The organism is Bacillus sp. V59.32b, assembly GCF_003429085.1.
GTDB lineage: Bacteria > Bacillota > Bacilli > Bacillales > DSM-1321 > Peribacillus.
The window spans coordinates 1-41,161 of sequence record NZ_QVTC01000058.1 but is presented as its reverse complement, the minus strand read 5'-3'; the positions used below and the strand labels follow the sequence as shown (position 1 = coordinate 41,161).

Genomic DNA, 41,161 nt, shown 5'->3' with positions numbered 1-41,161 from the left:
TCGCATATCCTCGCCAATCAACTTTGTTGCAAAATTAACTGAGATATTACGTTAATCAATATTAAACCACCAGTTATGGGGATGAGCCTATTTTTAAATTACAAACATAGATTGTTTTCAATGTTTAAAATAGCAAAATTTGCGAACAATATTTTCAGTCATTTCTTAAAAGGAGGGACCAGAATTTTATGTTCAAGGAGACCTTACCTTCACCTTTATTATCGGATGAATTTTTAGATCAGGTTACAAAAGAAATTAACAAACTTTATGGCTGGCCTGTTCAGGAACTCACCTGAGGTTCCGGAAAATAATGAAAACGAAAAGTAACTATCGCTACGCTTTAATCAATCGCCTTTAAGTTAATATTTTAAAGGGAGGGAGAACTTTATAGTCCTCCCTCCCTTTGGTTGATAAAAATTTCCATATGTCCTTAAGTCGGATCAAATGAACTGATTAGGTATTGTAATAGGATTTGTCATCTAGAGTTTAGATTGAAATGGGTGGCAAGGTGTTTCCAGTCTCGAGCAGACTTTTTAAGTTGCTTAGAATGGCCGGCCATCCATTATTTAAGCCCCTAAAGGTATCGTTGTCTTCAGCGTAATCAGCATCCACCAGATGTTCATGTTTAAGCGTTAGCTTTACCGTAGCTTCCATTTGTTTTAACTCAAAAGTAACCTTTGTGGGACGTTCGCGGGGTGTATCGTCTCCTTCTATTTTCCATGTAAAAGAAAGTAAACGATACGGCTCACACTTTAATATTTCCCCGTGATCGACGACCTGCCCATTCCGCGAATAGATAACGCTTGAACCTTCCTGCCAATCGGATTGAATTTTGCCTCCGAAAAAGTACTTTTTGGTAAAATCGCTGCTTGTCAATGCTTCCCATAGTTTCTCCGGTGTGGTTGCAATATAAGTCACATAGACGAATGTTGATTTTGTCATTTATTCTTTTCCTCCTCAAGTATATTTTTCAATTCACCCAACGTTTCTATTCGATTGTGTTCGTATTTGTGGATCCATCGTTGATAAATCTCGTCGATGGGTGCAGATTCAGATAATGAAGCTTTTCACGCGATTTCGCATCGTTACAACAAGATTTGCCTCTTCTAATTAAAAAACGTATTAATCAAAAGAACTAGGTGAACCTACATATAAATCAATCGTTTGACAAAAGAGATTTATCGGAGTAGCATTGTCTCGTATTCAAAATATTTTAGTTGAAGGTAATCTGAAATATTTTCCAAATAGAGAATACAGAATACAGACATTAAAGGGGGTGCAGCATGGGATTTTTAAAGAAATTATTTGGTGGATCAACTAATGAGGAGGAAAAACAAGTGGAAAAATTAAATATTGGAATTATCTTAGGAAGCACACGTCAAGGACGTTTAAGCCCGCAAGTAGGAGATTGGGTAAAGGATTTTGCTAATAAACGTGGAGATGCAAATTATGAAATCGTGGATATTGCAGAATTCAAATTACCATTTCTAGGAGAAGGAACTGGTGAAGAACCAGGATTGAAAGCTTGGTCAGAAAAACTTGCCAGCCTGGATGGATTCGTATTTATCGTCCAAGAATACAATCACAGCATTACAGGAGCATTAAAAAATGCACTGGATTCAGCACGTGATGAATGGAACAATAAGGCAGCAGGTATCGTAAGCTATGGTTCAACAGGCGGAGCCCGTGCAGCTGAACATTTACGTGGAATCTTGGCAGAATTGCAAGTTGCGGATGTTCGTGTACACCCAACATTGTCATTGTTCACAGATTTTGAAAACTTCAGTGTGTTCAAACCGGCTGATTTACACGCAGACAATATGAATGCAATGCTGGACCAAGTACTCGCTTGGAGCGGCGCATTGAAGACTTTACGATAAAACTTTTCAGATATAAGTAAATGAGGGGATGATTTATTCATCCCCTTTTTTGCGCGCTAGATAATAATATGAAGGTAACAAGTATGATAAACCTGAAAGAAAAAAGGGGCTGTCCCGAAAGTAGAAATCAGCTGACATCTGGATAAAAGCAAAACCCAAGAATACTGTTAAATCAGCATTCTTGGGTTTTTAATTTGGTACATTTTAATCTTAAATGGACTTTTTAGACAGCCCCCTTTGTTTTATCCTTTTTAACCTTTTCTATATTTTTAAGCATATCTTAATTCCATTGAACGGCATCCAATTTTCATTTTGGAGGAAATTATCAAGCTTGCGGTTTATCAAAGGTGACATACGTTCCTGCCATCAGGTCATGTAACGCTCTTTTGTCTTTTCGCAGCCCTACCATAAATGCACTGACTATGAGAGCAATACCAAAGGAAAAAACATAAACAAGAGCTGCAACGAAGGTTCGCATTAACATCGTTCCAAAACCTAATTTTTCTCCGTTCTCTTTCGCAATCCGCACTCCCATGATTTTCTTACCCACTGTATATCCATGCCAAATAATCGGTATAATCAAGGCATACACAAAATTTACCACGCTTTCAAAAGTATCATCATTCCGATTCCAATTCCCTGTGATTAAATAACTGATCACTCCAAAGGGTATTGCAATAATAATTCCATCTAATATAAGAGCCAATAATCTTCTCCAAAATCCAGCCGGATTCGTCATATACTTCTTCCCCCTACTTTTTATCTATCATTCCATTTACTTTCCTACCAAACTTTTTTTATACTTGTAATATAGAATTTGAAAGATTTGAAAGGATCTGGACACACTGATAAATTTATATGTTATCAATCTGCTTTTTATTACCAGCTTCTCACTGAGTGACCAACCCTCTTTGGTAATTTAAGTTTATTTTCGAATTCAAGTGGTAACTTAATTATAAAAGGCAAGGAGGATGAAAATATGAATTTGTCTGCCAGATATATATCTATCCCCCTTAGTATGGGCTTACTCCTATTTTCAGGATGCAGCAGTGAAGATATTTCTCAAGAAACGGAACAGGCTACTAAACAGGTTGAGCAAAAAGCGGAAGAAGCTGCGGGCCAAGTAAAGGAAGGTGCAGAGCAGCTTTCTGATACGGTAAAAGAAGAGACTCCTGGTATCGTTCAGAACATGAAGGATACTTACAAGGAAGGAGATCAGAAGATAAAAGAGAACACCCTTCAAAATGGAGATACAGCTAAAGTCGAAAAGGATGCCTATTTGGCTTTAACTCCTGAAGCTTATGATGAATTGTACCAACTAATAGAAGTGAATGATTTAAAAGGTGTTGAAAATATAGAAAAAGATAATCAGGTTGAGAGCATTAAAAAAGACAGCGAAGTAGAGGTACTCGAAAGAGACTTAATCCGCACCAAGGTTAAAACTTTGGACTCCGGAAAAGAAGGTTATCTTCCAACCTCGTTACTTGAACCGGTGAAATAATTTTGAATACGGAAAAACAAAAAGAGCCGAGTGCCGGCTCTTTTTGCTAGACTGTTGCCATCATTATACAACATCTGGATTATCCGCTGGTTCCAGCAAGGGTAGATCCAAACTCTTCTTCTTTGTCTCCATTAACCAAAACAACGATTTTCCCCGAGTCAATTTTGGCTGCGTACCTTTTTGCTTCCCTTTCCGATAAACCGTTACCCGTTAAATTATCCTCAAGATTGTCTTCAACATCCTTAAAGTACCGCAGGACTTTGTCTACGAAGGAATCATCTTCTTCGGTGTGAGTTGTAATCGCTTGGACATCTATATACTGGTCATCATTAGTGAACGAAATGTCTTTTTCATCCCTGGCAATAACCGTGAACTCGCTTCCCTTAAATCCTCTTTCCATTAGCTCTCGAATGGCATTCATCGCCTCTTCAGAGCTATCAAATACTCCATACACATTCCTATCCATATTCTCCCTCCACCTTTCGTACTTTACTGTCTTTTAACCCGTTGTGATTCTTTATAAACCCACTTTATTCAGGGAACGAGAAAGTTGAAGAAGGGAATCAGGTAATTACTGGAGAATATAGGTGAGATGAATCTTTTCATCAATCAATTTTTTTCCAAAAATAGCCATCGATGAGAAACCATCATTTAGTGTGCGTGCTACGATATCGACTGCCAAACTTTCTCGGAAGGAGGGTCATTCTGATTACGTTTAGTTAAAAAACTAATTTCTGAGGTGACTATTATGGCCATTCAAGCGGATAAAATTTTTGTGAATTTGCCGGTTAAAGAATTGAATAAATCCATCGAGTTTTTTACTGAAATAGGCTTTGAATTTAACCCCAAATTCACCGATAAAAATGCAACTTGTATGATCATCAGCGAGAATATATTTGCCATGTTGTTGGTTGAAGACTTTTTTAAAACTTTTACCAAAAAAGAAATTTCGGATGCCACAAAAAGTACAGAAGTAATTCTGGCATTATCTGCTGAAAGCAGGGAAGAAGTTGATGAGATTGTCAATAAGGCCCTGGCAGCTGGCGGAAAGGTATCCAATGACCCGATGGACCATGGCTTTATGTACGTAAGGAGTTTTCAGGATATAGACGGACATCTTTGGGAAGTCATGTATATGGATGAAAGTGCAGCCGCTCAAATTCAGGATTAAGAATAGCTCTTGAATTTGGATAATTAATCCCGCATAGCTGAACATTTTTTAAGATTAAAAAAAGTTATACTTTCTTTAATTTTGGCTCTGTTAAATTCCATTGTTGATTTTCAAATGGTCATGGAATCTACTCGCTTTCCGCGGACGAACTGGCAAGCCTCCTCACTCGTACCTCGCTGCGGGGTCTTGCCAGCCCGTTTTTCCGCAGGACGTTGATTCATCATCCTTGAATAGACACCGCACGAGAAAATGCGTATGCATTTTCGAGGAGTCTCGCAGATTCCCTTCCCAAAAACAACATTATCGTTTAACAGAGCTTTAATTTTAAAAAAAGCAGACCTTTTGTTAAAAAAGGTCTGCTTTCATGCATTATTCACCTAAATCCACGTTGTGGTACACTTGCTGAACATCTTCTAAATCCTCTAATACATCAATCAGTTTCTCAAATTGCGCTTGTGCATCTTCTGGAAGTGTTACGTCATTTTGTGCAAGCATTGTAATCTCTGCAACTGTAAACTCTGTGACCCCAGCGTTCTTAAGTGCTTTTTGAACCGCATGGAACTGGTCAGGTTCTGCATAAACGATGACCGCTTCCTCTTCTTCTAGTATGTCACGTACGTCTACATCGGCTTCCATTAATAGTTCAAGTACATCATCTGCAGATTTGCCTTCGATTCCGATGACAGCTGTGGCATCAAACATATAGGCAACAGATCCGCTGACGCCCATGTTGCCGCCGTTTTTGCCAAATGCAGCCCGTACATCCGAGGCAGTCCGGTTCACGTTATTTGTCAGTGCATCGACGATTACCATGGATCCACTTGGCCCAAAGCCCTCATAACGAAGTTCGTCATACGTTTCTTCTGAACCGCCCTTCGCTTTTTCAACCGCACGGTCAATAATCGTTTTCGGAACATTGTAAGTTTTTGCCCGCTCGAGCACGACTCTTAAAGCCTGGTTTGATTCCGGATCCGGTTCACCCTGCTTGGCTGCTACATAAATTTCGCGTCCAAACTTTGCATATATACGACTCGTATTAGCATCTTTTGACGCTTTCTTTTCTTTTATATTGTTCCACTTACGGCCCATCCTGCTTCACTCTCTTTCCACTTTGGATCTACAAGGAAATATTAATATGAACTAAGCGCTTCTTCAACATTTTTTAAAAGAATGATATGAAGTTCGTACAATCCATTAACTAGCTTATATTATACATCAAATGGATCATTCCCAAAATCAAAAAGAAGCATCACAATACCTAATTAATAGGAAGACTTCTTTTTTCCATGTACGCTTAGACTTTTGCTTTATTTCGTTCTCTATATCGTTTGACTTTATCAATGGTGCCACATGCCCGTCCCTCTGAACTTTCCGCATACATCCCGCACCATTTTTTACTTCCATTTTTAGAATGATCATAAAATACGTAGCGACAATCGGGACAAGCTTTTAATCTATTCCATTGGCTCAAGGAAATTGCATCGACAACTACACATAGCAATTTACTGATTAAATGGTTTTCAGCAACTGGTACATTTACCGTCTTTGGAACTCTATTTTCAACCTCTAAACCTACTTTTACTGAATATAGGTTAAGCCACGGAAGGATAAACTCACCGTTTTGTTCCTCTATAGCTTTTCGGATATCCCCTCTAAACGTTTTAAGTTCTGTTATATCAACTTTTATATCTGGTGAGATCTTGTTCATTTTCAAAAATTGTACAAGGTCTTGCTTTGTATTTAGAAAATCTGTAGCTTTTCTTGTTTCATTAGGAATGGACCACGTATTAAGTAAGTTACTAATAATCTCTAAATCACCGGGTGCAGGTTTATGGCTCATTTGATAACCACCTAACTTTTTTAATGGTTGCGTTTATGTTGATTTTACCATATCATTGTAACAGAAAAAGGTTAACCACTAAACTTTTTAAACGGTTACAAGAAAGGCGTGGATAAAATGTCTTTGAATCGGCCTCTTCAATTATTACTCGTTGCCACATTTCTAATGAATCTTGGAACGTTTGCTGTCTTTACCTTTTTAGCTATTTATTTATCCGAACACCTGGAATTTACCGCTATCCAGGTGGGGACTGTATTAACCGTTTTAATGATAACCTCCAGGGTGCTTCCTTTTTTCTGTGGAATTATCGCTGACAAAATTGGTTACTCGTATTCAATGATGGCTGGAATGACCTTAAGAGCTCTGGGATTTATATGTTTTTCTTTTTCTGACTCATTTATAGGATCTACTTTAGCCGCAGCTCTAACCGGGTTGGGCACGGCTCTATATGAACCGGCAGTAGGTGCACTTTTTAGCAAACAAGATGAGAAAATTCGAAAAACAGGATTTACATATTACAATCAAGCATTGAATGCCGGAGCGATAATTGGCCCCTTAATCGGAGGACTGTTAATACAAGTAGAACCCGCTTTGCCCTTTTTATTCGGGAGTTTACTATATTTCATTATCAGTGTTTTCATTTTTATATATCGCAATCAATTTGAGATGCCAACTGATACAAAATCAATACAAACAAATTTTACTGAAGTTTTAAAGGACAAAAATTTTATATATTTTAATAGCATTATGGTTTTTTTCTGGTTTATGTATAGCCAACTAACCGTTATGTTTCCTTTAGCCATGTTTAAGATTACCGATTCGCAGGCCGATGTTTCCTATGTCGTCACTTCAAACGCCCTTTGCGGATTACTGGTGATGTTCCTTCTAAGACGTTTATTCGATGCGTATGAACCCCTGCTCTTGATAAGTAGAGGGATGGTCGTAATGGCAACCGGTCTGTTTTTCTGTTGGTTCTTTCCTGATAAGTGGTGGGTGATATTTTGTGTACTTATCTTTACTATTGGAGAAACGTTGGTCCTGCCTTCTTCCGACATTAAAGTGGCTCAATATAGTAACGGGAGCTCCGCAGGAACTTATTTTGGATTATCCAAGATTTCATTCGGGATTGGGGCATCGATTGGAAGCTTTGTCGGTCCGTTGCTTTTAGATATAAACGGTTGGATAGGTCTCCCGTGGATGTTGGTTGCTGTAATTGGGATGTCAGGCGCCTTAATGATGATTCTCCTTAGCAAAGCAGAAAAAAAAGAATGCTCTAGTCACTACATCTGAATAAAAAAGGAAACTATTCATTTTTTTCTAGATGATTCGTTTCTACTTGATTCGAAAGGAATGAAAGGAGAGATACATATGAATTCCATTGATTTAATCGTGTTGAATCTTGAAGAAGTAAGAAGAAGTCTAAAGGTCTGGAGGCCTGTTCCCACAGAATATTTAAATTGGTAGCCTGATCCCGATGCATTGTCGTGTTTAGAGATGATGCATCACATCCTGGCTGCCGAATATTCTTATCACCAGATTATTATCCATCGTGGCAGTATAGCAAACTTTGAATCTCCATTTAAGGGCGTATTTTTAAATAACACTGAGGACTTACTTGAATTTGCCAATCCATATCATAAAGAATTCCTCGATTCTATTGCGGCTTTAAAGGAAACAGATTTAAGCAACATTAAGTTTGATAGATCTGAACTGTTTGCAAAAGGGATACACTGGTTATATTAGGTCTTTAGGTGATTTTTTACTTCGTATTCTTTATCATGAAGCCGTACATACTGGACAGTTATTAGCTTACTTAAGAACAGCGGGTGTTGAACGACCGGATATTTGGGATTAGGTTACTCTTTTAGGTACTCTTTTTTCTATTATTATCTATTACAATAGGAAAGACAAATAAGAATATTATAATAATTATTATTGTTGGAAATTAACGGCAAGATAAATAACCGAATGTTAGAAAAAAGGATTGTTCCAGAAGAATACCTCTTCTGTATTATTTCTTGCTTACAATGTGACTATAGTGAAAGTATAGGTTGTTAACACTTAATGAATTTTGCATCTTTCAAAAAAATTGTAAAAAGTTGTTAGATTTTGTTTTTTAAAATGTGGAATATATGTCATACTAGTAGTAAAATAGGTTAAACCCAGATTGGAAGAGGTAGTGAACTTACATGGCTAATCCGTCCCCACTGAGATATCCTGGCGGAAAATATAAACTCTATAATTTCATTAAAGAATTAGTTGAATATAATAATTGTTCAACTTATATTGAACCTTTTGCAGGTGGTTCAGCGATTTCATTAGCATTATTGTTTGATAATGTTGTGAAAAAGGTGATTATTAATGATTATGATTACTCGATTTATTCATTTTGGACTAGTATTTTAAATAATACGGATGAATTTATAAAATTAGTAATAGAGACCCCGGTAACAATAGATGAATGGCATAATCAAAAAAGTATTAGAGAAAATATTTATAACCATGACCCTTTAATGGTTGGATTTTCGACCTTTTTTTTAAATAGAACAAACCGGTCGGGAATAGTTGATAAAGCAGGTCCGATAGGTGGTCTTGATCAAAATGGACAATATAAAATTGATTGTAGGTTTAATAAAGATACACTTATTGAAAAGATACAAAAAATTGCGAATTACAGAGAAGTAATCACTATTAAGAATATTGATGCTATGGAATTTATTCAAAATGATATTTTACAAACGAGAAATTCTTTTACTTTTTTTGATCCTCCTTATTACAAAAAAGGCCAGGGGTTATATACGAATTTTTATAATCATGGCGATCATGAGAATTTAGCAAAAACAATAAACACTTTATTAAGCAATAGAAAATGGATAGTAACATATGATACCAGCAGTGAAATTAAGCAAATCTATTCAAAAAACTCTAGTATTGCGTTTAGTCTCTCCTATACATTGCAAACTAAAAAGAGTGGGCAAGAATTCATGTTTTTTTCAAAAAAGTTAAGTCGCTTAGAGAATGAAAGTGAATTGATAAATATTATACATAATTAACTATCATCTAAAGGAGCCTTTTCTATATGACAAGATTTTATGAAGAAGTAGATATAGATAATATCATTAATTATGCAGAGAACCCTAGACATGAAGTTGGAGTAAATGAAATTGATGTTCTAAAAAAGTTAGTTGAAAGAGTTGGGTCTACTTACATGTATAACCTTGCAAAGGACATATATGAAAATGGGATTCTAGGTTCAAATCTTCCTGTCCTTGTATATGATACAGAAATAGAAAAATATATTGTTTATGAAGGAAATAGAAGAATAGCTAGTTTAAAGATGCTGAAAAATCCATCAATACTGGACAATATAGATAAAGTATTTAAACAAAGGATTGAAAAATTAAAGAAATCATCCCCAGGTGTTGATATTAATAAAATCTATTGTCTTGTAACCGATGAAAAGGAAGCATTTTTCATTATGGAAAGAGTGCATTCTGGAGAAGACCAGGGTAGAGGATTAAAAAAGTGGTCAGCTAAAGAAAAACAGGCTTTTATTAATCGCCAAAAAAATAAGCCCACCGTCGAATTAATAATTTCAGAGTTAACTGAGAAATATTTACATGAAAATGTACAAAGTAAAATGCCTTTTACTACTATTCAAAGATTTTTTAATAATAGAGATGTTAAAAAAGCATTAGCAATTGATGTTAATGATAAATCTACTTTTACTAAAGAAAAAATTCAAATAATTAATAACTTAATTGAAAGAAGTGCTATTGAAGGAGAAAAACGACAGGTACCTTTAACGAGATTGTTTAACAAGGCAAGGGATGTTGAAAACTTTTTGTTGCCATTAATTATTAATGAAAATATTGGTGATAAAAGAAATCCGGGTAATAGGAAAAGCACTACTGAAGAAGATAATCCTAAAATTAAGACCGATACAGAGAGTGACGAACCTAGTAGCTCACTAAAATTTAAATTAACAAATGAAAATCTTAACTATTTTACAAATCAAACGCTTCATTTGAAAGAAAAGCTAGAAATTATAGATGAAGAAAAAGAATTTAAGAGTGAACTATTGGAAATCGAATGTCGAGATCTAAATATTGTAAATGGAATTATTCAGCCTAATAATCATCCGGGTGAATACTTCATTACATTTAAATATTATATGGATAAATCGAAAGAACAGATTTATTGGCAGGATGACCTTAAATTAATACTTAAATTAAGAAAACCATCTGTATCCATAGAGCCTTCTAAAACGGTTCTGTCAAAAAAGTTCCTTGAAAAATATTACAACCAGCTTCCTATTGAAAATTCAGAAAAGATAGAATCGTTAATACTTTTTCTGACATCTGAGGCCAAAAATAGTAGGTACTCTTTTTTCATAAATATTGTAAGTCGTATGTTCCTTGAGTATTCATTTAGACTATATGCTCGAAAAGTAATGAAAGATGACAATAAAACAATAGAGGATAAAAGTCAATCTTTAAAAGGATTGATCGATTCTTATTGTAATAAAATTGAACATGCCAATCCTAGGACTTTTGTTAAACATATTGTAAAAGGCAGAAAAGAAGCTACAAATAAAGTAGATATACTACAAAAAAGTGTTCACTATTTTGATGTATCTATATCGAATGATGATATACAAGTCATGTTTAATAATCTAAGTCCTTATTTAGAACATATATATGATTCTATTATAAAGGAAACTTTAACCTGATGTCTTAATAAAGTGGAAAGATATGGAGTTATTTAAACAAATTTCAATTTCCCAGACACCTCTGACCATTCTGGTTAAATCAATAGGAATTTATTCAGCAAAAATCAACGAAACCAGACATACTACTGGTTTCGTTGATAAAATTACTTTTAAAGACACACATCCACTTATTTTTTATACAACTAAGAATTACAGTGAGGTAAGATTTCTTAAATGTGTTTGAACAAGATTATACTACATAACTCTACACCCTCAAAGCCATGTTAGTCCCGGAGTTGCTCAAACATTCTCTTGCTTGTTCTTCTGTCTTTGTGCTTGAGCTTCATGTCCTCCTCCATCCAAATATCTACGATCTCCCCATAACCTTCTTCGTACATCATCCCCCGATTCTTTGAAGGAAGACGTTCAAGCGGGACATCCCCATCCGCATATCTCTTTACTGTCCTCCAATTCCTCCCTGTCTTTTTGGCAATCTCGTTAATGGTTAGATCTTAGTTATCTCTAAGATGTTTGATATATTAACTTCAGGCATTGCTAGCATCCTTTCAAATTCCCCCAACTGTTAAGATCTCGTCAATCCAAACAGTAGAGGTTATTTATAGTGCTGGCAAGCCTATTTTTTATACATTGGGATTGTGCATAAATCCCCCGCATATCTCTGTACTTTTATTTTGCATTAAACACTCCATGGTATCATGAAAGTTTTTTTGAATGTCTACTTAAAGGAGACAATATCACTTTTGTGTGGCAGGACCAAGCCCTGGTTCCATATTCGCATATTTAGCGTTAATACCTAAAGGGAATTTTTCAGGAATCATCTTAGGGGTACTAGTTGCTACTATCGTATCCTTCATCGTAACAGCCATCATATTAAAATTGGATAAAAAAACGATTGAGGAAGAAGATTTCACGATCTCAATAGAAAGATCAAAATCTATGAAATCCGAGGGCAAACAAATTATAAATGCATCTACCAATCATGTAAATACTAATAAAATCAGTAAAATCTCATTTGCTTGCGATGCAGGTGCAGGAAGTAGTGCCTTAGGTGCCACAACATTTAGAAAAAGACTGCAAAAGAAAAATATTACTGATATTGAAGTAAAACATTACAGAATAGAAGATGTACCTCAGGATTCTGATATAATCGTTGTTCATAAAGACTTATTAGATAGAGAGATTATCCCATAAGGATAAAAAAATCATTACTATAGGAAATTATATAGATGATCCTAGTCTTGCTCAATTACTTAATGATTAGAGGAAAGATAAGAATACTTTTTTAAGAAAATACTCATTTAATGTGGATTTTTTACCACTCTAAATAAGAACTAAAGCCGGATTTCCTTAACATAAGGAACTCCGGCTTGTTTGTTAAGCAGCCATTGTTTAGGACATTTCTATCCGGCTAAAAGGTCTAAAGGTCTAAAGGTCTATTCCCCCAAAAATATATAAAAAGGAATTAGATCCTAGAGCCCAAAATGTCTTTACTTAATCGCTTTGCTCACTTTCAGCTTCTTTCCTTTGATTGTTGCTTTCTCCATGGCTTGTAAGACGAGCGAGCCTTTTCCATTAAGAATATCTACATATGACAAAGTATCCTGGATAGTTATAATTCCAATGTCATCTGCTGTTACTCCAGGAATTTTCGCAATCGTACCAACAAAATCTACAGCTCGAAGCTTCTTCTTTTTACCGCCGCTGAAATGGAGTTTCATGATATCTTGGTTGATTCGGGCCGTTTTATTATTTTTCACGACTCGACGGCCGCTGATTTTTTCTTCGAAAGCGGCTCTTTCTCTTGCAACTTCCTCATCTCTTGGAGCTTCCTTTGTAGGTATCTCAAAGCCAATGTATCTTTCAATGGCTTTCACGAATTTTCCTTCATGAGGTGTCGCAAACGTAATCGCTTTTCCTTTATTGCCGGCACGCCCGGTTCTTCCTGTTCGATGGACATAGCTCTCTTTTTCCATGGGAACGTCATAATTGATGATAAGTGTTACATTATCAATATCAATTCCTCTCGCAGCTACATCGGTGGCGACAAGATATCGGAAATTCCCCATTTTGAAGCCATCCATAACCGCAAACCGATCTTCCTGTTCTAATCCTCCATGGAGTCTTTCACAAGAATAATTGGATTCTTCCAATTCGGTATATACGGTATCGACATGTTCCTTGGTTCTGCAAAAAATGATGCAGCTGTCCGGGTTTTCAATGACCGTGACGTCTTTAAGCAGAGAAATCTTCTCTTGTTCTTTCACTTCGATTAAAGCATGTTCAATTGTATCCGTCGTGATCCCGGTAGAAGCAATCTCGATATTTAGAGGATTGTTCATATATTTATGGCAGAGATTCTCCACATCTTTAGGCAGGGTTGCAGAAAATACCATCGTTACTCTGTTTGAAGGGAGCTCTTGTATAATCGCTTCTACTTCATCGATAAAACCCATATTAAGCATTTCATCCGCTTCATCTATGATCAAATACTTTATTTTGTCTAAAACCAGGGTTCCTCTTTCGATATGGTCCCTCACACGTCCAGGTGTACCGACGACAACATGCGTTTTTTGTTGCAATTCTTCCTTTTGTTTCGCAAAAGGTTCTTTTCCATAAACGGCCATCGCTTTAATCCGTTTAAACCTGCCAATATTCGTGATATCTTCGCGAACTTGCACTGCAAGCTCCCTGGTTGGGGTTAGAATTAATGCCTGCGGCGACTTCTCCTCCCATTCAATCATTTCGCAAATAGGTATACCAAAGGATGCCGTCTTGCCACTGCCTGTTTGAGATTTCACTACAAGATCCTGATTCTCCATTGCTGCTGGTATTACTTTACTCTGTACCTCTGTTGGAGTTTCGTATTTTAACAAAGCCAGTGCTCTTTTTATTTCATCGCTTAATTTATAATCCTCAAAACTTCTTTCACTCATGTATGTACCTCGTTTTTTTGTATTATCCGATTTATATATAGGATTCTCCCAGGAGAAATATCATATGCAAAATCTGACTATAGTTCATTATACTTGAAATGCCTGACATTCGGCTTTTTATTTACATCAAAACAAAAAGGACCATTCGCCTTGGTCCTTAGGTTTTGATTATTTTTGTAGCGCGCATTTGCCATAACAATGAGCGTTTGATTACAAATCGATCTTTAGATTTTGTCCTTTTTCTATAATATTGCCCTCTTTACCGACAGCGTCGCTCGTTAACAATTCAATGCCGCTAACCTGTTGAGCTTTATTTAAAATGAAGCCCATATTTCCTTTTTTCACACCGTTCGCTTCAAGGTCTCCTGTCAATTCTTCCAGGTAAATATCGTCTTCAAATGTTTTGTATTCGCCACTGTTCATCTTAAGAGCAGCAATTGGTGTAAACTTCACCAAATCTTTTGACGTATTTTTAACCTCGACTTCAACTTTAACAAAATCAAATTCTTCTTCATGGGTATATGCATGAAAAAAGTCGATCATGCTGTAATCGGGAACGAAGTGCATGACTTTTACATTTTTTATATTCATTTCAATAGGGCCAACTTGGAGCGTTTCATCAACCTTTTTATAAGCCTTTAAAGTTAGCTCTCCTTTTGAATCCGAGATTGTTTGATCTATTTTCACAAGATCACGGTCATCAGTTACTTGGGGATTTGGTACATAAGCGTCGTTTTTGACTTTTGGGTCGACTTTTTCTGTTTGTTCTTTTTGTACCTCCTTATTCTCTTCAGCTCTATTATCGGCATTGTTTCCTGTTGAACAGCCAGACAGGGCGATGAGTAAAATAAAGAGATAGATAAGCTTTTTCACGGTAACCCCTCCCTTTCTATGCCCTTAAGAAAAAGTGCCCGTTGCTGTTTATAGCAACGGGACTCTTTTACTTAGCATCGGTTTTTCATATTAATTATTTGTTACCGTTAGCTAAAATATCAAAGATAATTTTTGCATGGTCTGTGTTATCCACTTGTCCTGCAAAACGCTCTTTATATGGACCGAATGCATACACCGGCACGTCTTCACCAGTATGTCCGCCTGTTGTCCAGCCTGTATGGGAGCGCTTGTTAAAGATATTTTCAATTGCATTGTCGATATCCGTAACCTTTTTAGTAGCAGCAGCATCTTTGACTGACTGTATTTCTTGGGCAGTTAATGCCAATAGTTTTTGATCAATATTAGTTTTTAGCGTCTTTTCAACATCTGCGCCATTCGCAATTTCGTTTGCCATAAAATCAGGTGTGCGTTTAGCGGCTTTGATTGGCTGGCCGAACCAGTTATAGATGCCGTCTGCGCCGATTGAATATCCGCCTGTTGAGTGGTCAGCAGTTGCGACAACTAGAGTATGCTTGTCCTTTTTAGCAAACTCGATGGCTGCTTTATACGCTTTTTCAAAGTCTTCCATTTCACTCATTGCACCCACTATGTCATTATCATGGCCTGCCCAATCAATCTGGCTTCCTTCGATCATTAAGAAGAAACCATCTTTGTCCTTACTTAACCGATTGATTGCTGACGTTGTCATGTCTTGGAGTGAAGGGACTTCTTCTGTACGGTCAATCATTTTCGGAAGACCGCCAGTAGCAAACAAACCTAGCACCTGGTCATTTTTGTCCTTGAAAAGCTGTTCTTTATTTGTAACATAGCTAAAACCGTCTTTTTTGAATTCTTCAGGAAGATTTCGGTCAGGCCGGACAAAATTTGAACTGCCGCCACCGAGCATAACATCAATCTTATGCTTTCCTTTAACCATTTCATTATAGTAGTCATCAGCTATTGCATTCATATTTTTTCGGTTTTCATCATGCGAACCAAATGATGCAGGGGTAGCATGCGTTATTTCAGATGTAGCTACAAGACCTGTAGCTTTACCCTTTTCTTTCGCAGCCTCTAAAACTGTTTTCACTTCAGATTTATCATTATCTACAGCAATTGCTGCGTTGTATGTTTTTACACCAGCAGACATCGCGGTAGCAGCAGAAGCAGAATCTGTTACATTTTGTGCTGGATCTTCAGGATAAGTCATTTGCTGTCCTACCAGGTATTTATCAAATTCTGTTCGGTCAGCAACTGGTGTTGAAGGATTATCCTTCAAATACCGATGAGCGGAAGTATAAGAAACGCCCATCCCGTCACCGATTAAGAAAATAACGTTCTTAATCTTAGGATTTTTATTATTATTGTCAGCTTTTGCTTGTACATCATCATTAGAATAAGTTCCAAACAAGCTCCCAATAGCAACTGCTGAAAGAACTGCTACGGGCAGAATCTTCTTAGTGAATCTATTTTTAAACACTTATAATTCCCCCCTAAAGTAGGTTTTATTGAACAACAGATTTAACTATACTCAAAAACTATTGATCTACCGTTAAGGGAGTGTAAATTTCTATTAACTTAAGGTAAATAAGATCGGGCTTTTATAAATAAGTATGTAAGTGGATTTTCCTATTTAACTCAAGTTACCTGTGTATTATTGCAACAAGGACATTTTTCATGTTTAAATCCCCTTTGTTTTGTTTTTATGGATAATGATAAAAAAAACTACAACTGTACATGACATCCTTATTAAACTATCGTTACTGAAAAAAGCAAAGAGCTGCCACGATGACAGCTCTTTGCTTTAGGCAATGCATCCGATTCCCAGACAGAAAGAATTTCATTATTTTTGTAATAGTCGGGGAAAAGGACTCAATTACTTGCAAGAAATCTATTTTTTACTTGCGTTTTAAATAGAATGTTGGACCATTGTGACTGTCAAGTTCGGATATTGCGAGATGGCCACACTAGGAGTTTTGAATGTTAGAGGCGGACCTACTTGGCTCCTGTCTCCACGCAAAACCTTTAAATTATAAGAAGATGACCAAATCGCAACGGCAGTTTTTGAAGCAACGGGAACTTCACTGGAGATGGTCTCCTCTGTAAACTCTCGGATACTGGAACTTCCCTCAAATCCAAGCTCTACGCTGACCGTACAACTAATTTTGCCCTCAGCCCCGAACAATGAAATTCCTGATTCCGCGGATACTTCAATCCCTGTTTTTTGGCTCCAAGATTTAGAATTTTCTTTATCAATTCCTGACTTATACTCATATTTCAAAGTTGCTTTATCAGAGGTTTCATTATCTTGAAAAGCTATCAGGTTATAAAGATTTTCCCGCTGCATGTAATAAAAAGGACTATTTTGCAGCCGCCAGCTTACTGGAAACTCATTATCATTTACACTGGTCATAGGAATGATTACTTCTCTATCCAGGAATGGAAGTGTGGACTTTGAAGGTGAAGCTTTACCATTTAGAATAGGTGCAACAGGATCATTTGATTTTGTAGTGGGCAAGGTTAATCTTAGGATGCTGGGAATCGTCTGAGGTCTATCATGACTGTTATTGCCAATGAAAGTGATCGGTGCAAACAAACCAGTATCATCGTCATACAACTGGCCTGCAACAGTGATTTTGTATGCACTAAAATCATCGTGTGCTCCTGTGCCAGAGTCATCGTAAATCCAGTCACCCACAGCTCCTGAATATGTTAAGTCTCTTCTCACACACACAACATCACTTAAAGAAGGTTTATCGTGATTCCCTACGAAAACATCTCCCAGTGAGACATATCCATCAGGCGGGACAGGCCTCCAGCATGATCCATCCATTGAAGCTCCTGAGCCACTGTCGTTCCATATATAATTGTAATCTACAGGATGAGCCAGTGCATTCGTGTTTGGGGCAGCTTTCACACACATTACTGCTGCAATATTATTAATATCATCATAGTTGCCAACCGCAACCGATCCTAGAGGAAAAAACCCCTCTTTGCAAACAGGATGATAGAAAGAAACGTCATGATCCCCACCACTCTTTTTATCGTTCCACCTTAGTGTAAATTGTCCTGTGAATGAAATGATAAGATCTCCAAATTTCGCTTCGCTTATTGGAGCAGTTGATACTTCTTGAATTAATACCATACATTTCCCCCTTGAATAATTTCGACTGCAACTGCTTCATCTGATGATATTTAGTTGCGCAATACTCATTCTATTTCGGGAAAAATCTACTAGAACTAATAAATAAAATAAATTGTTATTTCATAAAACTTAACATGTAATCAAATATTCTTTCATATGTTTTGCGCTAGCATAGGGAAATGGTTCAGTAACTGGATGCACTGTGATGGATTGAATATTGAAACATCAAATACATTCTTGCTAAGTTATATAACTCTCATTAAAAACACTGAGATGAACAATATACTATAGCCCGTTTGTACGCAAAGATTAAGTAATAACATCCCTTGAAGTATCTTTCTGGGAGAATATTTAAAGGTTTCGAGAGAAGTTTGAAGAGAAGTTGTAAGAACTAGACAATTCATTTCTTTAAACAGCATCTATTCAACATAATGAGCAAAATAGTAGCTAATGAGAAAATGAAAGCCATTACACTTAAAATCGATAAATTCTTATTCCAGGAAAATTTATTCTTTAGTGTGAAAATGCTTTCCTTATTAAAGAGGTGCGCCTCTTTTCATCTAGATAAAATAACAATTATCTAGGTCCAGACCAAATTTGTAGTGAAAATCCTTTTGTCAAGGGTGATTACACCATTTGCCACAAACAAATATATGTGTTTAACTGTGGCGTAAAAATCTAAAAGAGGCAGCTTTTTGTTTCTGGCATTTAAATGATGTATGTTTTGGCGATATGTTTATTAATCACTTTGAATCATTACTTAAAACGGAAGTGTATAGATGCTTATATTTATACATAATTGCTAAGCTGTGCTTAATGTATTAACGGAGCAGGTTAGTTCAATAAGAGAATGGATATATATGTTAAACTGTTAATGGAGGTGTTAGGCAAAATGGAGATGCGACATTTCATATTACACGGAGATAATATACTTTCAGTTGAAGTAACGATAGATGCAAGGGATTATAGGTTCGGTGTCCAATGGAAAGCACCAGAAAAGCCTTATGACGAAACTTGGGTATTAAAATCCTATGCGAATAAGTTAAACGGAGAAAAAGACTTATCAAAAGAAAAAATTCAAGAATTTATGGACACCATCAATGCGAAATGGAATTGGAATGTAGCTGATTTTAAGAATTGATATTAAGCTGATGGGTGTTTACTTTGAGTTCCGGCTGCCAGTTAATAGGTGGCTATTTTCTTTTTCAACTAACTGGCAGGATAGTTGAAGAAGGAAAAGAGAGTTTAGCATAGAATATTTGTCCTTAAAGAACAAAGAGGAGAAAATCCTAATGGAAACTATGGAATTTAAAAAGATAGTGGATGAAATTGTTGTCTCTAACGAATTGATAAAAAAGAACGTGAACAATCTTTGAAGGTCGTAGAAGAATACAAAAAAATGGGGATCATTCCAACTGATGAAAATTAGTCAAATTAACTAAAGTAGTGAGATATCGGATATGTGAATATCAGTTACACATAATATGTTGCTTTTGAATAATGTTTGATCAAATTCATACTAATAACCTTGATAAATGTACAAAAAGAAAGAGCGTGTTTGAACAAAAGATTGATCAAAACACGCTCTTAATATATTTAATTGGATCATTCTTTATAAAAAAGTTTGATCATTTCTGTGATCCTTCCTCAATTAAAGCGCCCATATCTTGAAGATTGACAATCCGAAAGAAAACTGCAGAAATAGATTATAATCTCCTTTACTGATGATTCCCAATATACCTATAAGTGCAAACAAAGAAACCAAACATAGATACAAGAAAAACACCCTATTAAAGATCATCCACCTTTTTTCTCACTTTCTTTAGAAGCTTAAAACCTATCCGATTAATATGCTCCTCATTTTTCGCCAGTAGTTTATATGCCTCCAGTATTGATAAGGTGCGAATGAAAATGTAGAAACCAAAAGCAATCAAAACCACACAAACTGGGAAATAAGGTACTAAATCCCCGGAAGTTATATCTTTTCTTTCGAACAAAAAAGGTATTGCACCTCCTACGAGTAAAAAAACACCAATGATCATTCCAACAGCATACTTCGTCTTAATATCTTCGTATCTCCTTGTTAGCTCTTTAAGATAGTCTTGGTCAAACAACAAAGCCTCTTTCTTAAGAATTTTATATCGATCTTCTTCTATAAACCCTGCTGACACAAAAGACACAACCCCAAATGCAGCAATTATAATGATTAGGAGTGTATAAATTGTTGGATCCTTAAATACCAAATATGGTATAAAGGCTAAAGTAATAAAGCTAAACCCTAAAGCAATATAGTTAAAGGTTTTGCGTTCAGATAACAAATACCCTTCTGCCATTTCTTTGCTTACATAATATCCTTCTTCATTATCATTACTTGGCTTAATCGTATCCTTTAGCAAATAATCAACAGAAACTTCAAAAATGTTTCCGATCGTTAGAAGTTTTTCAGTTTCAGGAAACCCCTGACCATTTTCCCATTTACTTATTGCCTGCCTTGTCGTGTTTAATTTTTCAGCTAAAGCCTCTTGAGAAAGTCCTTTTTCTTTTCTTAATTTAAAAAGTTTTTCACCAAATGTCATTAAAATGAACTCCTTTCTTTTGATAATTAAATTGTATTAAAACATTACATTGAGTTCTATCTTATGGCTAATGCACTTTGTCAACTTACGGTTGCAACTGTGTTATATCGTGTATTTTAGCAAAATAATTACCCATCCAACCTATATCTGAATCACAGGGAGAGTATCAAGTTTTCCTTTTGAACTTACCTGCCTTCGTTAGTTCACTTATTCCACAAAATGGCCCGTTTGTACAATAACTTCAACAAAAAAGGGCCTAATCCTTTTTGGATCAAAGCACCCGTTAGTCGAAGAAGAATGTTAAATATTATAGGCTTTAGACCAATGAAATGGTTGTATTTCCTTCAGTGTTTTATATACAAGGCTCTCATCTGGGTTACTAATAGCTGCTTTTAGATCGGGACCCCAATAAAGGAGTCTTTCTTGACATACCCCACAAGGAGTTAAAACTTTAAATTCAGCATTTTCGTCATCTCTTACAACACAAACAGAATGTGTAATTTTTGTGTTAAGCTTATGTGCTTCAAGGATTGCACCAGTTTCAATACACAATTCTGTTGATGCATTGATGACCTCTGGAGCAACACTTGTCAAGATTTTACCATCTTCGGTATACATAGCTGCTGCACCGCCCCATCCAGAAGCGTATCTTTTTTCAATCAGTTCGATAGCAGCTTGATACAGTCTTTGTTCAATGTTCATTCTTCTTCCCCCATAATCATTTATCGCTAAAATTACTTTAACACAATTTAAATAGGGTTCTACAACTAACCCCCTTTAGTTGAACTGGAAAAAAGCCTTATTCCTTATTGAGGTAAAGCACCCGTTAGCTTAAGTGAAATGGTTCACATATCTATTCAATTATCTCGCCTGAATAAACCTTCAGTTTTTCATTAGCAATTGCCATTGCACTGTTTAAGTTGTCAGTAAGTGAAAAGGCAGTAGACTTTTGTAGCCAAGTTTCCCAGTCACTATCCCAAAAATAAACGTCAATTTTAAAAGCCCATCTCTCAAACGTTTATTAATTTCCACTTTATATGCCTTACTAGGTGAGTATATTTCTTTAACAAGTTCAAGCATTATTCTAAACTCCCCTATGAATATGTTTTAACCGCAACTTCTTGTTCAACTCTTGCACCCGTTAGTTGAAGAAGAAAAAAGCACTACTGATGTTGCAATAATACTGCTAATAGTTTTCCAAAACATAGTAATATGCAAAAATATAAGCAATATTTAATGCGATCGAAATGATTGATTTGATGAAATTTTCTTTTAACACAATTGCACCTATTCCTAAAAGAACTCCACAAAATGTCACCATTTGTGGTAAGAAAAAAATACCAATACTTAAAATTCGTAGAAAAATAACATCAAAATTGTTAGTCAAAAAACTCATTATACTAAACGTTATATTGAAGGCTACACAAAATAATGACATTTTATATACAGGCAATATAATCCCCCGTTCACTTATTAAACTCTTCTGCCCGTTACTTGAATAAGAAAAAAGCGACTGCTCTTATTGAACAATCGCACCCGTTAGTTCAACAAGGAAAGTTCCTTATTTAAATACCTTATCTATTTCATCTCTGTCGTAATCTAATATCCAATCGTTGTATTTATTATAAATATTCCTTATGACTTCAGGCGAAGTAGCCAGTAAATCACAACCCCTGTCATCGTAAACATGAAAAATGGTTTTTCTTTTGATATTTAAAAAATATATTCTATGAAAAACACTTGGCTGGATTCCTAAATCCTTATTGCATATTGCTTTTAACAACGCAATGTATTTCAAATCAGATACTTTGCATTTGAGAGTAAACCTATGCGTTTTATAAATTCCGTCCTCATCCTCTTCTGGGAAAATATAAGGCATTTTTGTATGCTTCAATTTGTATAAGACTGATTTTTCATAGACATAGGGAGCAAAAAGCCTTGCTTTGTGCTTATAGGCTTTTCTACCTCCAAAATCATTCACATCTACTACAACAAAAATTTCCTCATCTTGTGAATGTAAGGATTCAAATAACGTGACAGCCCTTTTATAAACTCCCTGTACATAAGGAATGTTTTCGTAATTGTATTCTCTACTCCACTCAATTCCTAATTCGAACCGTATGCTAATTTCCCAGTTATAGAACAAGGGTGGTCTGAGGTTTAAGTTTGGGAAATTCTCATTCATATAGTCATTTAAAAGCATATCTGCACCTCATTAAGTTTCTTTATGTTTGCCCTTTTTTATTGCACTAACCTGCCCCGTTACTTTAAGTACAATTCTTCACAATATCCCCTATATAATTTAACATAATTATCCATATATATAGAAAGTGAATTACTCAACTATATGGCGGCGACTCACATGATCAACAACGGAGCACCTCTTGAAGTAGCCAAAAAGAGCAGCGAGTATTGAAGTACACTTCTCTTTCCTTATCGCCTTTTCCATGTACAATATCAGAATTTGTGGAGAAGCAAATATCATCTCGATTGAGTTTTACAACTTCTCCAATACGACAACCGGTAGAATAAATAAATTAAAATAATGCATTTTCCATGGGGATATGGCACGCTTCCCTAAGATGTTCTATTTCAAGTTCTGAAAGGAATTTTGGGATTCTTTTGCCCATCTTTGATTCCTTTAATTTAGTAGCTGGATTCTTGGAAATGAAACCTTCATCATATGTCCATTTGAAAGTGATCGAATACAACGAACCCGATGCCCTAGACTAGACGGTTTTAAATGTTCTCCCACTTCAATTAAATAGCTTTTGAGTTTCTCTGTTGTAAAGATCATTCATATTAATATCGCCAAAAAATCTTAATAACAGATTATATTGAAAGCCATAGGTTTTTAATGTCTAAATTCTCATGTTATCTTCTACATCCATTTGAATTTCATAGAAAAAGACCGCCAAATTGACGATCTTCTTGTTCAAATTTTGCACCCTCTACACAATAAATTCATCTTTAAAATCTAACGGACGTTATTTCGGGTACTTCCATTTGGTCTATATCAAATTTATTGACTTGGATGGTTACTTGACCTTTACTTGACCACCTGGACTTAGGCAACAGTTCGATAGACTTATGCCATCAAGATATATTTTTTCTATTTTTTCATTGCCTTATTGACTTGTTCATTGACCGATTCTTGATAGAGATCCGAGTAAGTTTTTGAATCTCCGATCAGCGCATCACAGAAAGCAGCAACGTCTGTTCCTGTTACTTCAAGCACATCTTTCCCAGCAGCTGCGGATTCTTCAAAGAAGCTAAGAATTTCCGTAAGTAGTCCGATACCTTCGTTTAGTTCTACAGGCCCGACCTTGAAGAGATATTTTTGGATCTCTTTATAAACAATTTGATAATCTTGTGGAAGTTCATTGACACGTGAAACATGCGCTCTCCACTCTTTTTTTCCTTCGATAATTTTTTTAATACTCACTTCAGCCCTCCTAATTTTCTTTCTACGTTCTTGTTGAGTTGGACACGCCATTTGTCTCGATAAGTTTTTGCGCCTTCGTCACCAACAAGCGCTGCGCAGAAGTCTTTAATATCATCTCCTAGTACTTCTTCGACGCTCTGACCGTCAGCTGATGTAACTTCAAGCAGTTCAAGAGCACTTTCCAGAATCGGCATTAGATTTCGACCGGTGAAATCTCCGTGAATCCAGAGATTGTTTATAATTTCTTTCCAAGCAGTTTGATATTCAGCTGGCAAGACTTTTGCTCGTGCTTCAAAACCTTTCATTTCTTTAGTCATGTCGCTGCCAGTTATTTTTTCTAAAAAGTTCATTGTAGTATCCTCCTAATTAACATATACATGTCTTTTTGTTTAGCATTCAACAATTTCCACTTTCTCTGGTATTCTTACCCTAACTGACGTTTAAATGCTTTACTGGCAATCAAGTAAGCAATGACCATGATTCCCAAACACCAGGCAAGCGCAGTCCAGATTCCATTAACCACAGTTCCTTCATACAAGAGGGCACGAATCGAATTCACAATTGAAGTCACGGGCTGGTTCTCAGCGAACACACGAACAACTTTAGGCATGGTTTCAGTGGGAACAAATGCCGAGCTAATGAACGGAAGAAAAATCAGCGGATATGAGTATGCTGTCGCCCCTTCCATAGACCTTGCTGACAATCCAGGAATGACCGCCAGCCATGTCAGCGCCAGTGTAAACAGCCCTAGTATCCCAACTACCGCAAGCCAATCAATGATACCTGCATTAGGTCGGAATCCCATCAAAAATGCGGCGAGGATAACCACCACGACAGTAATTGCATTGGAAACCAGTGAGGTTAACACGTGCGCCCACAATACAGACGAGCGCTTGATGGGCATGGTGATAAAACGTGCCATCAGTCCACTTTTTACATCCGTAAATAACCGCAAGGAAGTGTATGCAACGCCAGATGCGATGGTGATTAGCAGAATACCTGGTAATAAATAATTGACATAATTGTCCGTACCAGTTTCTATCGCACCACCAAATACATAAACAAACAACAACATCATCATAATTGGCGTAATCGCCACTGTTATTATCGTATCCGGACTGCGCATGATATTGCGCATTAATCGCCCTAATAAGACCCCTGTTTTACTTTTCATTTATTTCTCCTCCTTTTTCCCGATGATTTCGAGGAAAATTTCCTCCAATGTCGGCTGCTTCTCAACGTATTCCACTTTCGTTGGCGGGAACATCTCCTTGAGTTCGGTAAGGGTACCGCTCTTGATGATTTTTCCGCCATGTAGGATAGCAATACGGTCCGCAAGATGTTCGGCTTCCTCTAGATACTGGGTCGTCAGCAATATGGTTGTGCCGCCGCCTGCAAGCTCCTTGACGGTTTCCCAGACTTCAATTCGTGCTTCAGGGTCAAGCCCAGTAGTTGGTTCGTCGAGAAAAATGACTGCCGGAGTTCCAATCAAGCTCATAGCGATGTCTAGCCTACGCTTCATCCCCCCAGAATATTTGTCAGCACGGCGGTTGGCCGCATCGGTCAGGTTAAATCTTGAGAGCAAACTGTCGGTAACTTGAGGGGGGTTGGAAACTGCTAGCAACTTAACAATCATCATCAGATTTTCCCTACCCGTTTGCATACCATCTAAAGCTGCAAACTGTCCTGTCAAGCTGATGCTTTGGCGCACTATTTCCGGTTGACGTTGAACATCATAGCCACAAATGCTTACTTCTCCACCATCTGGCTTCAACAGAGTTGAGAGAATGTTGACCGCAGTAGTCTTGCCTGCTCCGTTTGACCCCAGTAGTGCGAAAATTTCGCCACGCTGCACCTCAAAATCCACCCCCTTTAACACTTCTTTGTCTTTAAAGGATTTTATTAACCCTTTTACAGAAATCGCTGTATCTCTCATATTTTTTCCTCCTTATTATTAGCGCAGCAAGAGCGCATTCTAGAACCGAAAATTTGATGCTTTGTCTGATAAGTGAGCAAGTAGTTTGCATTCAAACAAAGCTTATAGTCATGATTTGGTCAATTAATTTGCGCATCTTTTGTCTATACCCCACTACTTAGCATTACCGATATTCTGTATTACTGATTACCAGATTAAAATATAACTGAATAGTGAAGGTGGCAACTCTCATTAGTAGCCAGCTATTCAGTCGGAATGTTCTATTGAATTTACTTCTATCAATGGCATTAAGGCATTTTAACTAATCTTCATTATCTGAGCAATAGGTTTTAAGGTTTAAGTTCTTCAAAGACACTAAATCATCCCTGCTATTTTCCAAAAATTATCTAATTTATGCCTTTTCAGCTTCAACCACGGCTATTAATCACGACCAATTGTATCATTCAAATTGTCGCGATATTTATCTTTCCAAGTCTTCGCATCCTTCACTAGTTCTTCACAGAAAGAGGCCACGTCTTCACCCGTAAGGTCAGTGACTTTCTTGCCTGATGCTGCACCTTCTTCAAAAAGATCAAGAATACCACCAAAAATACGGCTTATATCCTTCCAGTCGGTGAGGCCACCAGCAGTCCACATATATTTTTGAATAGCTTTGTATGCGTTATGATACTCACGTGGAAGCGCCTTCGCACGAGCCTCCATTGCCTTCCATTCTCGCTTGTCGTCCAGACTTCCAATGATTTTTTCAATAAAATTCATTTTATCTTCTCCTTTTGATTTCTTTTGTTTTGAGTTCGTTCATTTTGCTTGAGATGAAATCCCATTTTACCCAAAATAGTTCAAGTTGCTTTTGACCTGCTTCGTTAAGAGTATAAAATTTTCTCGGAGGTCCCACAGTGGATCGCTTTTTCTCGATGTCCACCAGATTGTTTTTCTCAAGCCGCATGGTTATCGTATAAACTGTGCCTTCAACTACATCAATGAAACCAAGTTCTCGCAGATGCTGTGTGATTTCATAGCCGTAAGTTTCGCCACGACTGATGATCTCCAGCACACAACCCTCGAGTACCCCTTTGAGCATTTCTGTGATATTTTCCAAATTTATCACCCATCTGTATTTGATTATTTTTTTAGTACTCTGTATTACTGGTATTAAGTAATACTGATTACCGGTATATAGTAACGCAGATTAGCGTCACTTGTCAATCATAAATTTTAATTTTAATTGTTTGGGTTAGGATAGATGCAATAGTCGGTATTATAACTTCCATCTTCACCGCATTTTTTAATTGCGAAATACAGCTTTATAAACTCGCATACTATCATGTAAAATTCATATTGATTTTCAAACATTCAACAAGGACAAAATCGATATAATTTAACTTGTTGTTATTAATAGAATAACCAGGTTATTCTTAAAAAAAGGGAAAGAAAGGGAAGAGGATTTTGAATACATTAGATAACATTCAGGATTTTAAACAACACATGAAAACTGCAAAGCCTTTATTTCAGATTAATAAATCTCTGATGGAAATTCCATGTAGCATTCAAAAAGATATTAATACTAACCACCAGCTCGAGTTTCCACTAATCCATAAGGATATATTAGGTCAAATCTTATATGAGGCTTTGCAACTTCAAGGAATTCCCACCATAGAACCGATCTTAATTATTCTGCACCCTCTTGTAGTAGAAGGAATAAAGTTGCCAGGATTTTATAGATTTGAACAAAACAATAGCAGGTATATCTGCCAAAAAAGGATACGGAGAGAAGATAATGTTTATTATCATGTAAGAAAGCTACAACAAGAAAATAAAATTTTTTCCAATATAGGAATTGGATACTTAATGAATATTGAAGAGGTTACTAAATACAACTCGTTACAAAACACATTGTTAGATGCTTTACAACTAATGAATAACGTTGACCTCTATTTAAACATCCACGGTGAGGTAACGAGTCGGGTAATTAACCATTTAGATAAAGATGCTACGATTTTTCTCGCAGATGATTTTAACAAAAAACATTCTATTGTTTTTACACAGTGGTTAAAACAAATTAAGTAGGAGAAATGATATGTGCGTAGTTGAGTAAACTTGGTGTCCCATGGCAGTTGATATTTTATTATCGAATCCTTATCATTTTGCCTGATAACCAAGGGGCATTCCCAGTATATTTACCAGGAAACCTTACGCAAAAAATCAATTATGGAGGTTGGTATCGCTTGGGCCAACACAAGTGGAGTGCTCCATCATTCGGATAGAGTTTGGTGGGATGCTTCATTTGCAAGTTCAAAATACGATATGCAACAACAAACGATTAAAGCTATTAATGTGAATTCAGATACTTTAAAATATTCACCTGTTTCAAAAATTAATCAAATCTTTCCGCTTAAGCTAAACAACTGGCATCGGCTCTTTTATAGGAAAAAGCTCCTAAGAAGTTAGAATTAGAAAATGTTTTCGGTGTCTAATACAGTGTATCACCTTCAAACTATTCTCTAAGAAGTGGGTGCTGGGTATTACCAAAGCTGTGCAAATTCCTTTTAATCATTCGATTCTCTCTGAAACAGAAGGTGCCTTAAGTCAATAATATAGTGAGATTTTAGTCGCCTTGGGAATAGACTTCGTAATAATTGCATCTATATTCAAGAGTCTTCCTGAATTACCGAAAAAAGCTATCCAATCATAAATAGCTAAAAGGTAGATCTGTGAGACATTTCTTCCGAAGAAATGTCTTTTTTGCTATGATAATAGTACTAAATAAATTTTCCAAAAGGGACGGGACTAAGCATGACTATAGGAGACAAGATTAGACAGCTTAGGATACATAAGAGAATGACACAAGATAAGTTAGTAGAAGGGATTTGTTCCGTTGCTTATTTAAGTCGGGTTGAAAACGGTAAATTAAAACCTTCAAGAATAATGCTGGAAAGAATTGTTAATCGCTTGGATATCTCATTAAGTGATTTATTAAATGAAAATATTTCCGAAAAGGAGAAAAAAATAAAGGATATTATCCAAATATATCAAACCACAAAAAATGTAGCTGAAGAGGAATTAAATTTTCTAAATATCAGCACCAAAGAACCCTACCCTTCATATATCTTAGTCCAAATTTTCGGCTTATTAATCAGGTATTATATAGACAATAAAGATATTGCTCGAGCAGAACAAGTATATCAAGTTTCACAAAAAACAGTTTCAATGGAATATGATAATATATATAGCGAATTCTATATGAACTATTATATTTCTTGCGGCATTCTATTCTACACTACTCAAATTTATTCAGAGGCAGATCGGTATTTTACGATGGCTGAAAACTTAATAATTGAAGGAGACACAATCGCAAATGCAAAATTATTTTATAATATAAGTTTAGTGAAACAAAGGATTCTAAAAGATAAAACATTGTGTCTATATTATTCAAAGAAAGCATATGATATTTTTCTTTTTTTAGGTGATACGGAGCATTTATCAAAAGTACTAATAACAAGAGGTGTCCAATGTCACTTAATAAAAGATTACAAAAATTCTTTAGTTCACTTACTTGAAGCTAGAGAAAATATTGACTTAAGTAGCGATACGAATTTAAACGCTATGATTGAGTATAATTTGGGACGAGTTTACCAGGGGCTACAAGAATTCGATAAATCCATTGCTCATTTTCATGAAAGTATTAAAATCAATGAATCTTTGGATTTAGAAGACGAAAAGGTATACTCTCTTAAAAGTTTGATTGAGATTTATCAACAAAAAAAACAATGGGATTTGGCTCATAATTTTCTTCAAGACGCTATAAAGATTGCTGAAGATAAGAATTTGAATTTTGTTTTAATTGAGTTAAAAGCCCTGCAGATAAAAAGTTACTATAATAGAGAGGACTATTTCAGATACGAGAAAGAAATGCAAAAAATAATCGAACAAGGTATAGAATTAAAGCAAAATATAATAGTTAGTAAATTAGCCATGGAATTTGCACAATACTATTATGAACTACGAGCCTATAAAAAAGCGGCGGATTATTTCAAAATTGCTTTAAACCACGATGATTATTTGTCTAATATTCCATAATAAAGCTGCATTATATTACTTTCTAGTAAAATTTTATCGAAAAAAGACGTATCCAATAGTCTTAAAAAATGTAAATTTTACCCCTTTTTATTAACATACTCTCTAAATATACTTAACTTAAAGCTGTTAAGGAGGTAAAATCCATGTTTAAAAAGACTATTTTACTATCATTAATTCTTGTTGGTGTTTTTGGTTTTAGTAAGGTGGCGAATGACGAGCGAATAATCGCTGAGTCTCAACCAGGTCCTATGACAATTAAGCCTACATCTTTAACTTAAAGAACTGCCTTATTGCATAATATTAATTTGTTCCCGTTGCTATCAAAGTCAACGGGCATTTTTTTATCTCCATCCATTTAGTAGCAGCATTCCTACTTATGTATGGTACCCAGCAGAAATAATCTCTCCCTATATCATTACTTGCCTTTTCAAAGCCCATATTAACTGTCCGTTCATTTGAACGAATTCGAGCACTCTATTTGCATGTATAGTAAATAGTTCACCTGGTATTATCAAACTGCTTCATCGTTTTCGAAGTCTATGAAAAGTTCACCTTCTAATACATAAAATAATTCATCACAATCCTCATGTTATGCCAATGGAATTCTTCTCCATTGATTACAGCTATTCGTATTTCATGATCTTTGACTTCACTTACAATAAAATTTATGTAGTCATTTTGGTCTATAATTGTCTCATTTAGGTTAAAACACCTCTAATTGCCCTTTTTTCTGCGTTCTCAGTCTCCTTAATAATTACATTAGATTTTCCTTTATCCGTAAAATACCATCTGATAAAATTCGTTTTATCGCACTAATCACTACAACGGGTTCATCGTTCTGTATATAATGAGCACTATTTTCCGCAATGATAAGCTCACTTTTTGCAGATATATCAAGGATTTCCTTTTGAATGTCATTCCACAATTCCTGAGATTCTTTAGAATAATGAGCTTTTTTCCCAGCTGATAAAACAATCAACGGAACATTTAATGGCCTTCTCGTTTGTTTTAGTTGTTGCAAGCTTTCCATAAATTCATCATAGCTACCTTCATAAATAAATTGTTTATTATATGCTTCTTGAAAATCTGTCGGCATAGTTGGGAGAAATGCTTCCTTATAATTTTCCGGGGTAGAATCAACCAATATTAGTCCAGCAACATCGTCAGGATACTCTGTAGCATAGATTCTTGTGTTTACTCCCCCATAAGAATGACCAACTAATATATATGGAGGTTTTATCTTCATTACCGTCAGAAGTTCTTTCAACTCTTTTACCATCTCGTGGCTCGTTCTGGGATTAGAGCTTTTTTCGCTCTTTCCTAATCCAGCTCTATCATACACAACCACTTCCGTTAGCATAGAAATTTCAGGAATTACCGAAACCCATGCCTTGGAATAGTCTCCATACCCGGCATCCATTACAACAGTTGGTTTATCTTTCTTAACGCCATACAATTTTGCATATAGTTTAAAATCACTAACTGGCACAAAAAACTCTTTCCCCATTGAAGACGGTATCCCGTTCTTTTCCATTGTAATCTCCTATATTTACTTTTTCTTGTTCAACCAAAGCGCCCCGTTAGCATAATAAGATAATCATATGAAAAGCACTTAAGTGAAGAATATTAATACTGTGGTATTGGTTTATCTATGGGGCAAAAGGAAAAATAAAATCTAACAAAAACATTAATGACCAAATTAAAAGTAAAATTGTAATTGTCAAACCAACAAACTTGGTTATCCCTTTAAAATTCACCTTTTGTAACAAATAAGATAGAACATATAATAATATGACTACATATGGAAGGTTGTTACTACCAGATACAATTGCCTGTATCATCATACCAATAATAATTATTCCTGCAATTAGGTTAAACAAATGTAATTTTTTACTCATTATCCCCCTCCTATTTGCATCGTGACGTTAGCATTCAAAAATCTTTTTTAACAAGTACTCCCATTAATTAATATTTTTTTATCCAAATACCTTTACCTGTTCATTTTCCATATTTATTTTCCTTACTACTTGTAGTTAGGTTTAACTAAATAATTGCATCCGATTGCAGGAATAAAGCTATAAAATACCTCATTTTAAAATATGGGTTAAAACAACAACGATTATTCAGGTGTTCCAACCTCTTCCAACGGATAGAATCTAAATTTCACTTCGCCGATCACCGCGTCATCAGTAATCGACCCGATGATTCTGCTGTCCATGCTTCTCCGCCGGTTGTCCCCCAGCACAAACAAAGAACCTTCTGGAACCGTGACTTTAAAATCCTCAGTCAAAGTAGTCTCTAATGGAACTTCACCTTTGTTTTCATTCAAATATTCTTCTTCGAAAGCTTTGCCGTTGATATAAAGAACGTCATTCTTCATTTCTATAGTGTCGCCCGGCAGTCCTATAACCCGCTTGATATAATCGTCTTTTGAAATAGGAGAATGAAATACGATCGTATCAAAATGGTCAATCTTGCTAACCTTCGAGACGATGATTCTATCATTGTTTTCAAACGTCGGATCCATGGATTCTCCCTTAACCGTTATCGGCGAAAATAAAAACTGGCGGCAAATAAAGGCTACCACTAATGCAAATACAATTGATTTTATCCAGGAGTACAGCTCCTTTTGGGCGTGATCGCGCACAGATATTCCTCCCATTTACTTATATTTATTTGGTGGGAAATGAAGCTAACGAAGAAACTCTTTTATTTTACTGATCCACCCGTAGATCGAACAAGGCACTTACGTTCTCACTATCTGAATGGTTATCGTAAGAATTAAAACCAACACGAAAACGATATGTAACCAAACCGTAAATTTAATGAATAATTCCGCCCAGAGTTTCTTTCTTAAACCATAGTGAAGGATAATGGGAGAAAATAAGAGAGTGACTACTCCACGAAGGATATTACCCTCCACAAAGAATGAAATGACATTAAACAATGCAGACACAATAAATAAAATTACATACGCCTTATATATCTTTCTTTCCCTTTGTAACTCGTGTTCGAATTGATACACTGCTTTTTACCTCAGATTCTCCGTTTATTCACTTCAATTAAATTATACCTTTTCTTCCGCTAACCTGCCCTGTTCAAAAAGAATTAAAAATGTAGATCATTTTCATTTTGAAGACACAGCAAAAAATAAACATTTAAATGCAAGTGTGGATATACTCGCCTTTTGCTTGTAAACTATTTTTTACAAACATGATGAGCTTCAATTACTTTCACTTAATATTTCTATAGTAATCTAGGTGAGAATCTATCAGCATGGAGGTTGTATAAATGAAGAAAGTAATTTTTGCACTTGCAGCCGCTTTAACTATTGGATCTTTAACAACGGCATTCGCCTATCCTGATACACTTCAATCCGGTAAAGATGGAAAGCAACTGGAAGAGAAATTCCAACATCTTTCCCGCGATAGCGTTTGGGAACAAAAAGAAAAAATTGATTTGCAGTTTAACACCTTTCATCCACAAGGAATGACAAAAATTGGAGACCTTTACTATATGTCTTCTGTAGAAATCATCGAAAAACCAGAAAAGTATGCTCAGCCTCGAAATGGGTATGACCGCTCACCTGGTAAAGGAATTGGTCACCTATTTGTTTTTGACGTACAAGGCAAGCTCTTAAAGGATATAGAGCTTGGTGAAGGAGATTTGTACCACCCTGGTGGCATTGCATTTGATGGGAAATCTATCTGGGTTTCTGTTGCCGAATATCGCCCGAACAGCAAGTCTATTATTTATAAAGTAAATCCAGAAACGATGAAGTCTCAAGAAATGTTCCGCACCAATGACCATATTGGCGGAATTCTGCGTGATGGCAAGCACGGAAATTTAAAGGCTGTCAGCTGGGGTTCGAGAACTTTTTATGAATTCAATGAAAGAGGGAAAGTGCTTAGTAAATCAAGTAATCCTAGCCATTTTGTAGATTATCAAGACTGCGAGAATGCAGGGGAAAACCAATTGATATGCAGCGGCATTACTGAATTGCCACAGCAAGGAGCTGCCACTTCTAAATATGAATTGGGCGGTCTAGCCTTACTGGATATGAAAACAATGGATATGGTTCACGAACTGCCAATTACTCTGTTTTCTCCTAAAGGACATGTGGTTACACGTAATCCGGTATATCTTGAAAATACAAAGCAGGGAATAAAATTATACGCTGTACCGGATGATGATCAATCCTCTATGCTAGTGTATGAAACAAGCGTCAATAAAAAATGAATTTTCTCAAGAACACTTTGATTCCAATAGTCAAAGTGTTTTTTTTATTACTTATTTGCAATTAAGAAAAAGATCGAAGTAATATAATTTCAAGAAGTATACTATCAAGACACAGAGGAATAAGCCCTTAAGAGATGGTATTTGTGTCCCCAAGACACGATGTGTTTGTAAATAGTTACCAATGACTGTGTATAAGTTTACAGCAACTCTCCCTTGCGGAGATAAAAAAACCAAAGGCAGTGGCTTCGTTACCGCGTCCCTTGGTTTTTTTCTTCTTTCCTCATCCTAGTCGTACAATAATAGAGACCACGAGTTTCTACTTCGCGGACTCCTTCATTTCAATTGGATTCTCTATAACATTTTCCGCGTAGTTTTTGCCCCACTCGTACATAGAATCTAAAATTGGCATCAGGGTCCGTCCTTGATCAGTCAGTGAATATTCCACTTTGGGCGGAACAACAGGATAGACTTCACGTTTGACAATGAGATCCTCTTCTAGCTCTCGCAGCTGATTCACTAGCATTCTTTGGGTGATCCCCGGCATAAGAGATTTTAGTTCACCAAACCGCTTGGTTCCCTCTTTGCCTAAATGCCATAAGATAAGCATCTTCCATTTACCGCCAATAACAGAAAGGGTTAATTCTTTTTCACAATTAAACATTTTGTTCTGCATACGTGACATTCAAAGTCACCTCCACTAGTCGATTATAACAGATAGTATACTTTTTAACACTATGTACTAACAAAGCGTGTACTCACCTTAAATAATAATCATACCTTTTATAATTACACAAGCCCCGGTAGTTTAACAGACCTTATTTTTCATTTCGAATATCCTCAAGTAGCTCAATGACACGTGAATTTTGCTTTTCAATTGATTTTAACGTTTTCTCTATCGTGGTAGTAGATATAAATAAAACAATTAATATAGCAATACCGACGAATAACATGGCTATTCCCCCTAAATCTTCCAATTCAGTTATGCTTTTTAGATATCCACTTATATCCTGCTAATTAAACTTTAATCCTTATCCTTTTCAGATTTTCCCATTGTAATATCATCATATGGAGTATAGTTGTTACTCGGAAGTTTTCTCGTCCTTATCATTTTGAATATGGAGTATCCAACTGCGAACACTACAATTGCGTTGAATAAATATACCATCTAAATGCCCCCCTCTTCTCATGGCTCATACGATTTCAGAAAGGTTGTAAATTCTTTGAGATTATCAGATCGATAGACTTCCTTTCGATAATTAAACAATATATAAAGAGTTTCGCTATCCAGCTTTAATTCTGGATAATCAAGTTTTGCTTGATCTAAAGTTTCGTAGCCATGCATCTGGTTAATCTGAAGGTCATACTGATTAATTTCTTCGTCTGTATTAGGACCGATTGTGAAAAGGCTGTGCTCGCCTTCTGATTGAGCAAGCAAATCCTGATTGGGGACCGTTTCTTTCACATTCACAGGAATTTCGTAAGTAGCTTCTTTCTTGTCTTCCCACTTCGCCTTTATTAGAAATGTTCTTTCCCCGGCCCGATTGTTTACTTCCTGGTTGATAACTTCTTCAAAATAAGGCACACCTTCAGTAATTCGAACAGTTTCAGGTTTATCTTTAAAAATCACTTTGATCTTTGTACGCGGATTAACAGTGGGCGTTTGTTCTTTTGGCTTTTTATAACTGATAACGGTCACTTCTTCATCTTTTGTATATTCCTTTGGATAAGCCTCTACTTTTTTACCACCTACTGTTACCTCAGGAGCAGGAGGTTTATTTATTTTTCTTAGGCTAAAATTGTCATATAAGACTAGCACTAACAGAACACCTAGGAACATTGTTAACTTTGGCAAATGTTTTTTCATTAAATCACCCTTATTTGGAATAATAGCTTTTTTCACCATCTCTTTGGTGGATCCGGAAATTTCATCTGTTTTCAAAATTTTAACATTTTTACACCATAACTAAAAGGAAAATAATTGAAAATAAAAATGACACTCCAATTTGAAGTATCATACTGGATTAAAAGTGATTTTATTACCATCAAGGAAGCTGCATCTATTTCGTCCTCATTCGTGCTCTTATGCTCTATGATTCTGTTATGAAAGGTATTTTTTTCAGGAACATATTAAAAAAATAATAAAAATACGACAATATTGTTCATTTTACAATACTGTATAACATACACTATAATGAAATCGGAGGTGCTGAGATGAATGATTTAGTGAATTCACTAACGACAGAATTACGCAGGGGAAACTTAACATTGGCTGTTTTGAGCCAGTTGCAGACACCTCAGTATGGATATTCACTTGTTCAGCTATTAGAAGAACACGACTTCCACATCGATCAAAGCACGCTGTATCCTTTGCTTCGACGATTGGAGAAGCAGGAATTGTTAACAAGTCAGTGGGACACGACGGAAAGCAGACCGAGAAAGTATTATGTATTGAGTGACTTTGGGAAAGAAGTGTACCAGCAATTAAGAGAAGAATGGATGAAAACAACGACGCAGCTTAATTCTTTATTAAAAGGAGGAGATAAGGATGAATCTGATTGAGATTTACATTAATGAAGTAACCAGAAGACTTCCTGAAAAAAATCGGGAGGACATTTCAATGGAGCTGCGGTCTACAATCGAGGATATGCTGCCGGATGAGTATTCAGATGAAGATATAAAGAAGGTATTGATGACGCTTGGTGATCCTGTCCGTTTGGCGTATAAGTATGAGGACAAGAAACGGTATATTATAGGACCTGTGGTTTATGATAGCTATATTAATGTTTTAAAGGTAGCCGTTTTTTGCGCACTTGTAATTGGACTCCTCTCAATCTGGATCAGTGGAATTATCACATACGATAGTGAGATGGCGACGGGGGCGTTTGTCCTTCAACTGTTTGTGAAGTCAATCGTTACACTATTGAGTATTTTAGGCCAAGTGTTCTTTTGGGTAACGATCGTGTTCATCTTCCTTGAAAGGGTCGTAGATTCGAAACATCCAGTCCCATTCCGGGGTAAGCAATGGACTCCTGATGATTTATTATTGGTTACACATAGTCCACCAAAAAAACAAATTTCAAAAACAGAAGTATTTTTCAGTTTATTTTGGACCGCACTATGGGCAAGCGTTTTATTCAATTCCACAAAGTTTTTGGGATGGTATGAGCAGCAAGGAACTGGATTAGATGGGTTAAGAATTTCCGTTCCATTGTTTAATCATGATGTGTTGATGACATATGCACCTGCGATCATTACAATGGTTGCCATTGAAGTCGGCTTTACGATTTATAAGCTGGTGAAAGGGAAATGGACGACGCTTGTGGTAGGGCTCAATGCCCTCTATCATATCATTTTCACGATCATTCTTTGTATCATGCTTAGTAACCCAGCGCTGTTCAATGAAGCCTTTGTTGAGTTACTGCTCAGTGCCTTTGACGTGGATCCTTCCAAATATGAAGTGACTTGGCAAAGCATTGTTTGGGGGATTGCCGGTATTATGATTGTTTTTTCGATTATGGATATTGTTAGCAGATTTAAAAGTAGCAAAGTAAGTAAAGTCTAGGACCGCCCAATCTGAACTGGCAAATTTGTTTCTCTAGACCCATAACTGATTATAAAAAGTTTAATCATAAATACATCTTATAATGTTGATTTTCCAAATATAGAAGAGCCTGTTTTTTAAAAATGCTTGATCAAAATAGGCTCTTAAAATATTTCACGCAGATACTTTTTTAAAAAAAATTTAATCGCCTGTCTTCTTCAACAATCGCGCCCGATTGTTGAAGAAAGAAAGTATAAAAGGAAATTTACCCCTTAACAATTAAAACTCCCATCAGTAAAAAAACTCCTTATTCACCACTCACCATATAGTTTTATCTATATGGTATATTTGAAGGTTTAACCTTTACATTTTCTAACTTTTCTTTTTTTACCCAATATTTGATGCTACTCAATGTGTTCTCACTTGATGGTGGGCCAACAATTATTTCTTCTATAGGAAGTTTTCTTTTTTCACTTTGATGGTAAAGCAAAGGTAAAGGTATGTATGGAAGTATTAAATTATCCCGAACTCTATATTTCACCTCATAAGGTTCTTTACTATCTTTGTAGTTTACAGTTACGTTTCGCCACTCTGATTCTTCCTCAAAGGATTTATCTTTGAAAAGACAAATATATGATTTTAAAGTCATATTTATTTCGTTAGGTAGAAAAAAGTCTTCAAAATCCTCGTTGGCTAAAACATACTCTAAACCAATTGTAATTATGTCTTCTATTATCTTCCTTTGAGTTTCAATATTATATATAACTTTATTTAAGAAAAAATATGCATTGTCACTAGGTCTGCAGTAACTGACAAGTTGTTTAGAATTAAATCCAATTGAAACACCAGTTGTTCCCTTACTATATCCTCTCCATTGGCTTAGTAAATCCGGATTAGAACAAAAAGAAACTATAAATATATCTTGATCGTCAAAACTAAGCAACTTATCAACTTTATCTAAAAATTTCACCCCTCTTTCTTTTATACCTGACTTTTTGTACTTATTAATTATTTCTTTACAAATTTCAATTCCATGCAAAATTTCTTTTTTGTCATTTAGAAAATTATAATTCGTAGCCCAAAAACCATTTAGGTTCATTATCCCTAGTAAACCATGTAAGTCAGTGTAATGATAAACCTTTTCTATTGGTTGGTATAGTTCTTGGGCATATTTTTCGGAAATGGTTCTTGACATACTTTGAAACATAGGCAATCCTTCATAATTTGTCAATTTTTTCACCCTTTATTTTAAATTTCCCCTTACATTAAACTGATCTGTGGTTTAATAACAATTATTTCAAATTTTGATAATTTTCACAATCAATTATTCAAGAAATGGCCCTTAAATGAAAAAATGAGCACTTATCCTTGTTCAAGGATAGCGCCCTTTAACGGAATAAATAAAATATGATTTCAACCTTAGAATCATTTAATTCTTTTTTCACAAAAGCACCTGTTAGCTAAAAACTCCCACAATCAGGACATCTCTAGTCTGCTGAAGTCATTCAATGTACTACTCTGGTATACACTTCTCAACTTCACCACGGTTTACGGCAAAAACGATGTCAGTTCACATTCAAGAACAGAACGGAGATATAAACGCAATATCTCTAAAATGAGCAGCACGGTTATTCCATATTGTATAGATATTTTCAATGCATTTCTTAATTTGAGTGTCTCCACTCAGTTTTTCGGACAGATTATTGATGGTATACCCATTCTCCATTTTTTTGTTAATGATCACTTGTAGATTAGGAAAAGGATTGCCTATTGTATGGTCAAACAATTTCATGACTTCGTAATTTTCGTCCACAAAGCTGCCTTTCAAATGCATTTTGTCTACAAAATCTTTCCAAGAGCATTTTTTACCTTCACCGATTCTTTCAAACCACCAGTCGAACTCCCTGAGTTTCTTTCCTTCAATTGCTGGGTTATAGCCATCTTCAGATTTATCTGTTAAGTAGTTTTTGACACAAATAAAAAACAGGTCAGGGAAATCCCCTAAACGTGAGCGGTTATAGATGTCCAGACGAGGTGGAAGCCCTTTTTTTATATTTCCATAGTCTTCACCACCTTGCCACGTATTTAGTTCAGATGGAATACAACCGAAATTTGCAAGACAGTGAAAATCAACTCCGATGTTCTTTCCTTCGCAAATTTTTCTTGAAATGGCTGAAATTAATTCTATTTTGTATTGCTTTAACTGACTTGACCCATTCTTATTATAAGGTTTTTTATTGACATCAAATTTGATTTTATTATATATTCTATAGTCATAGATATTTTCTAATAACGCTATTGGTGTAAACCAAGTTTCGCCTCTCTCGTAATTGATTGAAAAAGGAAAATACTCTCTATAAAACTTCTGGGCTTCTCTTCCCATGTCTGCATCATTATATCCTGTATCCGCTTCAACATGCATCAAAAAACGATCTTCATTAATTTCCATCCTTTCGTCCTCCAATCCATATTGAAAACTCTCGACACATTAGTTCTCCATTATACTTGTGTGGCTTGCATACACCTCTTTGGAAAATGCACACCCCTTGAACCCTGTACATTACTTCACAAGCTCACAAATTTTAACATTAATTTTTACTTCTTTAAAGGCGTTATTCAATTATCTGGCCCTTTTCATGAAGAAAGACGCTTTCCTTATTTCAGAAAAGCACCCGATAATTTAAGACAGCTATTTTCGGGTAATCGGAATTTTAATTATTATTTCCGCAAAATCTTCTCCATCGCTTTTCCCTTTGCTAACTCATCGATCAGCTTATCCAAATAGCGAATTTCCTGCATAGTTTGTTCTTCAATGTCTTCCACTCGGACACCGCAGACCACACCTTTGATCAAAGTCCGTGAAGGATTCAGTCGGGGAGCTTCCGCAAAGAAGGTCTCAAAGTCTGTCTGTTTTTCCAGTTGCGCTTCTAACTCTTCCTGGCTATACCCTGTCAACCAACGGATGATTTCATCGACTTCTGTTTTCGTACGTCCTTTTTTCTCCGCCTTCGTAACATAATGGGGATAGACACTTGTGACACTCATTGTATAGATCTTATGTTTGGTCATGATACATCCTCCCTTTCTGTATGTTCAGGTATGAAGTTTTTTGAGGTTACCACATGATTATCCGAATACCCAATTCGCTCCCTTATATGGAATAAGCACCTTTGGAGAATTCCTATACCATACATTTGATAGTCTCTAAAGAAATATTTCCATAATATTTAACTAATTCGATCAAATGCTTCCCGATAAAATTCCCTTAACTC

The 41,161-nt window shown here is 35.9% G+C and carries 43 protein-coding genes and 2 pseudogenes; 15 read left to right on the top strand and 30 right to left on the bottom strand.

Annotation, left to right across the window (positions count from 1 at the left end; genetic code table 11):
• Positions 1 to 486: 486 nt before the first annotated feature.
• A complete protein-coding gene (locus D0463_RS13820; RefSeq protein WP_117307974.1) occupies positions 487 to 942 on the bottom strand; it encodes an SRPBCC family protein in 456 nt (151 codons plus the stop codon).
• A gap of 341 nt (positions 943 to 1,283) precedes the next feature.
• Between D0463_RS13820 and D0463_RS13815 the strand changes: the two genes are divergently transcribed.
• Complete coding sequence (locus D0463_RS13815; RefSeq protein ID WP_117307973.1) at positions 1,284 to 1,880, top strand: NADPH-dependent FMN reductase; 597 nt, start codon at positions 1,284 to 1,286, stop codon at positions 1,878 to 1,880.
• 325 nt (positions 1,881 to 2,205) lie between these two features.
• Here the strand turns inward: D0463_RS13815 and D0463_RS13810 are convergent, their stop codons facing one another.
• Positions 2,206 to 2,619: an RDD family protein gene (locus D0463_RS13810; protein WP_117307972.1), complete on the bottom strand. Its 414-nt coding sequence runs from the start codon at positions 2,617 to 2,619 to the stop codon at positions 2,206 to 2,208.
• A gap of 240 nt (positions 2,620 to 2,859) precedes the next feature.
• On the opposite strand from D0463_RS13810, the gene D0463_RS13805 reads away from it, so the two are divergent.
• Entirely contained in the window at positions 2,860 to 3,381 is a 522-nt protein-coding gene (locus D0463_RS13805) for a hypothetical protein (protein WP_117307971.1), read from the top strand.
• A gap of 79 nt (positions 3,382 to 3,460) precedes the next feature.
• On the opposite strand, the gene D0463_RS13800 is transcribed toward D0463_RS13805, so the two are convergent.
• Positions 3,461 to 3,847: a general stress protein gene (locus D0463_RS13800; protein WP_117307970.1), complete on the bottom strand. Its 387-nt coding sequence runs from the start codon at positions 3,845 to 3,847 to the stop codon at positions 3,461 to 3,463.
• Between the two features lie 282 nt (positions 3,848 to 4,129).
• On the opposite strand from D0463_RS13800, the gene D0463_RS13795 reads away from it, so the two are divergent.
• Positions 4,130 to 4,552 (top strand): VOC family protein, encoded by a 423-nt coding sequence (locus D0463_RS13795; RefSeq protein WP_117307969.1) that lies wholly within the window; start codon positions 4,130 to 4,132, stop codon positions 4,550 to 4,552.
• A 369-nt stretch (positions 4,553 to 4,921) separates the two neighbouring features.
• Here the strand turns inward: D0463_RS13795 and D0463_RS13790 are convergent, their stop codons facing one another.
• Together D0463_RS13790 and D0463_RS13785 are read right to left on the bottom strand one after the other, a co-directional pair.
• Positions 4,922 to 5,641 (bottom strand): YebC/PmpR family DNA-binding transcriptional regulator, encoded by a 720-nt coding sequence (locus D0463_RS13790; protein WP_117307968.1) that lies wholly within the window; start codon positions 5,639 to 5,641, stop codon positions 4,922 to 4,924.
• Positions 5,642 to 5,846: 205 nt separating this feature from the next.
• Complete coding sequence (locus D0463_RS13785; RefSeq protein WP_117307967.1) at positions 5,847 to 6,392, bottom strand: CGNR zinc finger domain-containing protein; 546 nt, start codon at positions 6,390 to 6,392, stop codon at positions 5,847 to 5,849.
• Between the two features lie 117 nt (positions 6,393 to 6,509).
• Here D0463_RS13785 and D0463_RS13780 point away from each other — a divergent pair, with 117 nt between their 5' ends.
• The 5 genes and pseudogenes from D0463_RS13780 to D0463_RS13750 all read left to right on the top strand — a co-directional run bounded on the left by D0463_RS13780 (position 6,510) and on the right by D0463_RS13750 (position 12,315).
• A complete protein-coding gene (locus tag D0463_RS13780; RefSeq protein WP_117307966.1) occupies positions 6,510 to 7,682 on the top strand; it encodes an MDR family MFS transporter in 1,173 nt (390 codons plus the stop codon).
• Positions 7,683 to 7,760: 78 nt separating this feature from the next.
• Positions 7,761 to 8,247 (top strand): annotated as a pseudogene (locus tag D0463_RS13775) (DinB family protein).
• Between the two features lie 334 nt (positions 8,248 to 8,581).
• A complete protein-coding gene (locus D0463_RS13770; RefSeq protein WP_117307965.1) occupies positions 8,582 to 9,445 on the top strand; it encodes a DNA adenine methylase in 864 nt (287 codons plus the stop codon).
• Between the two features lie 26 nt (positions 9,446 to 9,471).
• Positions 9,472 to 11,124, top strand: a complete 1,653-nt coding sequence (locus D0463_RS13765; protein ID WP_117307964.1) for a hypothetical protein — start codon at positions 9,472 to 9,474, stop codon at positions 11,122 to 11,124.
• A gap of 744 nt (positions 11,125 to 11,868) precedes the next feature.
• Complete coding sequence (locus D0463_RS13750; RefSeq protein ID WP_216824903.1) at positions 11,869 to 12,315, top strand: PTS sugar transporter subunit IIBC family protein; 447 nt, start codon at positions 11,869 to 11,871, stop codon at positions 12,313 to 12,315.
• 296 nt (positions 12,316 to 12,611) lie between these two features.
• Here the strand turns inward: D0463_RS13750 and D0463_RS13745 are convergent, their stop codons facing one another.
• The 4 genes from D0463_RS13745 to D0463_RS13730 form a co-directional block, all read right to left on the bottom strand.
• On the bottom strand, positions 12,612 to 14,057 hold the full coding sequence (locus D0463_RS13745) for a DEAD/DEAH box helicase (RefSeq protein WP_117307962.1): 1,446 nt from the start codon (positions 14,055 to 14,057) through the stop codon (positions 12,612 to 12,614).
• Positions 14,058 to 14,267: 210 nt separating this feature from the next.
• The gene (locus D0463_RS13740) at positions 14,268 to 14,930 is read right to left on the bottom strand and encodes a DUF4352 domain-containing protein (RefSeq protein WP_117307961.1); all 663 of its coding nucleotides are present in this window, start codon (positions 14,928 to 14,930) and stop codon (positions 14,268 to 14,270) included.
• A gap of 94 nt (positions 14,931 to 15,024) precedes the next feature.
• Positions 15,025 to 16,410: an alkaline phosphatase gene (locus D0463_RS13735; protein WP_117307960.1), complete on the bottom strand. Its 1,386-nt coding sequence runs from the start codon at positions 16,408 to 16,410 to the stop codon at positions 15,025 to 15,027.
• Between the two features lie 429 nt (positions 16,411 to 16,839).
• Positions 16,840 to 18,075, bottom strand: a complete 1,236-nt coding sequence (locus D0463_RS13730) for a Vps62-related protein (RefSeq protein ID WP_117307959.1) — start codon at positions 18,073 to 18,075, stop codon at positions 16,840 to 16,842.
• An 892-nt stretch (positions 18,076 to 18,967) separates the two neighbouring features.
• On the opposite strand from D0463_RS13730, the gene D0463_RS13725 reads away from it, so the two are divergent.
• On the top strand, positions 18,968 to 19,216 hold the full coding sequence (locus D0463_RS13725; protein ID WP_117307958.1) for a hypothetical protein: 249 nt from the start codon (positions 18,968 to 18,970) through the stop codon (positions 19,214 to 19,216).
• 649 nt (positions 19,217 to 19,865) lie between these two features.
• Here the strand turns inward: D0463_RS13725 and D0463_RS13720 are convergent.
• From D0463_RS13720 to D0463_RS13670, 11 genes and pseudogenes are all read right to left on the bottom strand, one after another.
• Entirely contained in the window at positions 19,866 to 20,651 is a 786-nt protein-coding gene (locus D0463_RS13720; protein ID WP_117307957.1) for a helix-turn-helix domain-containing protein, read from the bottom strand.
• Between the two features lie 300 nt (positions 20,652 to 20,951).
• Positions 20,952 to 21,353, bottom strand: coding sequence for a cytidine deaminase (locus D0463_RS13715; RefSeq protein WP_117307956.1), 402 nt, complete (start codon positions 21,351 to 21,353; stop codon positions 20,952 to 20,954).
• A 213-nt stretch (positions 21,354 to 21,566) separates the two neighbouring features.
• Positions 21,567 to 21,731 (bottom strand): hypothetical protein, encoded by a 165-nt coding sequence (locus D0463_RS19470; protein ID WP_160118440.1) that lies wholly within the window; start codon positions 21,729 to 21,731, stop codon positions 21,567 to 21,569.
• 481 nt (positions 21,732 to 22,212) lie between these two features.
• Complete coding sequence (locus tag D0463_RS13705) at positions 22,213 to 22,854, bottom strand: DUF3885 domain-containing protein (protein ID WP_254052805.1); 642 nt, start codon at positions 22,852 to 22,854, stop codon at positions 22,213 to 22,215.
• A gap of 187 nt (positions 22,855 to 23,041) precedes the next feature.
• Positions 23,042 to 23,452: pseudogene (locus D0463_RS19940) on the bottom strand (tyrosine-type recombinase/integrase); the annotation flags it as partial.
• 311 nt (positions 23,453 to 23,763) lie between these two features.
• Positions 23,764 to 24,096, bottom strand: coding sequence for a DUF1048 domain-containing protein (locus tag D0463_RS13695; protein ID WP_117307954.1), 333 nt, complete (start codon positions 24,094 to 24,096; stop codon positions 23,764 to 23,766).
• Positions 24,093 to 24,446 carry a DUF1048 domain-containing protein gene (locus D0463_RS13690; RefSeq protein ID WP_117307953.1) on the bottom strand — a complete coding sequence of 118 codons (354 nt, stop codon included), beginning with the start codon at positions 24,444 to 24,446 and terminating at the stop codon, positions 24,093 to 24,095. Before D0463_RS13690 ends, D0463_RS13695 begins: the two co-directional genes overlap by 4 nt.
• A gap of 74 nt (positions 24,447 to 24,520) precedes the next feature.
• Complete coding sequence (locus tag D0463_RS13685) at positions 24,521 to 25,270, bottom strand: ABC transporter permease (protein ID WP_117307952.1); 750 nt, start codon at positions 25,268 to 25,270, stop codon at positions 24,521 to 24,523.
• Positions 25,271 to 26,032: an ABC transporter ATP-binding protein gene (locus tag D0463_RS13680; RefSeq protein WP_117307951.1), complete on the bottom strand. Its 762-nt coding sequence runs from the start codon at positions 26,030 to 26,032 to the stop codon at positions 25,271 to 25,273.
• A 420-nt stretch (positions 26,033 to 26,452) separates the two neighbouring features.
• Positions 26,453 to 26,791: a DUF1048 domain-containing protein gene (locus D0463_RS13675; RefSeq protein WP_117307950.1), complete on the bottom strand. Its 339-nt coding sequence runs from the start codon at positions 26,789 to 26,791 to the stop codon at positions 26,453 to 26,455.
• Position 26,792: 1 nt separating this feature from the next.
• A complete protein-coding gene (locus D0463_RS13670) occupies positions 26,793 to 27,131 on the bottom strand; it encodes a PadR family transcriptional regulator (protein WP_117307949.1) in 339 nt (112 codons plus the stop codon).
• A gap of 347 nt (positions 27,132 to 27,478) precedes the next feature.
• On the opposite strand from D0463_RS13670, the gene D0463_RS13665 reads away from it, so the two are divergent.
• The 3 genes from D0463_RS13665 to D0463_RS20140 all read left to right on the top strand — a co-directional run bounded on the left by D0463_RS13665 (position 27,479) and on the right by D0463_RS20140 (position 30,387).
• Positions 27,479 to 28,099, top strand: a complete 621-nt coding sequence (locus tag D0463_RS13665) for a hypothetical protein (protein WP_117307948.1) — start codon at positions 27,479 to 27,481, stop codon at positions 28,097 to 28,099.
• A 726-nt stretch (positions 28,100 to 28,825) separates the two neighbouring features.
• The gene (locus D0463_RS13655) at positions 28,826 to 30,109 is read left to right on the top strand and encodes a helix-turn-helix domain-containing protein (RefSeq protein ID WP_117307946.1); all 1,284 of its coding nucleotides are present in this window, start codon (positions 28,826 to 28,828) and stop codon (positions 30,107 to 30,109) included.
• A 143-nt stretch (positions 30,110 to 30,252) separates the two neighbouring features.
• A complete protein-coding gene (locus tag D0463_RS20140) occupies positions 30,253 to 30,387 on the top strand; it encodes a hypothetical protein (protein ID WP_290369279.1) in 135 nt (44 codons plus the stop codon).
• A gap of 476 nt (positions 30,388 to 30,863) precedes the next feature.
• Here D0463_RS20140 and D0463_RS13645 read toward each other — a convergent pair whose 3' ends face one another.
• From D0463_RS13645 to lepB, 3 genes are all read right to left on the bottom strand, one after another.
• Entirely contained in the window at positions 30,864 to 31,616 is a 753-nt protein-coding gene (locus D0463_RS13645) for an alpha/beta fold hydrolase (protein ID WP_117307975.1), read from the bottom strand.
• 142 nt (positions 31,617 to 31,758) lie between these two features.
• Positions 31,759 to 32,007: a hypothetical protein gene (locus D0463_RS13640; RefSeq protein WP_117307945.1), complete on the bottom strand. Its 249-nt coding sequence runs from the start codon at positions 32,005 to 32,007 to the stop codon at positions 31,759 to 31,761.
• Positions 32,008 to 32,228: 221 nt separating this feature from the next.
• Positions 32,229 to 32,756: a signal peptidase I gene (gene lepB, locus D0463_RS13635; RefSeq protein ID WP_301950647.1), complete on the bottom strand. Its 528-nt coding sequence runs from the start codon at positions 32,754 to 32,756 to the stop codon at positions 32,229 to 32,231.
• A 644-nt stretch (positions 32,757 to 33,400) separates the two neighbouring features.
• Here lepB and D0463_RS13625 point away from each other — a divergent pair.
• Complete coding sequence (locus D0463_RS13625; protein WP_117307942.1) at positions 33,401 to 34,348, top strand: DUF6454 family protein; 948 nt, start codon at positions 33,401 to 33,403, stop codon at positions 34,346 to 34,348.
• A gap of 316 nt (positions 34,349 to 34,664) precedes the next feature.
• Here D0463_RS13625 and hxlR read toward each other — a convergent pair whose 3' ends face one another.
• From hxlR to D0463_RS13615, 4 genes are all read right to left on the bottom strand, one after another.
• Entirely contained in the window at positions 34,665 to 35,030 is a 366-nt protein-coding gene (gene hxlR / locus D0463_RS13620; RefSeq protein ID WP_117307941.1) for a transcriptional activator HxlR, read from the bottom strand.
• Positions 35,031 to 35,163: 133 nt separating this feature from the next.
• Positions 35,164 to 35,298, bottom strand: coding sequence for a hypothetical protein (locus D0463_RS20135; protein ID WP_301950646.1), 135 nt, complete (start codon positions 35,296 to 35,298; stop codon positions 35,164 to 35,166).
• Between the two features lie 71 nt (positions 35,299 to 35,369).
• Positions 35,370 to 35,513 carry a hypothetical protein gene (locus D0463_RS19465; RefSeq protein WP_160118438.1) on the bottom strand — a complete coding sequence of 48 codons (144 nt, stop codon included), beginning with the start codon at positions 35,511 to 35,513 and terminating at the stop codon, positions 35,370 to 35,372.
• A gap of 18 nt (positions 35,514 to 35,531) precedes the next feature.
• On the bottom strand, positions 35,532 to 36,287 hold the full coding sequence (locus D0463_RS13615) for a hypothetical protein (protein WP_117307940.1): 756 nt from the start codon (positions 36,285 to 36,287) through the stop codon (positions 35,532 to 35,534).
• Positions 36,288 to 36,559: 272 nt separating this feature from the next.
• Here D0463_RS13615 and D0463_RS13610 point away from each other — a divergent pair, with 272 nt between their 5' ends.
• Together D0463_RS13610 and D0463_RS13605 are read left to right on the top strand one after the other, a co-directional pair.
• Complete coding sequence (locus D0463_RS13610) at positions 36,560 to 36,907, top strand: PadR family transcriptional regulator (RefSeq protein ID WP_117307939.1); 348 nt, start codon at positions 36,560 to 36,562, stop codon at positions 36,905 to 36,907.
• Positions 36,894 to 37,910 carry an HAAS signaling domain-containing protein gene (locus tag D0463_RS13605; RefSeq protein WP_117307938.1) on the top strand — a complete coding sequence of 339 codons (1,017 nt, stop codon included), beginning with the start codon at positions 36,894 to 36,896 and terminating at the stop codon, positions 37,908 to 37,910. The genes D0463_RS13610 and D0463_RS13605 overlap by 14 nt, the downstream gene beginning before the upstream one ends.
• A 310-nt stretch (positions 37,911 to 38,220) precedes the next feature.
• Here D0463_RS13605 and D0463_RS13600 read toward each other — a convergent pair whose 3' ends face one another.
• From D0463_RS13600 to D0463_RS13590, 3 genes are all read right to left on the bottom strand, one after another.
• Positions 38,221 to 39,120 carry a DUF2971 domain-containing protein gene (locus tag D0463_RS13600; RefSeq protein WP_117307937.1) on the bottom strand — a complete coding sequence of 300 codons (900 nt, stop codon included), beginning with the start codon at positions 39,118 to 39,120 and terminating at the stop codon, positions 38,221 to 38,223.
• Between the two features lie 345 nt (positions 39,121 to 39,465).
• Positions 39,466 to 40,338 (bottom strand): hypothetical protein, encoded by an 873-nt coding sequence (locus D0463_RS13595; protein WP_117307936.1) that lies wholly within the window; start codon positions 40,336 to 40,338, stop codon positions 39,466 to 39,468.
• 269 nt (positions 40,339 to 40,607) lie between these two features.
• Positions 40,608 to 40,958 carry a DUF2200 domain-containing protein gene (locus D0463_RS13590; RefSeq protein WP_117307935.1) on the bottom strand — a complete coding sequence of 117 codons (351 nt, stop codon included), beginning with the start codon at positions 40,956 to 40,958 and terminating at the stop codon, positions 40,608 to 40,610.
• Between the last annotated feature and the right edge of the window lie 203 nt (positions 40,959 to 41,161).

What these genes read in the sequence shown, in the direction of transcription:
- D0463_RS13820 (WP_117307974.1), bottom strand. Translation starts at nt 942, where the DNA reads ATGACAAAATCAACATTCGTCTATGTGACTTATATTGCAACCACACCG.
- D0463_RS13815 (WP_117307973.1), top strand. Translation starts at nt 1,284, where the DNA reads ATGGGATTTTTAAAGAAATTATTTGGTGGATCAACTAATGAGGAGGAA.
- D0463_RS13810 (WP_117307972.1), bottom strand. Translation starts at nt 2,619, where the DNA reads ATGACGAATCCGGCTGGATTTTGGAGAAGATTATTGGCTCTTATATTA.
- D0463_RS13805 (WP_117307971.1), top strand. Translation starts at nt 2,860, where the DNA reads ATGAATTTGTCTGCCAGATATATATCTATCCCCCTTAGTATGGGCTTA.
- D0463_RS13800 (WP_117307970.1), bottom strand. Translation starts at nt 3,847, where the DNA reads ATGGATAGGAATGTGTATGGAGTATTTGATAGCTCTGAAGAGGCGATG.
- D0463_RS13795 (WP_117307969.1), top strand. Translation starts at nt 4,130, where the DNA reads ATGGCCATTCAAGCGGATAAAATTTTTGTGAATTTGCCGGTTAAAGAA.
- D0463_RS13790 (WP_117307968.1), bottom strand. Translation starts at nt 5,641, where the DNA reads ATGGGCCGTAAGTGGAACAATATAAAAGAAAAGAAAGCGTCAAAAGAT.
- D0463_RS13785 (WP_117307967.1), bottom strand. Translation starts at nt 6,392, where the DNA reads ATGAGCCATAAACCTGCACCCGGTGATTTAGAGATTATTAGTAACTTA.
- D0463_RS13780 (WP_117307966.1), top strand. Translation starts at nt 6,510, where the DNA reads ATGTCTTTGAATCGGCCTCTTCAATTATTACTCGTTGCCACATTTCTA.
- D0463_RS13770 (WP_117307965.1), top strand. Translation starts at nt 8,582, where the DNA reads ATGGCTAATCCGTCCCCACTGAGATATCCTGGCGGAAAATATAAACTC.
- D0463_RS13765 (WP_117307964.1), top strand. Translation starts at nt 9,472, where the DNA reads ATGACAAGATTTTATGAAGAAGTAGATATAGATAATATCATTAATTAT.
- D0463_RS13745 (WP_117307962.1), bottom strand. Translation starts at nt 14,057, where the DNA reads ATGAGTGAAAGAAGTTTTGAGGATTATAAATTAAGCGATGAAATAAAA.
- D0463_RS13730 (WP_117307959.1), bottom strand. Translation starts at nt 18,075, where the DNA reads ATGGTATTAATTCAAGAAGTATCAACTGCTCCAATAAGCGAAGCGAAA.
- D0463_RS13725 (WP_117307958.1), top strand. Translation starts at nt 18,968, where the DNA reads ATGGAGATGCGACATTTCATATTACACGGAGATAATATACTTTCAGTT.
- D0463_RS13720 (WP_117307957.1), bottom strand. Translation starts at nt 20,651, where the DNA reads ATGACATTTGGTGAAAAACTTTTTAAATTAAGAAAAGAAAAAGGACTT.
- D0463_RS13715 (WP_117307956.1), bottom strand. Translation starts at nt 21,353, where the DNA reads ATGAACATTGAACAAAGACTGTATCAAGCTGCTATCGAACTGATTGAA.
- D0463_RS19470 (WP_160118440.1), bottom strand. Translation starts at nt 21,731, where the DNA reads ATGCTTGAACTTGTTAAAGAAATATACTCACCTAGTAAGGCATATAAA.
- D0463_RS13705 (WP_254052805.1), bottom strand. Translation starts at nt 22,854, where the DNA reads ATGCTTTTAAATGACTATATGAATGAGAATTTCCCAAACTTAAACCTC.
- D0463_RS13690 (WP_117307953.1), bottom strand. Translation starts at nt 24,446, where the DNA reads ATGAACTTTTTAGAAAAAATAACTGGCAGCGACATGACTAAAGAAATG.
- D0463_RS13685 (WP_117307952.1), bottom strand. Translation starts at nt 25,270, where the DNA reads ATGAAAAGTAAAACAGGGGTCTTATTAGGGCGATTAATGCGCAATATC.
- D0463_RS13680 (WP_117307951.1), bottom strand. Translation starts at nt 26,032, where the DNA reads ATGAGAGATACAGCGATTTCTGTAAAAGGGTTAATAAAATCCTTTAAA.
- D0463_RS13675 (WP_117307950.1), bottom strand. Translation starts at nt 26,791, where the DNA reads ATGAATTTTATTGAAAAAATCATTGGAAGTCTGGACGACAAGCGAGAA.
- D0463_RS13655 (WP_117307946.1), top strand. Translation starts at nt 28,826, where the DNA reads ATGACTATAGGAGACAAGATTAGACAGCTTAGGATACATAAGAGAATG.
- D0463_RS20140 (WP_290369279.1), top strand. Translation starts at nt 30,253, where the DNA reads ATGTTTAAAAAGACTATTTTACTATCATTAATTCTTGTTGGTGTTTTT.
- D0463_RS13645 (WP_117307975.1), bottom strand. Translation starts at nt 31,616, where the DNA reads ATGGGGAAAGAGTTTTTTGTGCCAGTTAGTGATTTTAAACTATATGCA.
- D0463_RS13640 (WP_117307945.1), bottom strand. Translation starts at nt 32,007, where the DNA reads ATGAGTAAAAAATTACATTTGTTTAACCTAATTGCAGGAATAATTATT.
- D0463_RS13625 (WP_117307942.1), top strand. Translation starts at nt 33,401, where the DNA reads ATGAAGAAAGTAATTTTTGCACTTGCAGCCGCTTTAACTATTGGATCT.
- hxlR (WP_117307941.1), bottom strand. Translation starts at nt 35,030, where the DNA reads ATGTCACGTATGCAGAACAAAATGTTTAATTGTGAAAAAGAATTAACC.
- D0463_RS20135 (WP_301950646.1), bottom strand. Translation starts at nt 35,298, where the DNA reads ATGTTATTCGTCGGTATTGCTATATTAATTGTTTTATTTATATCTACT.
- D0463_RS19465 (WP_160118438.1), bottom strand. Translation starts at nt 35,513, where the DNA reads ATGGTATATTTATTCAACGCAATTGTAGTGTTCGCAGTTGGATACTCC.
- D0463_RS13610 (WP_117307939.1), top strand. Translation starts at nt 36,560, where the DNA reads ATGAATGATTTAGTGAATTCACTAACGACAGAATTACGCAGGGGAAAC.
- D0463_RS13605 (WP_117307938.1), top strand. Translation starts at nt 36,894, where the DNA reads ATGAATCTGATTGAGATTTACATTAATGAAGTAACCAGAAGACTTCCT.
- D0463_RS13595 (WP_117307936.1), bottom strand. Translation starts at nt 40,338, where the DNA reads ATGGAAATTAATGAAGATCGTTTTTTGATGCATGTTGAAGCGGATACA.
- D0463_RS13590 (WP_117307935.1), bottom strand. Translation starts at nt 40,958, where the DNA reads ATGACCAAACATAAGATCTATACAATGAGTGTCACAAGTGTCTATCCC.